The 57,671-nt window shown below is 61.7% G+C and carries 46 protein-coding genes (1 of these 46 running past the window's edge); 24 read left to right on the top strand and 22 right to left on the bottom strand.

The genetic code is table 11. From position 1 onward, the window contains the following. Positions 1-359 carry the 5' end (the start) of an outer membrane protein gene (locus tag AC1DUY_RS17775; RefSeq protein WP_089266850.1) on the bottom strand. The gene continues 376 nt to the left of window position 1, outside the view, so 359 of the gene's 735 nt are visible here — the first part of the coding sequence; the start codon lies at positions 357-359; its stop codon lies beyond the left edge, outside the window. A 460-nt stretch (positions 360-819) separates the two neighbouring features. Between AC1DUY_RS17775 and AC1DUY_RS17770 the strand changes: the two genes are divergently transcribed. Continuing rightward, positions 820-1,176 carry a hypothetical protein gene (locus tag AC1DUY_RS17770; RefSeq protein ID WP_478115962.1) on the top strand — a complete coding sequence of 119 codons (357 nt, stop codon included), beginning with the start codon at positions 820-822 and terminating at the stop codon, positions 1,174-1,176. 182 nt (positions 1,177-1,358) lie between these two features. On the opposite strand, the gene AC1DUY_RS17765 is transcribed toward AC1DUY_RS17770, so the two are convergent. Beyond that, positions 1,359-3,227, bottom strand: coding sequence for a dihydroxy-acid dehydratase domain-containing protein (locus AC1DUY_RS17765; RefSeq protein WP_478115960.1), 1,869 nt, complete (start codon positions 3,225-3,227; stop codon positions 1,359-1,361). A gap of 339 nt (positions 3,228-3,566) precedes the next feature. Between AC1DUY_RS17765 and greA the strand changes: the two genes are divergently transcribed. After that, positions 3,567-4,049: a transcription elongation factor GreA gene (gene greA / locus AC1DUY_RS17760; RefSeq protein WP_478115958.1), complete on the top strand. Its 483-nt coding sequence runs from the start codon at positions 3,567-3,569 to the stop codon at positions 4,047-4,049. A gap of 82 nt (positions 4,050-4,131) precedes the next feature. Here greA and AC1DUY_RS17755 read toward each other — a convergent pair whose 3' ends face one another. Then, positions 4,132-5,190 (bottom strand): ketopantoate reductase family protein, encoded by a 1,059-nt coding sequence (locus AC1DUY_RS17755; RefSeq protein WP_478115956.1) that lies wholly within the window; start codon positions 5,188-5,190, stop codon positions 4,132-4,134. 223 nt (positions 5,191-5,413) lie between these two features. Between AC1DUY_RS17755 and AC1DUY_RS17750 the strand changes: the two genes are divergently transcribed. After that, on the top strand, positions 5,414-6,403 hold the full coding sequence (locus AC1DUY_RS17750) for a Bug family tripartite tricarboxylate transporter substrate binding protein (RefSeq protein ID WP_093761630.1): 990 nt from the start codon (positions 5,414-5,416) through the stop codon (positions 6,401-6,403). Positions 6,404-6,556: 153 nt separating this feature from the next. Here the strand turns inward: AC1DUY_RS17750 and AC1DUY_RS17745 are convergent, their stop codons facing one another. Both AC1DUY_RS17745 and AC1DUY_RS17740 read right to left on the bottom strand, forming a co-directional pair. Further along, a complete protein-coding gene (locus tag AC1DUY_RS17745) occupies positions 6,557-7,471 on the bottom strand; it encodes a 3'-5' exonuclease (RefSeq protein WP_231078344.1) in 915 nt (304 codons plus the stop codon). Positions 7,472-7,599: 128 nt separating this feature from the next. Beyond that, positions 7,600-9,162, bottom strand: a complete 1,563-nt coding sequence (locus AC1DUY_RS17740) for an adenylate/guanylate cyclase domain-containing protein (protein WP_478115953.1) — start codon at positions 9,160-9,162, stop codon at positions 7,600-7,602. 251 nt (positions 9,163-9,413) lie between these two features. Between AC1DUY_RS17740 and AC1DUY_RS17735 the strand changes: the two genes are divergently transcribed. After that, positions 9,414-10,667 (top strand): acetyl-CoA C-acetyltransferase, encoded by a 1,254-nt coding sequence (locus AC1DUY_RS17735; protein WP_478115951.1) that lies wholly within the window; start codon positions 9,414-9,416, stop codon positions 10,665-10,667. 243 nt (positions 10,668-10,910) lie between these two features. On the opposite strand, the gene AC1DUY_RS17730 is transcribed toward AC1DUY_RS17735, so the two are convergent. Then, complete coding sequence (locus AC1DUY_RS17730) at positions 10,911-12,359, bottom strand: amidohydrolase family protein (RefSeq protein WP_478115950.1); 1,449 nt, start codon at positions 12,357-12,359, stop codon at positions 10,911-10,913. Positions 12,360-12,535: 176 nt separating this feature from the next. On the opposite strand from AC1DUY_RS17730, the gene AC1DUY_RS17725 reads away from it, so the two are divergent. Continuing rightward, positions 12,536-14,128, top strand: coding sequence for a gamma-glutamyltransferase family protein (locus AC1DUY_RS17725; RefSeq protein ID WP_478115949.1), 1,593 nt, complete (start codon positions 12,536-12,538; stop codon positions 14,126-14,128). Between the two features lie 48 nt (positions 14,129-14,176). Here the strand turns inward: AC1DUY_RS17725 and feoB are convergent, their stop codons facing one another. The 3 genes from feoB to AC1DUY_RS17710 form a co-directional block, all read right to left on the bottom strand. Continuing rightward, complete coding sequence (gene feoB / locus AC1DUY_RS17720; protein WP_478115947.1) at positions 14,177-16,063, bottom strand: ferrous iron transporter B; 1,887 nt, start codon at positions 16,061-16,063, stop codon at positions 14,177-14,179. Continuing rightward, a complete protein-coding gene (locus AC1DUY_RS17715; protein WP_175365953.1) occupies positions 16,060-16,347 on the bottom strand; it encodes a FeoA family protein in 288 nt (95 codons plus the stop codon). The genes feoB and AC1DUY_RS17715 overlap by 4 nt, the downstream gene beginning before the upstream one ends. Positions 16,348-16,436: 89 nt before the next feature. Beyond that, entirely contained in the window at positions 16,437-18,230 is a 1,794-nt protein-coding gene (locus tag AC1DUY_RS17710; protein ID WP_478115945.1) for an ABC transporter ATP-binding protein, read from the bottom strand. 190 nt (positions 18,231-18,420) lie between these two features. Here AC1DUY_RS17710 and AC1DUY_RS17705 point away from each other — a divergent pair, with 190 nt between their 5' ends. Then, positions 18,421-19,764 carry a TAXI family TRAP transporter solute-binding subunit gene (locus AC1DUY_RS17705; RefSeq protein WP_478115943.1) on the top strand — a complete coding sequence of 448 codons (1,344 nt, stop codon included), beginning with the start codon at positions 18,421-18,423 and terminating at the stop codon, positions 19,762-19,764. 74 nt (positions 19,765-19,838) lie between these two features. Then, entirely contained in the window at positions 19,839-20,798 is a 960-nt protein-coding gene (locus AC1DUY_RS17700; protein ID WP_478115941.1) for a phospholipase D-like domain-containing protein, read from the top strand. A gap of 186 nt (positions 20,799-20,984) precedes the next feature. Here the strand turns inward: AC1DUY_RS17700 and AC1DUY_RS17695 are convergent, their stop codons facing one another. The 4 genes from AC1DUY_RS17695 to hutI all read right to left on the bottom strand — a co-directional run bounded on the left by AC1DUY_RS17695 (position 20,985) and on the right by hutI (position 25,513). Next, on the bottom strand, positions 20,985-21,866 hold the full coding sequence (locus AC1DUY_RS17695) for a LysR family transcriptional regulator (protein ID WP_441228459.1): 882 nt from the start codon (positions 21,864-21,866) through the stop codon (positions 20,985-20,987). 152 nt (positions 21,867-22,018) lie between these two features. Further along, the gene (locus AC1DUY_RS17690; RefSeq protein ID WP_478115938.1) at positions 22,019-22,588 is read right to left on the bottom strand and encodes a HutD/Ves family protein; all 570 of its coding nucleotides are present in this window, start codon (positions 22,586-22,588) and stop codon (positions 22,019-22,021) included. 9 nt (positions 22,589-22,597) lie between these two features. Beyond that, entirely contained in the window at positions 22,598-24,271 is a 1,674-nt protein-coding gene (hutU, locus tag AC1DUY_RS17685) for a urocanate hydratase (RefSeq protein WP_478115936.1), read from the bottom strand. A gap of 12 nt (positions 24,272-24,283) precedes the next feature. Then, the gene (gene hutI / locus AC1DUY_RS17680; RefSeq protein WP_478115934.1) at positions 24,284-25,513 is read right to left on the bottom strand and encodes an imidazolonepropionase; all 1,230 of its coding nucleotides are present in this window, start codon (positions 25,511-25,513) and stop codon (positions 24,284-24,286) included. Between the two features lie 95 nt (positions 25,514-25,608). On the opposite strand from hutI, the gene AC1DUY_RS17675 reads away from it, so the two are divergent. The 7 genes from AC1DUY_RS17675 to AC1DUY_RS17645 all read left to right on the top strand — a co-directional run bounded on the left by AC1DUY_RS17675 (position 25,609) and on the right by AC1DUY_RS17645 (position 36,228). Then, positions 25,609-26,988, top strand: coding sequence for a formimidoylglutamate deiminase (locus AC1DUY_RS17675; RefSeq protein ID WP_478115932.1), 1,380 nt, complete (start codon positions 25,609-25,611; stop codon positions 26,986-26,988). Then, the gene (gene hutC, locus AC1DUY_RS17670; protein ID WP_439073405.1) at positions 26,988-27,752 is read left to right on the top strand and encodes a histidine utilization repressor; all 765 of its coding nucleotides are present in this window, start codon (positions 26,988-26,990) and stop codon (positions 27,750-27,752) included. Before AC1DUY_RS17675 ends, hutC begins: the two co-directional genes overlap by 1 nt. 118 nt (positions 27,753-27,870) lie before the next feature. Continuing rightward, a complete protein-coding gene (locus AC1DUY_RS17665; RefSeq protein WP_120288197.1) occupies positions 27,871-28,815 on the top strand; it encodes an ABC transporter substrate-binding protein in 945 nt (314 codons plus the stop codon). Between the two features lie 130 nt (positions 28,816-28,945). Further along, entirely contained in the window at positions 28,946-29,719 is a 774-nt protein-coding gene (locus AC1DUY_RS17660) for an ABC transporter permease (RefSeq protein ID WP_478115929.1), read from the top strand. Then, complete coding sequence (locus AC1DUY_RS17655) at positions 29,716-30,501, top strand: ABC transporter ATP-binding protein (RefSeq protein WP_478115927.1); 786 nt, start codon at positions 29,716-29,718, stop codon at positions 30,499-30,501. Before AC1DUY_RS17660 ends, AC1DUY_RS17655 begins: the two co-directional genes overlap by 4 nt. Before the next feature lie 269 nt (positions 30,502-30,770). Continuing rightward, positions 30,771-33,404, top strand: a complete 2,634-nt coding sequence (locus AC1DUY_RS17650) for an EAL domain-containing protein (protein WP_478115925.1) — start codon at positions 30,771-30,773, stop codon at positions 33,402-33,404. A gap of 190 nt (positions 33,405-33,594) precedes the next feature. Beyond that, complete coding sequence (locus tag AC1DUY_RS17645; RefSeq protein ID WP_478115923.1) at positions 33,595-36,228, top strand: EAL domain-containing protein; 2,634 nt, start codon at positions 33,595-33,597, stop codon at positions 36,226-36,228. Between the two features lie 3 nt (positions 36,229-36,231). On the opposite strand, the gene AC1DUY_RS17640 is transcribed toward AC1DUY_RS17645, so the two are convergent. The 4 genes from AC1DUY_RS17640 to AC1DUY_RS17625 form a co-directional block, all read right to left on the bottom strand. Continuing rightward, the gene (locus AC1DUY_RS17640; RefSeq protein WP_478115921.1) at positions 36,232-37,809 is read right to left on the bottom strand and encodes an ATP-binding protein; all 1,578 of its coding nucleotides are present in this window, start codon (positions 37,807-37,809) and stop codon (positions 36,232-36,234) included. A gap of 129 nt (positions 37,810-37,938) precedes the next feature. After that, the gene (locus AC1DUY_RS17635; RefSeq protein WP_478115919.1) at positions 37,939-38,349 is read right to left on the bottom strand and encodes a response regulator; all 411 of its coding nucleotides are present in this window, start codon (positions 38,347-38,349) and stop codon (positions 37,939-37,941) included. Between the two features lie 221 nt (positions 38,350-38,570). Beyond that, positions 38,571-39,029, bottom strand: coding sequence for a PaaI family thioesterase (locus tag AC1DUY_RS17630; protein ID WP_439056984.1), 459 nt, complete (start codon positions 39,027-39,029; stop codon positions 38,571-38,573). Between the two features lie 1,088 nt (positions 39,030-40,117). Next, positions 40,118-41,119 (bottom strand): NADP-dependent oxidoreductase, encoded by a 1,002-nt coding sequence (locus tag AC1DUY_RS17625; protein ID WP_120288202.1) that lies wholly within the window; start codon positions 41,117-41,119, stop codon positions 40,118-40,120. Between the two features lie 234 nt (positions 41,120-41,353). Here AC1DUY_RS17625 and AC1DUY_RS17620 point away from each other — a divergent pair, with 234 nt between their 5' ends. Continuing rightward, on the top strand, positions 41,354-42,649 hold the full coding sequence (locus tag AC1DUY_RS17620) for a dicarboxylate/amino acid:cation symporter (RefSeq protein WP_120288203.1): 1,296 nt from the start codon (positions 41,354-41,356) through the stop codon (positions 42,647-42,649). A gap of 8 nt (positions 42,650-42,657) precedes the next feature. Further along, on the top strand, positions 42,658-43,575 hold the full coding sequence (locus AC1DUY_RS17615; RefSeq protein WP_478115915.1) for an amino acid ABC transporter substrate-binding protein: 918 nt from the start codon (positions 42,658-42,660) through the stop codon (positions 43,573-43,575). Between the two features lie 178 nt (positions 43,576-43,753). Here AC1DUY_RS17615 and AC1DUY_RS17610 read toward each other — a convergent pair whose 3' ends face one another. After that, positions 43,754-45,073 (bottom strand): bifunctional folylpolyglutamate synthase/dihydrofolate synthase, encoded by a 1,320-nt coding sequence (locus tag AC1DUY_RS17610; protein ID WP_478115913.1) that lies wholly within the window; start codon positions 45,071-45,073, stop codon positions 43,754-43,756. Further along, on the bottom strand, positions 45,066-46,073 hold the full coding sequence (locus AC1DUY_RS17605; RefSeq protein WP_478115911.1) for an ATP-grasp domain-containing protein: 1,008 nt from the start codon (positions 46,071-46,073) through the stop codon (positions 45,066-45,068). The genes AC1DUY_RS17610 and AC1DUY_RS17605 overlap by 8 nt, the downstream gene beginning before the upstream one ends. 373 nt (positions 46,074-46,446) lie before the next feature. Here AC1DUY_RS17605 and AC1DUY_RS17600 point away from each other — a divergent pair, with 373 nt between their 5' ends. Further along, positions 46,447-47,220, top strand: coding sequence for a ferredoxin--NADP reductase (locus tag AC1DUY_RS17600; protein ID WP_089266309.1), 774 nt, complete (start codon positions 46,447-46,449; stop codon positions 47,218-47,220). A 212-nt stretch (positions 47,221-47,432) separates the two neighbouring features. After that, a complete protein-coding gene (locus AC1DUY_RS17595) occupies positions 47,433-49,073 on the top strand; it encodes an FMN-binding glutamate synthase family protein (protein ID WP_320446465.1) in 1,641 nt (546 codons plus the stop codon). Positions 49,074-49,188: 115 nt separating this feature from the next. Here the strand turns inward: AC1DUY_RS17595 and AC1DUY_RS17590 are convergent, their stop codons facing one another. The 3 genes from AC1DUY_RS17590 to AC1DUY_RS17580 all read right to left on the bottom strand — a co-directional run bounded on the left by AC1DUY_RS17590 (position 49,189) and on the right by AC1DUY_RS17580 (position 52,859). Next, entirely contained in the window at positions 49,189-51,174 is a 1,986-nt protein-coding gene (locus AC1DUY_RS17590) for a carbohydrate porin (RefSeq protein ID WP_478115908.1), read from the bottom strand. Positions 51,175-51,585: 411 nt separating this feature from the next. Continuing rightward, a complete protein-coding gene (locus tag AC1DUY_RS17585; RefSeq protein WP_068733822.1) occupies positions 51,586-51,846 on the bottom strand; it encodes a hypothetical protein in 261 nt (86 codons plus the stop codon). A 191-nt stretch (positions 51,847-52,037) separates the two neighbouring features. Then, entirely contained in the window at positions 52,038-52,859 is an 822-nt protein-coding gene (locus AC1DUY_RS17580; protein ID WP_441279161.1) for a creatininase family protein, read from the bottom strand. 88 nt (positions 52,860-52,947) lie between these two features. Between AC1DUY_RS17580 and AC1DUY_RS17575 the strand changes: the two genes are divergently transcribed. From AC1DUY_RS17575 to AC1DUY_RS17550, 6 genes are all read left to right on the top strand, one after another. Continuing rightward, complete coding sequence (locus AC1DUY_RS17575) at positions 52,948-53,970, top strand: ABC transporter substrate-binding protein (RefSeq protein ID WP_478115906.1); 1,023 nt, start codon at positions 52,948-52,950, stop codon at positions 53,968-53,970. Positions 53,971-53,978: 8 nt separating this feature from the next. Then, positions 53,979-54,785, top strand: a complete 807-nt coding sequence (locus tag AC1DUY_RS17570; protein WP_478115904.1) for an ABC transporter ATP-binding protein — start codon at positions 53,979-53,981, stop codon at positions 54,783-54,785. A gap of 56 nt (positions 54,786-54,841) precedes the next feature. Further along, positions 54,842-55,618, top strand: a complete 777-nt coding sequence (locus AC1DUY_RS17565) for an ABC transporter permease (RefSeq protein WP_231081230.1) — start codon at positions 54,842-54,844, stop codon at positions 55,616-55,618. Continuing rightward, positions 55,618-56,601 (top strand): 2-hydroxyacid dehydrogenase, encoded by a 984-nt coding sequence (locus AC1DUY_RS17560; RefSeq protein ID WP_478115902.1) that lies wholly within the window; start codon positions 55,618-55,620, stop codon positions 56,599-56,601. The genes AC1DUY_RS17565 and AC1DUY_RS17560 overlap by 1 nt, the downstream gene beginning before the upstream one ends. 56 nt (positions 56,602-56,657) lie before the next feature. Then, positions 56,658-57,308 (top strand): AprI/Inh family metalloprotease inhibitor, encoded by a 651-nt coding sequence (locus tag AC1DUY_RS17555; RefSeq protein WP_441232304.1) that lies wholly within the window; start codon positions 56,658-56,660, stop codon positions 57,306-57,308. Between the two features lie 167 nt (positions 57,309-57,475). Then, the coding region (locus AC1DUY_RS17550) for a helix-turn-helix domain-containing protein (RefSeq protein WP_478115900.1) at positions 57,476-57,671 on the top strand (196 nt) is incomplete at its 3' end.

Below are 57,671 nucleotides of genomic sequence, written 5' to 3'. Positions count from 1 at the left end.
AGGTTGTAGGTGACGCCTGGCGTGGTGAGGAAAGCGACGTTGGTGTTGTTCGAACCAACCCAGCTGTACTGACCTTCGATACCAACGACCCAGTTCGGAGCGAACTGGTAGTCAGCGCCGATCTGCAGACCGCCGAGGAAACGGCCATCCGAATTGTCGGAGGTGCCGCCGAAGCCGTTCGAACCGTTGAACGCGCCGCCGACGTGACCGCCGATGTAGAAACCGGTCCAGTTGTAGATCGGGGCAGCAACGTAAGCCGGAGCCTTGGTGTAGGGACGAGCAGCCAGGTCAGCGGCCATTGCCGGAACCGAGGCGCCCAGGGCGATCAGGGCAACGGTGCCCATCAGGAAGTTCTTCATTTTCTTCTTCTCCAGAAAACCATTTTAGAGCGAGAGCGCGTTCGCTCCGTCTATGGCGTGGACTTAGACAGCTTTTGCGTAAAATGCTGTCACCCATTCGCCACAGCAATCGACAACCCGACACGATCCGGATTGGCGCGACGGCATGCTTATCGACGCCTTAATAAAAGCTGAAAGATGCCTTAATTTACAGAGGTTTGGCGGACCAGCGTACCTGCTCGCACTAACCCGCAGCAGTTTGGTTTTGCTCTAGATCGATTTATTGTGATCGGCAAAGCCACAGCGCTTTATCTGCATCGCCTGCAACCTCCCACATCACGTTTTGGAACGTCTCAAAGCGCTGTGCGAATGCCGGCTGCGTGATGACACCGACCGGTCTGTCATGGGAAACAAAAAACGCGCGACCCGTTAGATGTTTGCGTGGTGCCGGTCGGCGCCTCCGTGAATGGAATCGCGTTGCATGCAGGTTGAGCGGATTTTACGTGAATACGGCCACTTCCTTCGGCCGATGAGTGAGGCGCCACGCGACGGTCAGCGGATCCTTGGCCACTCTGCCCAGGGTGGTACCCAAGGCGGCCACCTCATTTCCTGCTACTGGGAACTGCACCCTCGAGGTTTGATCGGGCCGAACTGGGTGGAGGAGCGCGATAGCCCCATCGGTTATATCGACAGCTATTTCGATGGCTGGATCAGGCCCCGCGAATTCAGGCTGCTTGATTCGGTCGCCATCAACCGGTTGCTCGTCGCTTACATCGACGATGCCCGCGCCGCCGATAACCGCGAGGCGCTCAAAATGCTTGAAGCGGGAGACGGTTAGAGCATGACCCCGAAAAGTGGATGCCGGTTTTCGCGGACAAACGAGTTCGTTTGTCGAGTGATCATGCTTCCAATGAAGAAAAATGCTCCGGCCGCCTTGGGAAGAGCTGATGGAAGATGACGGGAAATGGCTCAGGCCGGGAGCTTTGCAGCAAACCCGGCCCTAACTGCCAGTCCTCAGGTCTAGAAAGCCTTGTTGGCTTCCGGACGATGCGTATTTTTCGGCACGAAACCGGAGCGTGTGGCCTCGCGCTGGTTGCGCACCCAAACCTCGCGGTTCGGATGCAGGCCGGCGCCGCGGGTGGCGGGCACGGCGCTTGTGCGCGCGCGATGCAAGAGCCGAGTATCGGCCTCGCCGCAGCTCGGATGGATGCCGCCATTGTCCGCGACCACCTTCTCCCATGCCGCCTTGCGCTTGGCATAGATGGCGGGGTCCTGCAGCTGCGTGCAGTTGAGTTCGTTGAGATTGAGATCGGCGATGATCTCGTCGCCGTCCTCGATCAACCCGATGGCACCACCGAGTGCGGCTTCCGGCCCGACATGGCCGATGACCAGACCCACCGAGCCGCCGGAGAAGCGTGCATCGGTCATGAGACCCACGACGATGTTGCGCTCGCGGCAGAGCGTGGTGATACGCGAGGTCGGGTCGAGCATTTCCGGCATGCCGGGCGCACCCACGGGGCCGTCGTAGCGCACGATGACCATGTCGTGGTTCTGGAACTTCTCCGGATGCTGGTCGAGCGCCTGCAGCAGGCCGCGCTCGCCTTCGAACACGCGCGCGGTGCCGCGGAACCGATTGTCCTCGAGCCCGCCTTCGACGCCGGCGAGCTTGAGAATGGCGGAAAATTCCGGCGACAGGTTACCGCCGAGCACGCGCAACCCGCCGGTCGGCTTGTAGGGCTTCGCGACAGTATAGACGACACGGCCGTCGGCCGGCTTGGTCTCGAGGCGTTTGATCTGCTCGGCCAGCGTTTCGCCGGTGCAGGTCAACACGTCGCCATTGATCAGGCCGGCATCCATCAGCTCGCGCACGATCACCTGCACGCCGCCGACCGCATCGATATCGACCATCGAATACTTGCCGTACGGCCGAGCGTCGGTGAGCACCGGCACGATGTGCTGCGACAGATAGTTAAATTCCGCCGGCGTCATGACTTCCTTCCAGAAGTCGGCGAAGCCCGCGGCGCGCGCGATTTCCGGCGCATGCAGCGTCACATTGGTCGAGCCACCGATCGCCAGCGACACGATCATCGCGTTGCGGATCGAGTCGCGGCTGACGATGTCGCGCGGCTTGATGCCCTTGGCGATCATGTTGGCGAGATAGCTGACCAGCTGCTCCGGGAATTCCTTCAGGCGGCGCGGATCGTCCGATGGTGGCGCCACCATGTGCAGCGGCTGCATGCCGACCACGCCGATGAAGGTCTGCATGGTGTTGTAGGTGAAGATGCCGCCGCAAGAGCCATAGCCCGGGCAGGCATGACAGGCGATGCGGTGGCGATATTCGGCGTCGGGATTGCCGGCGACCTGATAGGCGCTGACGATGTCGAGCTTCTCGCCCGTCTCCGGATCGGTGCCGGGATGGATCGCGCCGTCCGACATGATGATCGACGGCTCGTTATGTTCGAGCAGCGCGGCCAGCGCGCCGACCGGCGGCTTGTCGCAGGCGACCACGGCGATGGTGCCGAGCAGGCCGGTGGCACTCAGATGCTCCGACAGCGCGTCGTTGGTCACTTCGCGGCCGATCAGCGAATAGCGCATTTCGCGCGTGCCGTTGCGGATGCCGTCCGAGGTCGCAATGGTGTATTCCGGCTGCACGAGGCGATAGGGCAACTGGCCTTCGCCGCGACCGATGCGCTTCTTCAGGCTCTCATGGATCGCGTCCACCTTGGACATCACGCCCATATAGCACTGGCTGTCGCCCTTGGTGCCCACCACGCCCACCGACGGCTCATGAATGAGCGTCTCGTCCGTGCCGAGTATGCGCGCAATGCCGATGGTCTGCGCTGAGCGGCCGGGATGGTTGTCGATGGTGACGACGGGCGACTTGGACACGACGAATTCCTTCCTGACGGCGTTCTTGATCTGCGAGGCTTGAATGCACCGCCGCCGGCGCTCGGCATTGGCGCATGTCAGACCCTGCGGTCAGGGCAGGGTCCGTCCACGATCCAATTTAGGATCGGTCTAGCCAGTGCATAACCCCCGAAGATCGCAAACACAATCGGATTGCCCCTCCGCTGGAACAGGGCTGCCTTGTCGCCGTCCGGTGCCGCAAAGCAGCAAAATTCCGGGTGCCATTTACGCGATCAGGCTATTTCTGCATGGTTTTGACAAACCAATGGGGTAATCGCTTCCTGCGCGTCACGGCGGATCGCGTCGATACGGAGTTCGAGATTGAGCGTTGCCTTCACCAAGGAAGAAAGTGCCGAAACGGCTGCGGAAACCCTGCTGCCCGACCGCCCGATCTCGCCTCATCCGAACCTCGTGACCGAAGCCGGTTTGCAGGCGCTGGAGATGCAGCTCCAGCAGGCCCGCGAGGCGCATGACGCCGCGAGCGCGATCGACGACGTGAACGAACGGCGGCGGCAGGCGGCAATCCCGTTGCGGGACATGCGCTATTTCACGGCCCGCGTTCGCACGGCCCAGCTCGTTCCAGCTCCGACATCGACCGACGCGGTAGCCTTTGGCAGCACGGTGACCTTCTCCCGCAACGACGGACGCGTGCAGACCTATCGGATCGTGGGCGAGGACGAGGCGGACCCCAAAGCTGGTTCGATCTCCTTCGTGTCCCCGGTGGCGAAATCGCTCATGGGCAAGGCCGTCGGTGACGTCGTCGGCACGGGCGCCCAGGAACTCGAAATCATATCGATCAAATAGGGGATGCCGTCGCGGTGGTGGCTTCGCGTCTGACGTCAGTCGCGAAGCCAATATTCAATCACAGCACCATCACGCCAGCGCGTCAGATTCCCGCGCTGGACTCCAGCCGCTCGTTGAGCTTCTGATCGACGACCTCGACCGTGCGGTCGATATTTGCATTGGTCATGCCGAGCTGATGCGAGATCAACTTCACCAGAAGATCGACCCGCTCGATAAACGGCGCGCCGGCCGCGACAGCGCGCGCCGCCGATGACGGCTTGAGCAGGCTCTCCGCTGCCTTAGCGTATTTGGCGAACGGCACCTGATCTTCGGGATCGGCGCCGAGACGCCGCGCCACGGCATCGACATGCTCGTAGATCGACTGCGACACTTTCAGGTCGCCGTGAACGGCCTCGCGGATCGACTGCGGCTCTTCAGGCGTGATGCAGCGATAGTTGCCCGTGAGTAGCATCGACCATTTCGCCAGCGGCACGAACAGCGAGTCGAATACTTTCAGCTTCACCGGCACGTCCTGGCCGTCGAGCTTCACGGCGTCGATGTCGGCTTCGAGTTCGCGCAGCAGCTTGTTGTGAGCCGGATCGGCAAAGGCCGATGCCTTGAAATTCGTCGGCAGGCCGACGTGAAGGACATTCGCCGCTTCTTCCGGCGGCCGGAAGGCCTGCGGGTCGGGCGAGCACAGCGTCACCAGTCCCGGGTCGAAGCGTTCCCATACCTGGGCATTGGTATAGGCCTCTTCGAGCTTCATGTCGGCCAGCCCCGGAATGCGCTTGAGATAGGGCAGCGGCGGCATGTTCATGATCGACAGGCAAGGTAGCTTCGCCGCGGCGATCTTGATCATCAGCACGCGGATCGTGTGGTTGGTATATTGCGGCTCCTGCATCGCAAGGCCGACCAGATCGTAGCGCGATATGTCGACCTGATCCGGCGAGGTCGCATCCAGTTTGCCTGGCAGGTCGCGTGAGAAGATGGCGCGGTGGGTCGGTTCGTCGCGCAGTTTGATGCGCACTTCAGTACCATCGCGATTGATGAGTTCGGCGGTCTTCTTCCGGCACACGAGGGTCACGTTATGACCGGCCATCAAGAGCTTCGTCGCCAGCAACGAGCCGTAGGAAGCTCCGAGAATCAGGATATTCCGCGCCATGGTGTTTCGTCCCTCACGTGATGTGTGCGCCAGATCCGAACGGTCCGGCATTTTTAGTTGGCGCGGACACTACTGCACTGCCGCGCTGCGATCCAGATGGCGTGAGCCGATACGTGCAGAGTTGGAGGCGATTTGCTTTTCCAATGCGCCAATCTGTCCTGCCTATCGTCGTGGCGAATGAGGGAGCGATCGGGTATCGTCATAAAAAACAACGGAGGGAAACATGTCTGCGATCATCAATCGTCGTCACTTCATTGCTGCCGGGTCGGCTGCCGCCGCCATGCCGTTCGTCGCGCGCGGTGCTTCAGCGCAAGCCGCCTGGCCATCGCGGCAGATCCGCATGATTTGTAGCTATCCAGCCGGTGGGCAGACCGATCTGCTCGCGCGCGCCTTTGGCGAATATATTTCCAAACAGGTTGGACAGACTGTCGTCATCGAAAACAAGGCCGGCGCATCCGGCGCCATTGGCACAGCGGAAGTCGCGCGCGCCGAGCCCGACGGACACACGATTCTCTGCTCCATCTCGACCACCTATGTGATGAACCGGGTGATGCTGAAGACGCCCGGTTACGACATGGACAAGGATTTGACGCTGGTCAGCGTCATTCCCGGCGCCGGATTGCCGCTGGTCGCCAGTCCGAAATCCGGCGTCAAGACGCTGGAGGACTTCGTCGCCTTCGCGCGCAAGAACGACAAGGTGAATTTCGGCACCTATAGCGTCGGCTCGGCGCCGCATATGACGATCAACGAACTCAACAAGCAGTATGGCCTCAAGATCGAGCCGATCCATTATCGCGGTGAAGCGCCGATGTGGACGGGACTGGCCGAAGGCTCGATCGATTTCGCGATGGGCAGCTACACGGCGTCACAAAGTGTGCTGCAGAGCGACCGCGGCGTGCCATTCGCCGTGCATTCGAAGAAGGTCGACGCCATCCCGAATGTGAAAACGCTGCCCGAGCAGGGCGCGACGTCGAAGTTCTTCACTGTGAGCGGCTTCACGGGCTGGGCCGTGCCCAAGGCGACTCCGCAGCCGATCGTCGATCGGCTGTCGCAGCTTTGCGTCGCCGCCAACAGCGATCCGAAAGTGAAGGAAGTGTTGAAGACCTTCGTGCTCGAACCGGCGCTCGGCTTCAAGGAGACCAATGCGCTGTATCAGAAGGAGCTGCCGGTTTGGATCGAGGCGGCGCAGGCGCTTGGTCTGCAGCCGGTCTGACCGCCGGCTGGATTGAATTAACGTTCGTCATTGCGAGGAGCGAAGCGACGCGGCAATCCAGTTCTTGTCTTCAAGAACAAAAAGACTGGATTGCTTCGTCGCAAGGGCTCCTCGCAATGACGACGCGAATATCTAGCCTTTTCTTTAGATGTATTACGCTCGTACCGAAAACCGGCTCATCGCGCTGAGCGCCTGCACGCGCGGCTCGACGTCGCGCATGTAGATCGTCTTGCGCAGGAATTCGATCTCGCTCGCCTCTTTGCTTTCTTCGACATCGATGTACCAGGACTTCGGCCGGCCGTCGGAGCCGTCGCTCCAGCGATAGCCGCGCCGCTTCAGCTCGTCCTTGAGATCGAAAGGCGACTGCTCCGCCCAGACCCGCATCGTTTTCTTCCGGGCACGTTCCAGAAGAACCGCCAGTGCCGGCGCACCGAGATCGGGCAATTCGAACGCGAGAATCTCAAGCAGCGCATGGCAGTCGTCGATCGCCCGGTGGGCCTGGTGAAAGAAACCTGCACCGGCGAGCAGATAGCCCAGCCGCGAGCCATCGAAACCATGTTTGCGCCAGTCGACTTCAGTAGCCGAACAGCCCCAGGCCTTGTGCTGGAACACCGGCCAATAGCGCTCGGAAAACTTGCGGTCGAAACCCGCATTGTGCGCGATGACGATGACGGCGTCGTCGGCGAAAGCGGCGACGGCATCGGGATCGATGCGGTGTCCCGCAACGGTCTCGTCCGTGATGCCCGTCAGCTCGGTGATCTCCGGCGGGATCGGCCGCGACGGCTCGTTGAATGCGGTGAAGACGTCCGCCACGCGCGTAATGCTGCCGTCCGGCAGATAGTCGAACTTGATCATGGCAAGTTCGATGACTTCGTCGCGCACCTGATCGAGACCCGTGGTCTCGACGTCGAGGAGAATGCCGGAGCGGGTCGGCTGGCCATTGGCCGGCGCGAATTCGGTGCGCGGGATCAGCCGGCGGAGGACGCGGTAATCGGTCGATCTGGCGAGCGTGTCCGCCATGGCGGCAAGGCCGGGATCGTCCTGCAGGCTAAGATCGTCTTGGAGCATCTGATTCCGGGCAGTTCTTCAAGCGCAGCGTGATTCAGCCATGACTATGTGCTTCGCTGAATCGGAGCAACCTGCTTGCCGGCGATAGACACAGCTGTGTGGCGCTCAGGCTCCAGCTTTGCGGCCGATTATACCTTGCGATCCAGCGAGGCCAGCGCCTCGTTCAGCACGGAACGCAGGCGTTCGGTGTCGTCGGGCCGCACGGCGGAGGGGTCCAGATAGAAATCCAGCCCCGGCATGCGTTCAACGACGATATCGGTTTGCACCGGCCTGTCGTCGATGATGCTGTCCACCGCATAGGGCACCACCTCGCGGCTGATGCCTTTCATGGTGATCGGCGGCAGCGGATGCGAGGTGATGATGTCGCTCACCAGCGCGAAGGTCTCATAGCTGATGGCGATGCCGCCAGGTTCTGCGATCGACTGCAGGCGTGCCGCGAGGTTCGCCTCGGCCCCGATGATCGTATAGTCCATGCGATCGGCGCTGCCGAAATTGCCGACATTGCAATAGCCGGAATTAATGCCGATGCGGGCCTTGAACGGCTCCTCGATGCCTTCGGTGCGCCACTTCGCGTTTAGTTCGAGGAGCCTGCGCTGCATCCGCCAAGCCATGCGCAGGCAGTCCTGCGCATCCTGGCGGTCGCCCTTGGTTTCAGGGTCGCCGAAGAAGATCAGCATCGCGTCGCCGATGAACTTGTCGATGGTGCCGCCATATTCGTGGGCGATGGCCGACATCTCCGTGAAATACTCGTTGAGCAGATGCGTGATCAGCTCCGGCTGCAGCCGCTCGGTGGTCGCCGTGAAATTCTGGATGTCGGAGAAGAAGATCGTCAGCTTCTTGCGCTCGGTATGGATGGTGACGTCCTTCTGGCCACTGAAAATGCTCTTATAGACCTGGGGCGAGATGTAGCGGGAAATCTTCATGGACAGCGCGGCGAGGAAATCGTTGTTGGCTTCCAGCTCATGGTTCATCCCGGCAATGCGCTGCGACTGGCGGCGTTGCAAAGCCAGGAACGAGACGCCGCTGACGGCCGCCAATGCGAAATAGGCCAGCAGAAACTTGAACGAAAATAGATTGGCCGCAATCGGCTGCGTGATGATGACTTCCTGGATGCCGCGGACGTCGCCGACCTTCCAGTCCTTCTTCGGGCTTTCCGGATGGCTGTTGTGGCAACTGACACAGGCCGGGCCCATCAGCACGGGCGCGACGATGCGGACCGTGTCGCTGAACAGCGACGCCCTGGTGTCGATGATCTTCTGTTCGGAATTGTCGCGCAGGCTGCGCAGCGATGTCTTCTCGAAATCGTCGAGCTGGTGTGGCGCGCGGTTCTGGAACGGATAGTCCGACACGAAGCGATAGTTGATATTCTCCTGCTGCGCGCCGATCACCCGGCCGAGTTCGAGGGAGAGCGTCGCCGGAATCGGGATCGCCCCGGGCACACTTTCATAATTGTGAACCACCTGCGTCGTGCCCTGATGGGCCAGCACGCGCCCGACCACATTGGTTGCGTAATAACCGCGCACGCTGGTGATCACGGAGTTCAGGTCGTTGGCCTGCCTGCGCAGCGCGGCGTCAACCAGATTGGTCAGATCCAGCCACACCGCTACAGGCAGCAGAAGCAAAAGCGCTGCGACGGCGAGGCCGGGCGCAAATATGCGCGAGCGTCGGCGGGAGACATCAGGCTGATCCATGAAGATATGTTCCTGGATTTCTGGCTGTTAATTGCAATGAGCGTGCGGCGGCGCGGCGGCCTCAGTCTCATAGCGCCGGTATGGTTATAATATCGTGCCTGGGTTGTGCCAATTTTCTGGTAGTGGACGAAATTGCGCCGGATGCCCGCCAATTTTGGCAGACGTGCATGCCGCCTGCGCACCTTGACTTCACGGGTCGCTTGGCCAATCTCGCGGTCAGAAAAACACTTCAAAACTCTTGGGAGAAGATCATGGCCGACGCCTATATTATCGACGCAGTCCGCACGCCCCGTGGCATCGGCAAAGTGGGCAAGGGCAAGCTCGCCGAACAGCATCCGCAGCATCTGGCAGCGACCGTGCTCAAGGCGATTGCCGAGCGCAACAAACTCAACACCGCCGACGTTGACGACGTGATCTGGTCGACCTCGACCCAGCGCGGCAAGCAGGGCGGCGATCTCGGCCGCATGGCCGCGCTCGATGCCGGCTACGACATCAAGGCCTCCGGCACCACCCTCGATCGTTTCTGCGGCGGTGGCATCACTGCGGTGAATTTCGCGGCGGCCCAGATCATGTCGGGCATGGAAGACGTCGTCATCGCCGGCGGCACCGAGATGATGTCGCTGACCGGTGCGATGGCCGCCGAGGATATGGCCGCGGGTAAGGCGCCGCTCGGCATGGGCTCGGGCAACAAGCGGCTCGCCAAGGTGCATCCGCAGTCGCATCAGGGCATCTGCGGCGACGCGATTGCTTCGATGGAGGGCATCAGCCGCGAGGCGCTCGATGCGCTCGGTCTTGAAAGCCAGCGCCGCGCAGCCATCGCGATCAAGGAAGGCCGTTTCGACAAGAGCATCGTCCCGGTCAAGGATGACGAGGGCAATATCGTGCTCGCCAGGGACGAATATCCCCGTCCGGAAACCACTGCCGAAGGTCTCGCCGGTCTGAAGCCTGCTTTCGCCGCGATGGCCGATCATCCGCTGGATGAAAGCGGCATGACCTTCCGCAAGCAGATCAACCAGAAATATCCGGATCTCAAGATCGAGCATTTCCACCACGCCGGCAATTCATCGGGCGTGGTCGATGGTGCCGCAGCCTTGCTGCTGACCTCGAAGTCCTATGCGGACAAGCATGGCCTGAAGCCCCGCGCGCGCATTGTCGCCATGGCCAATATCGGCGACGACCCGACCCTGATGCTGAATGCGCCGGTGCCGGCTGCGAAGAAGGTGCTGGCAAAGGCCGGTCTCAAGAAGGAAGACATCGATCTGTGGGAGATCAATGAAGCCTTCGCCGTGGTCGCTGAGAAGTTCATTCGCGATCTCGACCTCGACCGCCGCAAGGTCAACGTCAATGGCGGCTCGATCGCGCTCGGCCATCCGATTGGCGCCACCGGCGCGATCCTGATCGGCACGGTTCTCGATGAACTGGAGCGCCGCAACCTGAAGCGCGGTCTGGTCACCATGTGCGCCGCCGGCGGCATGGCACCGGCGATCATCATCGAGCGCGTATAGGCTCTAAACTCTCCCGCCTTAACCTCTCCCCGCTCTGCGCGGGGAGAGGTCGCCGCGTCTTCGCGGCGGGTGAGGGGCCCTCACTGGAACTGCCGCATACTCGCGCTCTCGGGTCGAGGATTCTTCGATCCGAGAATCCGTGCGTGATGAATCGCCGTGCCTCGCCCCTCACCCCAACCCTCTCCCCGCAAAAGGGCGGGGCGCCGGCGCACGTGGTAAAGTCCGAATGCCGCAAGTACCGGCTCATTCGTTCGACGGCCACGCCATCGGGAACGACAACGGCGAGATCTCGGTCAGCTTGCGGCCGGCCCAGTCGAGACCCGGCGTGCGCTCTTCCGCGCGGATCTGCGCTTCATGCACCCGCAGCGCCGCGGCGGGATAGTCGAACGTCTGCACCACGCCGTCCTTCACCACCTGCCGGCCATCGACATAGACGTGACGCACCGCGCGTTCCGCCGCCGCATAGATCATGCTGCGGATCGGATCGCGATGCGGCTGCATCATCGGATGGGTGACGTCGACCATCACGAAATCGGCCTTGCAGCCAGCCTCGAGCCTGCCGATGTCGTTGCGCCCGAGCGCCTTGGCGCCGACGGTGGTGGCCGCCTCGAACAGCATGGTCGAGTTCAGGCCGCGCGGATGCCCGGCCATCAGCCGCGAGGTCATCGTCACGTTGCGCATTTCCTCGATCATGTTGTGCGGATAGGTGTCGGTGCCGATCGCCACCGCAATGCCGGCTGCGCGATAGCGGCCGACATCGCGCAGCGCGATGCCGCGGCGCATGAATACGGTCGGGCAATGGGCAACCGTGGTGCCGGTTTCGGCCAGCAGCGCGATGTCGCGCTTGGTGTGCCATGGCGTCAGCGGGTGGTCGTCGACGAAGATCGAGTGACCGACCAGCGAGGTCGGGCCGAGCACGCCGAGTTCGCCGAGCCACTGGATCGGCGTCATGCCATGGCGGCGGACGATTTCGTGGAATTCGGATACCGACTGCGCCGCATGGGTCTGCCACGGAATGTTGCGGCGCTTCGCTTCGGCGTAGCTGTCTTTCATCAGCTGCGGCGTGCAGGTGTCGATCTGCGCTGGGTACATCATTCCGGAGAGACGGCCGGACGGATGGCTCTCGGCGGCATCGATGAGCGCGAAAGCCTGCAGCATGCCGTCTTCGCCGGCCTTCTCGTTCCATTCGTAATCGACGAGCGTGCCATTCGGCGTGAACCAGCGCGCTGAGCGGAACCCCGGAGCGATATAGACGCGCAGGCCACTTTCCGCTGCGAGATCGAGCCATTGCGGATGAGGCATCGACAGATCGACCACCGTGGTGACGCCGGATAGCAGCAGTTCGGAATACGCAACGCGCACGCAGTCCGGCACGCCTTCCGGATCGGACCGCAGGATCGGCATGTACTCATAGAGCGACGAATTATACAGGCCGGGCGAGCCGATCTCGTCGAGGAAGCCCTTGTTGAGCGGTTCGCTGGACGGATGCGAATGGATATCGACGAGACCCGGCATCACCATGAAGCCGCGGCCGTCGATGGTTTCGACCGCCTCACCCTGATAGTCGCGGCCGGCAAACACGATCTGGCCGTCGTCGAAAGCGACATCCCCGCCGGTGACATAGGTGTGGCTGCTCTTTGCGGCGTCCCAGGCGACGACATAGTCCGCGTTGCGGATGACGGTGATGGCCATACTGATCCTCTTGATGGAAGGCGAGGAACCGTAAGCGCAAGCGACCAGGCGGTGCAAGATCGAGAGGTGAGCAGACCCGCCTGTCTATTCGGCATATGCAACCCGTCTGTTCGGCTCGTGCAAATGACGATAAGAAGACGCGTTGATCTGCAAAGTCCTGAAGAGAGCCTGAACTGATGCAATACAGACATGATGGCCTTTACGCTTCCCGCCGTTCGCCAGTCATGGCGCGCAATGTGGTGGCGGCGTCGCAGCCGCTGGCGACACAGGCCGGGTTGCGCATGCTGGAGCGCGGCGGCAATGCGCTGGATGCGGCGCTCGCGGCCGCGATCACGCTGACCGTGGTCGAGCCGACCGGCAACGGCATCGGATCGGACGCTTATTGCATCCTGTGGGATGGCAAGGAGCTGCACGGCCTCAACGCCTCCGGCCGGTCGCCGGCGGGATGGACGCCGGAGCGTTTTGCCGGTCACAAGACCTTCCCGCATCGCGGCTGGGAAAGCGTCACCGTGCCCGGCGCCGTTTCGGCCTGGGTCGATCTGTCCGAACGCTTCGGCAAGCTGCCCTTCGCGGAGCTGTTCGAGCCAGCGATCTCCTATGCGGAGAATGGTTTCAATGTCTCGCCGGTGATTGCCGAACTCTGGCGCCGCGGTGCCGAGGAGTTGAAGAACCAGCCAGGTTTTGCCGAAGCCTTCATGCCCGGCGGGCGTCCGCCGGCGGCCGGCGAACTGTTTCGCGCGCCAGGCCACGCCTATTCGCTCAAGCTGATTGCAGCGACGAAGGGTGAAGCATTCTATCGCGGCGAACTCGCAAAGCGCATCGCCGATTTCGCACGCGCAAATGGTGCCGTGCTCGACGAAGCCGACATGGCTGCGCACAAAAACGACTGGTGCGGCACCATCCATCAGGATTTCGGCGACGCTTCGCTGCATGAAATCCCGCCGAACGGGCAGGGCATCGCCGCGCTGATGGCGTTGGGCATTATGCGCGCCTTCGGCACTGACGGTCTCGTGCTCGACAGCAGCGATGCCTTCCATCTGCAGATCGAAGCCACAAAACTGGCTTTCGCCGATGTCTACGCCTACGCGGCCGATCTCGATTACATGCGTGACGTTACCGTCGCGCATCTGCTCAATCCGACCTATCTCGCCTCGCGCGCCAAGCTCATCGACATGAGCTGCGCGCAGGATTTTGGCGCCGGCGCGCCCAAGACCGGCGGCACGGTGTGCCTGTCGACCGGCGATGCTTCCGGCATGATGGTGTCCTATATCCAGTCGAATTATTCGGGCTTCGGCTCCGGCGTCGTTGTGCCGGGCACCGGCATCAGCCTGCAGAATCGCGGCTTCGGTTTCGTCCTGACCGATGGTCATCCCAATCAGGTCGGCCCGCGCAAGCGGCCGTTCCAGACCATCATCCCGGGCTTCGTCATGCAGGGTAAAGAGCCGCTGATGGCCTTCGGCCTGATGGGCGGCCCGATGCAGGCACAGGGCCATCTGCAGATCATGCTGCGCATGCAGCTCTGGGGGCAGGATCCGCAGACCGCAGCGGATGCGCCGCGCTGGCGCTATGTCGCTGGGTTGAAAGTGGCGATCGAGACGGCTGTCCCGGACAATGTCGCGGCAGACCTCGCCAGCCGCGGCCATGTCATCGAACGCGAACCGCCGGATTCGGCCTTCGGCTTCGGCGGCGCGCAGCTCGTGCGTAAAATCGATGGCGGCTATGTCGCCGGCTCCGACCCGCGCAAGGACGGACTCGCGGCGGGATTTTGAGCCGTAGGGCGGATTACGCCTTCGGCTAATCCGCCCTACGTTTGAGTCTCACCCCAGCCCGGCGGCCTTCGCGATCGTGTAGGTGATCAGGCTCGCCACATAGGCCAGTGCGAACATGTAGAGGAACGTCACCACCATCCACTTGGTGCTGCCGGTCTCGCGGCGGATCACGGCCAGTGTCGAGGCGCATTGCGGGGCGAAGATGAACCAGGCCAGGAACGACAGGGCTGTCGCAAGGCTCCATTTGCTGGCCAGCGCCTGGCCGATGGCGTCCGCCGCTTCCTTGCCGCCTTCGATCGCATAGACGGTGCCGAGCGCGCCGACCGCGACTTCGCGCGCCGCCATGCCGGGGATCAGCGCCACCGCGATCTGCCAGTTGAAGCCGAGCGGGGCGAAGAACGGCTCCAGGAATTTTCCGATCATCGCGGCGAGGCTGTAATTGATCGCCGGCCCTTCGGCGCCGGCCGGTGCCTGCGGGAACGAGGCCAGGAACCAGATCAGGATCATCATCGACAGGATCGTGGTGCCGGCGCGCTGCAGGAACATCTTGGCGCGGGTATAGACGCCGATGGCGATGCTCTTGAGGCGTGGCAGCTTGTAGTCCGGCAATTCCAGCATGAATGGCGCGGGTTGGTAGTCGCGCCACATGAAGAACTTGATCACGAAGGATGCGGCGAGTGCGCTGCCGATGCCGGCCACATAGAGCCCGAACATCACCAGACCCTGCAGGTTGACCCAGCCCCAGACATTTTCCGCTGGGATGAAGGCCGAGATGATCAGCGTATAGACCGGGATGCGCGCCGAACAGGTCATCAGCGGCGCGATCAGGATGGTGGTCAGGCGGTCGCGGCGATTGTCGATGACGCGCGTCGCCATGATGCCGGGGATCGCACAGGCGAAGCTCGACAGCAGCGGGATGAAGGCGCGGCCGTGCAGGCCGGCGCCGCCCATGATGCGGTCCATCAGGAACGCGGCGCGCGCCATGTAGCCGAAATCTTCCAGCAGCAGGATGAACAGGAAGATGATGATGATCTGCGGCAGGAACACGAGCACGCTGCCGACGCCGGCGATCAACCCGTTCTGCAGGAAGCTCTGCAAGATGCCTTCAGGCAGCACCTGTGCCACCAGCGTACCCAGCGCGCCGAACGAATCCGACAGCAGCTCCATCAGCGGCTGCGCCCAGGAGAACACCGCCTGGAACATCACGAACAGAATGAGCGCGAGGATCGCGAGGCCGGCGACCGGATGCAGCACCACGGCATCGACGCGCGTGGTCAGCGTGTCCGGCTTGGTCGGCATCGTGACGGTGTCACGGATGATGCGGTCAGCCTCGCGCTGCAGCGCCTTCATGTCGGACAGGCCAAGCGGCTTCCAGCCATCGCCGTCGGCGACCGTCGGCATGTTGGCGGCGAATTCGTCGGTGCGCTTGCGCAATTCCTCGACGCCGGCCTTCTTCACCGCGATCGAGGTGATCACCGGCACGCCGAGTGCTGCGGACATCGCATCGACATCGATGCTGACGCCGCGGCGCTGCGCGATGTCGAACATGTTGAGCACCACCAGCAGCGGGCGACCGGTACGTTTGAGTTCCAGGATCAGCCGCAGCGTGAGGCGCAGATTGGTGGCGTCGGCGATGCACAGGACCAGATCGGGCGCAGCTTCGCCGGGGCGCTTGCCGAGCACGACGTCGCGGGTGATCTCTTCATCCGGGCTGCGGCCGCGCAGCGAATAGGTGCCAGGCAGGTCGAGCAGCGTCACCTGACGGCCGGCCGGCGTGACGAAGGCGCCTGCCTTGCGCTCGACGGTGACGCCCGCATAGTTGGCCACCTTCTGGCGGCTGCCGGTGAGTGCGTTGAACAGCGATGTCTTGCCGCTATTGGGGGCTCCCACCAGCGCGAGATGGAAGCGCTCGGTGGTCACGTCTGTATGGGTCATTTCACAACAACTGCCATGGCTTCGCGCCGGCGAACGGCGATCGTAATATTGTCGACGCGCACCGCGATCGGATCGCGCTGGATAGCGCCCTGATGCAGGATCTCGACGCGCGCGCCTTCGGTGAAGCCCATTTCCAGCAGATGCCGTTCGAGCTCGTGGCCGCTCTCGGCGGCGCCTGCAATATCGGGCTGCAACGCCACGATGGTTCCGATGAATCCGCGCGGCGCATTGCCGAGGCGCAATTCGTGTATGGATGTTTCGGATGCAGTCTGGTGGACGGTCATGCCCGACCTTGTCGAGCAGCGTCCTGACAAGGTCAAGACAAACGCACGTATGTTATTAGAATGATTATAAAGAAGCGCTCCGACACCGCTTACGATGCGCCCGCGGACTGATCGTTCACTACCCGCTGCTGGATCTTCACCAGTTCTGCATAGATGCCGCCTTGCGCGATCAGTTCGTCGTTGGAGCCCTGCTCGGCGACGACGCCTTCTTTCAGCACGATGATCTTGTCGGCGTCGCGAATGGTCGAGAGCCGATGCGCGATCATGATGACGGTGCGGCCCTGCATCAGCCGGCGCAGCGCCTCGATCACCAGCGCTTCGGATTCCGGATCGAGCGCTGCTGTCGGCTCGTCGAGGATCATGATCGGGCTGTTGCGCACCACCGCACGCGCGATGCCGATGCGCTGACGCTGGCCGCCAGACAGCGTGTCGCCGCGTTCGCCGACCATGGAGTCGTAGCCATGCGGCATGCGGCTGATGAACTCGTCGGCATTGGCGATCTTCGCGGCCGCGACGATCTCCTCGTCAGTTGCACCAGGGCGGCCATAAGCGATGTTCTCGCGGATCGTGCCGCGGAACAGCACCGTCTCCTGCAGCACGAAGCCGACCTGAGCGCGCAGGGCGGACAGTTTGTAATCGGTGACATCGACGCCATCGATCAGCACGCGCCCCGATGTTGCGTCGTAGAAGCGCGGGATCAGGCTCAGCACCGTGGATTTACCGGAGCCGGTCGGTCCGACGACGCCGACGATCTGGCCGGGTTCGATATGCAGCGAGACGTCGCGGAGCACGCTGGCCTCCTCGCTATAGGCGAAGGCGACGTTCTCGAAGGTGATGGCGCCTTTGGCACGGCCGGGATCGACGGCACCCGGTTTCTCCATGATCACATCATCAGCCGCGAGAATATTCTGGATCCGCTCCAGCGCCACGGTGGTCTGCGCGATCGCGCTGGTCATGCTGGCGAGATCCTTCACCGGTTTGAAGAACTGCGCGAGATAAGCGAGGTACACGGTGAGCGCGCCAGCCGTCATGGTGCCAGCGACAATCAGCGAGGTGCCCTTCCACAGCACGATGGCGGTGCAGAACGCCACCACGATGCTGACCACAGGCGAGAGCAACGACTTCACCTGACGCGCTTTCATGGCGGCCTCGACCGTTGCATGGCTGGCGGCTTCCAGCCGTGCCAGTTCGAGATCCTGCCTGCCGAAGGCCGTGACTGCGCGCACCTGGCCGAGGCCCTGCTGGACCACGGCAACGATCTCGCTCTGCCGTTGCCGCACCGTGCGCGTGACCTCCTTCACGGCGCGCTTGAAATGGAACACGAAGACGATCAGGAACGGCGTGATGCCGAGCGCGATCAGCGTAAAATCCCAGTCGAGCCAGAACATCAGCCCGATCATGAAGACGATGGTGATGAGATCGAGCAGGATATCCAGCGTCGATGATGAAGCGAAGTTCTGCAGCGTTGTGACGTCTGTCGTGATCGTGGACATCAGCGCGCCGGTCTTGGCCTTGTCATAATAGCGCAGCGACAGCCGGTGCAGATGCGCATAGATGCGGATGCGCAGGTCGTTGGCCACCCACTGGCCAACCGATGTCGAGTAGTAGTTGTCGATATAAGTGGCGATCGCGCCGATCACGGCGATGACCAGGGTGGCGATGCCGGCGAACAATGCGACGCCGAGTGTATGGCGGCCGATGCCGTAGTCATGGGCCCAGTCCAACCAGGCGGGCAGGTGATGGCTGCCCAGCGCGTCATCGAGCACCAGTTTCAGCGGCCAGGGCGCGGCCAGGCTCATGGCGATCTCGACCAGCATGGCGAGGAAGACGATGATCAGCCAGCCGCGATAGGGCCGGAGCATCTCGAGTACCAGACGAGTCATCGAACATTGTCTCCAGCAACACGGCCAGACCGGGAATCATGAGCAGTCCGGGCGGCCGCAGTATATAGCCGCCGTCGGTTAGCGGGTCTTAACTGTAGTCGGGTACAGATGGATTTTTGCTGACAGCCCGCGCATTGTGGCATGCGGGCAGGAGCGTCAGTTAATCTGGCAGGGCTGCGCAGGACCGAACATGAACGTGCGATCCGTTGCTTTCCCGTTCTGGGGCAGGGTGCTTCTGCTGGCCGGCATCCTCGGTCTGGTGCTGGGCGGCGGCCTTCTGACCTGGCGCTACATCGAGCGTCCGACCGTGCTCAAGCTGGCGGTCGGGTCGATCGATGGCGAAGCCGGCAAGACGGCATCGATCATCGCCAGCCATTTCGCCACCAGGAAGTCGCCGATCCGGCTGGATTTCGAGACCTTCGGCAACGCCGTCGATGCGGGCAAGGCATTCTCCTCCGGCAAGGTCGATCTCGCTGTGGTCCGGGCCGATGTCGGCGATCTCTCCGAGGCGCGCGCTGTTGCCGTCATGGCCAAGGCGGTCGTCATGCTGATCGCGCCTCCCGGCTCGAAAATCACCAGCGTCGAAGGCCTGCGCGGCCGCACCGTCGGTGTGGTGGGCGGCGAGGTCAATCGCAAGCTGGTCGATGCGCTCACCAAGCAATACGACCTGACGAGCGCGAGGGTCACATTCAAGAATCTTGAGGTCAGCGATACCCGGCGCGCGGTGGAAGCCAAGGAAGTCGGCGCCCTGCTGGTGGTGATTCCGCTGACCGAGAAGTATTTGTCCCTGGTGCGCGGTCTCTTCAAAACCGGTGCACCGGTGCTGATCCCGATCGATGCCGCCGGCGCCATTGCCGATGCCAATGGCGCCTATGAAAGCTTCGACATTCCGAAAGGGTCGCTCCGCGGTGCGCCGCCCGTCCCGGATGATGACGTGACAACGCTTCGGGTCAGTTACTATCTGGTCGCAAACAAGAAGCTCCATTCCAGTCTGATCGCGCGTCTGACCGAAATGGTGATCGCGGCGCGCCGCGATCTGATCGCCGGGCAACCGCAACTGGCCGGTATCGCCGCGGCCGACACCGATCCCGATGCCTTTATCCCCATCCATCCCGGCGCTGCTGCCTACTACAACGGTACCGAGCAGAGCTTCATGGACAAATACGGCGACGACATCTATCTCGCCCCCATGATCCTTGGCGCCCTTGCCTCTGTGCTGGCTGCCGCCTGGAAATTCCTCGGCATCCGCCCGCCCGACCACCGTGAGGCGACACTCAATGCACTTTATGCATTGCCGCGCCGGATCCGGGCGGCGGCGGACGATGCGGAACTGTGCGCGATCGAGCAGGAGGTCGACGATCTTCTCAGCGCGCAATTGGCGAAGACCATGCGCAATGATGACGATGCACTTGAAATGGCGACGCTGGTCTCTTCGGCACAGCGCCTCGATAACCTCATTCATCACCGCCGTTCGGCGCTGGCGCGGGCCCCATTTTCTGCCGCGCCGCATTCAAGTATAGAGTCGGAGACGTAGTTCCAGGCCATGACGCTGTTTTGCAGAACCAACAGCCGTTTGCGGGCACCTTTATTTCTCGCGAGAGGTCAATCATGACGCATAACCTGCTCGTGTTTCCGGATGACACCGCGCAGTGCATCATCGATCCGATCAGGGCGGCAAAGCGCAGCCTGAACATCCGGATGTTCCTGTTCACCGATCCGACGCTGCTGCATGAGGTGATCGCGGCGAAGCGGCGCGGCGTCAAAGTGCGCGTCATGCTCAATCCGGCACGGCGCAACGGCGAGAGCGAGAATAACGAAACCGCCGCGGCGCTGGCTGCTGCCGGGGTCGAGGTCCGTGACAGCAATCCGGCCTTCGCGCTGACCCATCAGAAATCGATGATGATCGATCATGAGTGGGGCTTTGTCGAGTCGCTGAACTGGGAGACCCGCGATCTCACCGAGACGCGCGACTACGCGGTGACCACGACCAAGAAGCTCGAAATTTCCGAGATGGTGGATTGCTTCGAGGCCGACTGGGCGAAGCAGGATTTCGTGCCGAACCCGGACTCGCAACTGATCTGGTGCCCGAACAACGGCCGCGAGCGGATCGGTGCTTTCATCGATTCCGCGCGGGACACGCTCTGGATCCAGAACGAGCGTTATCAGGACACGGACATCATCGAGCGGCTGGTTCGCGCTGTGCTGCGCGGCGTTCAGGTCCACATCATGGCGCGGCAGCCGCACAAGCTGAAGAAGAACAAGCTGATCGAGGGGATCGGGGGGCTGCGCATTATGCATGACGTCGGCGCCAAGGTGCACCGGCTCAATGACATGAAGCTGCACGGCAAGATGCTGTTAGCCGACGAGGAACGCGCTATCGTCGGTTCCATCAATCTCACGCCGGGCAGTTTTGACGATCGCCGCGAGCTGGCCATTGAGACCGATGCGCATCATGTTGTGAAGCGTCTCGTCGAGACCTCGCATCACGACTGGAAACATTCGCGCAAGCTCGACCTCTCCGACGAGGCGGTTCAGGCGGATCTGGAAAAACACGGCATCCGGCAGTAGCGCGTTGTCGCTCAGCGCCGATCCGGCCGCGGCGATTGCCGGGCTCGGGGCTGCACAGGTTTCCTTTCCGCGCGGCGAGCATATTCCGTGGCCAGGTTCAGCAGTCGTTCGCGAACCACGGGGTCATCAATCTCCCGCGCCAGCTTTTCGCAGCGCTCGGCCTGCTCTCTGAAATATGCGGCTTCGCTAGGCAACTTTGTCGTTTTCCATGGGCAGTGCGGGGCGCAGGAACATCGCCGAGAGCTGATCCTTGATTTCCAGGACACGCGGCGATGTCATACCCGGGCGAATGCAGAGCAGCGCTTTGATGGTCGGAAGCTCCGGCAAGTAATAGTCCCTGGCCCAGACCAGTCCCGGCGGAATGATCCGGCTGGGAACAGCCGTCAGTCCGATGCCGGCTTCGACGGCGGCTTTCTTCGCGCTGTAGTCCTGACTGCTGAAGGCAATCCGATAGGAAAGGCCATGCCGCGTGAGCGTATGAATCATCCAGTCGTCATTGGTCCAGGTGACGATTGGGATCGGTGCGCCGGGGCTGAGCACGAATGATTTCGAGCGAACCCATGCCAGCCGATCCTCGGATTCATCGACAATGAGCGGAGCCAGATCGGGACTGATTTCTCCCCGCTGGAAAAAACACCCGACGTCGATATGGCCGTCGATCAATGCTGTCGCAATCTCGGTGGACATTCCGGCATGGATATGGATGTCATTGAGGTTGCTCAGGCTCTGCTCGGCGACGAAGCGCTGCGCGAGGACAACGCTCAGGCCCAAACGAAGCCGGTCGACATGATTATCGGCTCCGCCGAGCGCAAGCACCTGATCGTTGGCCTCGATGATCTTGCGCGCCTGCGCAAGCACCAGCTTGCCGAGATCGGTCGGACAACTTCCGTTCGGCGTCTTGCTGAACAGCGAACCGCCAACAAGTTGTTCGAGGCGCTTGATCTGCGAACTCACCGCGGGCTGACTCAACCCCAATTGCTCCGCAGCCTTGGTCAAGCTACCCGTTTCTGAAATGGCAACGACGGTACGAACAATTTCAATCGGAATATTGAGATGCCGCTTGTGCATTTGAATATCCAGCCTCGCAATTGCGCCATGAGTCGGACCAAGGGGTGTCGCGATTCTCTACCAATCATATAGGCGTAATCACTCTTGGTTATATATTTGATTTGGATGGCATTTCCGGAATTTATGGCGTCATCAAAATCAGTGTGTGGCGGCTATCTACCGAATTCGATGATGACTACACGCGCCGTCGCATCGGACTCAATCGCGACAGGTGCTGATCCTTGTTCCACAAGCAGCCCATCATGCGTCGACAGGCTGTCGACGGTCGATGCCGACCGTACGGTCGCAGTGCCATGCTCAACGAACAGAAACGCTTGTGCAGAAACTATAAAATCCTGACGTTTCATGACGTTGATGCGTCTCACATGCTGTGAGACGATCCCGCGCCTGCTCATCACATTCAAATCTGTAATGGAACCGTCGATCAGTGTCGCTGACGTTTGCTGATCGCCCGGGAAGGAATGGATCGTACTGCGATCAATGCGCACAAATGTGCTGCCGTGGACATTGAGGTCGATGCCGGCACCATCGATGACCAGAAGTGTACGATCAATCCCGGGAAATGACGAGAACGGTCCGTCGCTCGTCACCTGCGCCATACTGACGCGCCAGTCGAAATCGTCCAGCTTTGCATTCGCCGGGAAGATCGCAATCTCCGTGGTCGATCCCAGCCCGTTCTTCCAGGGCATCACCTTGTAGTTCGCGGCGCGCAGGATCTGCATGCGCCGCACTCAGCCCTTGGCGTGCAGCGATGGCAGATTGAGGTGATGTTCCTCGGCGCAGTCGATGGCTTCCTCATAGCCTGCATCCGCGTGGCGCATCACGCCGGTGGCCGGATCGTTCCACAACACGCGTTCGAGGCGCTTGGCCGCTTCCGGCGTGCCGTCGGCGACGATGACCATGCCGGAATGCTGCGAGAAGCCCATGCCGACGCCGCCGCCGTGATGCAGCGACACCCAGGTTGCGCCAGATGCGCAGTTGAGCAGCGCATTGAGCAGCGGCCAGTCGGAGACGGCATCGGAGCCGTCCTTCATGGCTTCGGTTTCACGGTTCGGGCTGGCCACCGAACCGGAGTCCAGATGATCCCTGCCAATCACGATCGGCGCCTTCAACTCGCCCGACGCCACCATCTCGTTGAAAGCGAGGCCGAGGCGATGACGATCGCCGAGGCCGACCCAGCAGATGCGCGCCGGCAGGCCTTGAAACTGGATGCGCTCGCGCGCCATGTCGAGCCAGTTCACCAGCGCCTTGTTATGTCCGAGAATTTCTTTCACCTTGGCATCGGTCTTGTAGATGTCCTCGGGATCGCCGGAGAGCGCGGCCCAGCGGAATGGACCGATGCCGCGGCAGAATAGCGGGCGGATGTAAGCGGGGACGAAGCCGGGGAAGTCGAACGCGTTGTCGACGCCTTCTTCCTTCGCCATCTGGCGGATGTTGTTGCCGTAATCGACCGTCGGCACGCCCATCTCGTGAAAGTCCAGCATGGCGCGGACGTGCTCGCTCATCGATTTGCGCGAGGCCTTCTCGACGGATTGCGGATCGGTGGCGCGCTTGGCTTCCCATTCCGAGAGCGTCCAGCCCTTCGGGAGATAGCCGTTGACCGGATCATGCGCCGAGGTCTGGTCGGTGACGATGTCCGGCTTGACGCCGCGGCGGACCAGTTCAGGGAAGATGTCGGCAGCGTTGCCGAGCACGCCGACCGAGATCGGCTTCTTCTCTCTGTTGGCCTTCTCGATGATCGCCAATGCATCATCGAGATCCTTCGCCTGTACGTCGAGATAACGGCTCTTCAAGCGCATCTCGATGCGGCTCGGTTGACACTCCACCGCGAGGCACGACGCGCCGGCCATGGTCGCCGCCAGCGTTTGCGCGCCGCCCATGCCGCCGAGGCCGGCGGTGAGAATCCATTTGCCGGAGAGATCGCCATTATAGTGTTGCCGTCCGGCCTCGACGAAGGTCTCGTAGGTGCCCTGCACGATGCCCTGCGAGCCGATATAGATCCACGAGCCGGCCGTCATCTGGCCATACATCATCAAGCCCTTGCGATCGAGGTCGTTGAAGTGCTCCCAGGTGGCCCAGCGCGGCACGAGATTGGAATTGGCGATCAGCACGCGCGGCGCATCCGCATGCGTCTTGAACACGCCGACTGGCTTGCCGGATTGCACCAGCAGCGTCTCATCGGCATTGAGTTCACGGAGCGATTTGGCGATCTGGTCGAAGGCTTCCCAGTTACGTGCGGCGCGGCCGATGCCGCCATAGACCACGAGCTCGTTCGGGTTTTCGGCCACTTCCGGATCGAGATTGTTCATCAGCATGCGCAGCGGCGCTTCGGTGAGCCAGTCCTTGGCGGAGAGTTCAGTGCCGCGCGGGCTGCGTACGATGCGGCTGTTCTTGCTGCGATCCATGATAACTCGTCCTTACTTGGAAGCTGTTGCGCTCGTTCGGCCGCGCCAGACGCGGGCGTGAAGCGGATTGAAGCCGACGCGGTAGACCAGCTCGGCGGGGTGTTCGATGTCCCAGATGGCGAGATCGCAGGCCTTGCCTGGCTCCAGCGTGCCGACTTCGCTCAGCCTGCCCAGCGCCCGCGCGCCTTCGCGCGTCACGCCGAGCAGGCATTCATCCACGGTCATGCGGAACAGTGTCGCGCCCATGTTCATGGTCAGCAGCAGCGAGGTCAGCGGCGACGTGCCGGGATTGCTGTCGGTGGCCAGCGCCAGATGCGTGCCGTGCTTGCGAAACAGCGCGATCGGCGGCGCCTGGGTTTCGCGCAGGGTGTAGTAAGCACCCGGCAATACCACCGCGACGGTGCCGGCCTTGGTCAGCGCGACGACGCCGTCTTCGTCCGTATGTTCGAGGTGATCGGCGGAGAGCGCGTTATGCTCGGCGGCGAGCTTCGCGCCATGCAGGTTCGAGAGCTGGTCGGCATGCAGCTTGACCGGCAGGCCGTGGGCCTTGGCGGCCGCAAACACCCGCGCTGTCTGCTCCGGCGAAAACGCGATGCCCTCGCAGAAAGCGTCGACGGCGTCGGCGAGCTTCAGTTCGGCAATCGCCGGCAGCATCTCGGCGATGAGCGTGTCGATATATGCATCCTTGTCGCCATTTGCTTCCGGCGGCATCGCATGCGCGCCAAGAAATGAGGTGACGACTGACACGTCGCGCTCACGGCCGAGCTGGCGTGCCGCTGTGAGGCAGCGGATCTCGGTCTCCTTGTCTAGGCCGTAGCCCGACTTGATCTCGATGGTCGTGACGCCTTCGGCGAGCAGATGATCGAGCCGCTTCAATCCGCTGGCGACGAGCTGCGCCTCGCTGGCCGCACGCGTCGCCTTCATGCTCGAGGCGATGCCGCCGCCGGCGCGTGAAATGTCCTCATAGCTCGCGCCCTCGAGCCGCATCGCGAATTCACTGGCGCGGTTGCCGCCATAGATCAGATGGGTGTGGCAATCGACCAGCCCCGGCGTGATCCAGCGACCCTCGCAATCGATCCGTGTCTTGGCATCGGCATCCGGCGGCAGGTCTGACGCAGAACCAGCGTAAGCAATCCGGCCATCCTTTGCTGCGATGCACCCGTCCTCCACAATCCCGAGGCCGGGCGTGCCGGGCGCCATGGTGGCAAGGTGTGCATTGGTCCAGATGGTATCGAAGGTCATGACGGACTGCCGTAAATTCGGGACGTCGTATGTCTATACATAATCAGCGGCCTCGCTTATTGTCGAGCGTCTTTTGAATGCAACAGGCAATCGCTATGGGCACGCAACGTGCTGCAAAAAGGCTGTTCTTCGCGCACGCGCTGCTGCCGTCAGGCTGGGCGCGCGACGTCGTTGTCGCAATCGAGAATGGCACCATCACGGCCGTTGCCGCGAATTCGAGCAGCGCTGACGCTGAAATCATCAGCGGCGTGGCGCTGCCCGGATTGCCCAATCTGCACAGCCATGCGTTCCAGCGCGGCATGGCCGGCCTCACCGAAATCCGCGGCGCCACCCAAGACAGTTTCTGGACCTGGCGGCAGTTGATGTATCGCTTCATCGATACGCTGACGCCTGACGATGTCGAAGCCATCGCGGCTTTCGCCTATGCCGAGATGCTGGAAGCCGGTTTTACCTCAGTCGCGGAATTCCACTATCTGCATCACGACGAGACCGGCGCGCCCTATGCGAATCTCGCGGAGATGGGTACGCGCATCGCGGCGGCATCCAGCGAGACCGGCATCGGCCTGACGCTGCTGCCGTCCTTCTACAATTTCAGCGGCTTTGGCGGCGCGCCGTCGATCCATGGTCAGCGCCGTTTCGTCAATGATCCCGCGCGCTTTCTGGCGCTGCTGGAGAAATCGCGTGAAGCGATCAAGTCGGTCAATGACGCCGTTATCGGCATCGCGCCGCATTCGTTGCGCGCGATCACGCCGGAGACGTTGAATGACGTCCTCAAGGCGGTGCCGGATGGACCGATTCACATTCACGTCGCCGAACAGACCAAAGAGGTCGAGGACTGCATCGCCTGGTCCGGCCAGCGCCCGGTGGCGTGGCTGCTCGATCACATGCCGGTCGACAGGCGCTGGGTGCTGATCCATGCGACCCATATGACCGATGCAGAAACCGTCGGTGTCGCGAAGACAGGCGCCGTCATCGGCCTGTGCCCGCTCACCGAAGCCAGTCTCGGCGACGGCATCTTTGAAGGCCCGCGCTTCATCGATGCCAGCGGCGTCTTCGGCGTCGGCAGCGACTCCAATATCGAGATCACCGCGCCGGGCGAACTCAAGCAGCTCGAATACAGCCAGCGTCTGGCCTATCGCGTCCGCAATGCCGTGGCGCGCCATGAGGGCGAGTCCACTGGCCGTGCGCTCTATGAACATGCGCTGGTCGGCGGCGCGCAGGCCTCGGGCCGCGCCATCGGTGCACTTGCGGTCGGCAAGCGTGCGGATATTGTCGTGCTGGACACCGCGCATCCCGATCTCTGTGCCGTCACCGGCGACCGCTGGCTCGATACCATGACCTTTGTCGCCGGCAAGTCGGCGATCTCCGACGTCTTCGTCGGCGGCAGGCAGGTCGTCAACGGCGGTCGCCACATCAAGCGCGCATCCATCACCGAACGCTATCGGCGCGTCGTGCAGCGGCTGGCGACACTCTGATGGCGACAGCGCGCGTATCAAAATCGGCAAATGGCAAAGCGCAGGCCGCGCCGCAGGCGCTGTATCAGCGCATCCGTGCCGATCTCGAAGAGAAGATCCTCTCCGGCCGCTGGCCGCCCGGCTATCGCATTCCATTCGAGCATGAGCTGGTCGAGAGCTATAATTGTTCGCGGATGACAGTGAACAAGGTGCTGTCTGGCCTCGCAGCCGCCGGCGTCATCGAACGCAAGCGCCGCGTCGGCAGTTTTGTCGCTAAGCCGCTGGTGCAGTCCGCGGTGCTGCATATTCCGGATATCCAGGCCGAGATCGCCAAGCGCGGCGAGGCTTATGCTTATGAGTTGCTCACGCGCAAACGGCGCAAGGCGACCAAGGACGATCTCGAACGTCTCGGCATCGACAAGAGCTGCGATGTGCTGGTGTTAAGCTGTCGGCACATTGCCAAAGGCAGGCCTTTCGCGCTGGAGGAGCGCCTGATCAATCTCGACGTGGTGCCGCCCGCGTCTGAAATCGATTTCACGCGCGTGCCGCCCGGTACCTGGCTGCTTGGTCACGTGCCGTGGAATGAGGCTGAACACCGGATTACGGCAAGTCTCGCCGACGATGTCGCCTTGAAGGCATTGACGCTGAAGAAGCCGGCCGCCTGTCTCGTGGTCGAGCGCCGCACCTGGCGCAAGAACAAGATCATCACATCGGTGCGCGTCACCTATCCGAACGATCTGTATCAGCTCACCGCGCGCTTCACGCCGACGGGGCTGCGATCATGAGGACGATATGAATCATCTGCATGAATCATCTGCCGCAGGCCGTCTGCGGAAATTGACTCTGGCAATCCGCCATGTTGCCATGCAGTATCATTCTAAATCTGGCTGAGGAGAGTGCGTTATGAAGTTGATTGGAGTTTCCGTCGCCGCCATGCTCGCGGCTCTCGTTGCGACCCCGGCTGCGGCACAGACCAAGGTCACCATCGCCATTTCCGGCTGGACGGGTTTTGCGCCGCTGACGCTGGCGAAGGAAGCCGGCATCTTCGCGAAGAACGGACTCGACGTCACCATCAAGAAGGTGCCGCAAGCCAGCCGCCATCTCGCCATCGCCTCGGGCGACGTGCAATGCGCCGCCACCACGGTCGAGACCTGGGTGGTGTGGAATGCCAATGGCGTCGCCACCACGCAGCTGTTCCAGCTCGACAAGTCCTATGGCGCCGACGGCATGGCCGTGCGCGCCGGCACCGCATCGATCAAGGACCTGAAGGGCAAGACGGTTGCCGCGTCGGCTCCGGGCACCGCGCCCTATTTCACGCTCGCCTGGTTCCTGAAAAAGAACGGCCTCAGCGTGAAGGACGTCTCCGTCGTCAACATGGAGCCGGGTCCGGCGGCGCAGGCCTTCATCGCCGGCCAGAACGATGCGGCGATGACCTATGAGCCGTATCTGTCGGCCGTGCGCGAGAAGCCGGAAGCCGGCAAGATCATCGCCACCACGCTCGACTATCCGATGATCATGGACACCTTCGGCTGCACGCCGAAATTCATCGCCGATAACGAAGGTGCCGTGAAGGCGTTGGCCAAGAGCTATTTCGAAGCCGTCGCGATGATCAAGGCCGACCAGGCCAAGTCCTACGAGATCATGGGCGCCGACGTGAAGCAGACCGGCGAGAAGTTCGGCGCCTCCGCGCAGTATCTGCGCTGGCAGGATCAGGAGGCGAACAAGAAGTTCTTCGCCGGCGAGCATCAGGCGTTCTCGAAGGAAGCGGCCGAGCTGCTGCTCGAGATCGGCGTGATCAAGGAAATCCCGGATCTGACGAAGCTCGCCGATCCGCGCTTCATTCAGTAAATCTCCGCCGTCGCTTCCGTCATTGCGAGGAGCGAAGCGACGCGGCAATCCAGCTCTTACTTAAGGAAGACTGGATTGCTTCGTCGCAAGAGCTCCTCGCAATGACGGTCATGAGCATCGAATACGCAGCATGAAACCACTCGCCCCCATCTCATCCACCGCGCGCGTGGTGCTCGGCATATCGTTCTTTGTGCTGTTCGTTGCCGCGTGGTCCTATGCGACCTTCGGCGGCTTCGTTTCCAAGACCTTCCTCGCCAATCCGTGGAACATGCTGCAGGACGGCTGGTTTCTGCTGGTGAAGCAGGGCTTCCTGCACGATATCGGCATGACCATCTGGCGCGTGATCGGCGGCTTCGTGCTGGCGGCGCTGTTCGCGGTGCCGATCGGCATTCTGATGGGCGCCTACAAGCCGATCGAAGCCTTTCTCGAACCCTTCGTCTCCTTTGCGCGCTATCTGCCAGCCTCTGCCTTCATTCCGCTGCTGATCCTGTGGGCTGGCATCGGCGAATTGCAGAAGCTGCTGGTGATTTTTATCGGCTCGGTGTTCCAGCTCATCCTGATGGTCGCCGTCAGTGTCGGCAGCGTGCGCCGCGATCTCGTCGAGGCATCGCTGACGCTCGGCGCGCGCGACGCCGGCGTGCTGAAGCGCGTGCTGATTCCATCCGCCGCGCCGGAGATCGCGGAAATTCTCCGTCTCGTGCTCGGCTGGGCCTGGACCTATGTCATCGTCGCCGAACTGATCGGTTCGTCCTCGGGCATCGGCCACATGATCATCGACAGCCAGGCGCTGCTGGCCACTGGCCAGATCATTTTCGGCATCATCGTCATCGGCATCATCGGTTTGATTTCGGACTACGCGTTCAAGGCTGCGAACCGGCGCTTGTTTCCGTGGAGCATCATTTGAGCAAGCTCGTCATCGACAACGTCTCGCGGGTTTTTCCTGCCGTGCGCGGCGGCACGCCGACGCGTGCGCTGGAGCCGACCAATCTGTCCGTCGCGGACAATGACTTCGTCACGATCCTCGGACCAAGTGGTTGCGGCAAGTCCACGCTGCTGCGCATGGTCGCCGGGCTGGATACGCCGACCACCGGCCGCATTCTGCTCGACGGCAAGGCCATCACCGGTCCGGGCGCGGATCGCGGCATGGTGTTCCAGTCCTACACGCTGTTTCCCTGGCTGACTGTCTCCGAGAACATCTCCTTCGGTTTGCGCGAGCGCGGCGTCTCGCAACGTGAACGCACGCGCATTGCCGGCGAGTGGCTGGAGAAGGTGGGCCTCACCAGTTTCGCCAATCATTTCCCGAAGCAACTCTCCGGCGGCATGCAGCAGCGCACGGCCATTGCGCGCGCGCTCGCCAACGATCCGAAAATCCTGCTGCTCGACGAGCCATTCGGCGCGCTCGACAACCAGACCCGCGCCCTGATGCAGGAATTGCTGCTCGGCATCTGGGAGCGCGAGCGCAAGACAGTGATCTTCGTCACCCACGATATCGAGGAAGCGGTGTTCTTGGCGTCGCGCACCGTGGTGATGTCGGCGCGTCCCGGTCGCATCAAGGCCGATATCGCGGTCGATCTGCCGCATCCGCGGCACTACACAATCAAGACCAGCCCGGCTTTTTCCGATCTCAAAGCGCGGCTCACGGAAGAAATCCGTGTCGAGGCCGTGCTCGCGGCTGAGGCCCACTGAGATTCTCAGGCCGCATCAGCGGCGTCAGGATACCGCTTAAGTAGCGCGCGATCTATCGAAGGTTGCGTCGTTGCTTGCGTGTCCTGCTGTGGCTGCGTGGTTTTATCCGAACCTTAAGTACGTTCGCGGCCGCCGGGAACTCGGGCGCCGCGCAAAACAATTTGGCGACGTCTCGCACATACGATTGCACCACCGCGGCTGAAAGCCGGTGATCGGATCATTTCAACGACGGTCCGATGGTTTGAGCAAAGTAATTGCGAGTTGCGTTTATGACGTTGGTGCATGTCGAGAAGAGTGATGCGGCCAGGACGCTCCTCGCCGGGCTGGAGCAGGCCATCGATGCTGTCGTGATGATCGACAGCACGAATAGCGTGACCCATTTCAACGCCGCCGCCGAACGGTTGTGGGGCTATGAGCGCGATGAAGTGCTCGGGCGAAATATCAGCTTTCTGGTGCCGATGGCCATCAGGTCGCAGCATGACGGATACATCGCCGCGAACCGCGCGACTGGCGTCAATCGCATCGTCGGTCATAGCCGCGAGGTGAAAATCGAACGCAAGGACGGCAGCGAGATCTGGGGATCGTTGTCGATGTCGCGGGTCGAGGTGAATGGCGAGATCACCTATATGGGCTTCGTCCGCGATGTGACGGAGGAGGCGAAGCGCAGGGACGAAATTATCCCGCTGGCTCTCGTGGTCGACAAGACGAAACGCGCTATCTACATTGCGGGTCGCGACGCACGGATCTGCTATGTGAATGGCGCTTTCACCGGCATGTTCGGCTACGCGCTGGATGAGGCGACGGGACTGATCCCCGAAGAATTCCTCGTCGGCGCATATACCAGCCAGGCGACGCTTGCATATCTGGACCGGCAGATCAGAACGGAAGGTTCTGCTGAAGACGAAATTCTCCTTTACGACAAAGCCGGCAACGAGGTCTGGGTCTCGGTTGCCTTGAATGCGATTCATGGCGCGGATGGAAAAATCCAGCACCTCGTCGCATTGATGACCGATATCACCGAGAGCAAGCAGCTTCAGTCGCTGCAGCATCACATCCTTGAAGCGCTGGCCGATGAGCAGCCGCTGCTCGACGTGATGGAGAATCTTTGCCGGAAGGTGGAGCAGATCGCGCCCGATGTCGTCTGTTCGGTGCTACATGTCGATTCCGTGGGACTGCTGCATCCTTTGGGAGGACCAAGCCTTCCGGCAGGTTATGCGCAGGCGCTGGACGGCGTTGCCATCGGACCGGATGTAGGCTCCTGCGGGACCGCGGCCTTTCGCGGCGAGCCTGTTCTGGTCACCGATATCGAAAACGATCCTCTCTGGCTGCCATACAACAGCGCGCCGCTGGCTTCCGGTCTGAAGGCTTGTTGGTCGATGCCGATCAAGACCAAGGATGGGCGCGTCATCGGCACGTTCGCATTCTACTTCAGGGAATGTCGCAGACCCAGCCGCTTGCATCACGGCATCGTCGATGCCTGTGTCCATCTCGCCGCGGTCGCCATCGAGCGTGAGGAAGCGCGCAACGAAATCTCGAGGCTTGCTTATTTCGATGCGCTCACCGGTCTGCCGAACCGGACCCATATGCGCCAGCTGATGGAGCGCGCCGTCGCGGAATGCTCCGCAGATGCGCAGATGGCGCTGATATTTCTCGACCTGGATCACTTCAAGGACGTCAACGACACGCTGGGGCATGCCGTCGGCGATGACTTGCTGGTCGCCGTCACACAGCGGCTTCATCAGCACATCCGACCCGGCGATATCCTGAGTCGTCAGGGCGGCGATGAATTCATCATCCTGATGCCGAACTGTATCGCGGCAGACGCCTCCCGCATCGCGGGCCGTCTCACCGAGGCGCTGTCGGTTCCGCTGCAGCTCGGCGGCCATCAGGTGCCGATTTCTGCCAGCGCCGGCATCAGCATGTTTCCGGACAATGCCCGCGATCTCGATAGTCTGCTGAAATATGCCGATGCGGCAATGTACAAGGCCAAGCAAGCCGGTCGCTCCACACATCGGTTTTTCAGCAACGACATGGACCGCGTGAGTGATGAGCGCCTTCGTCTCAGCGCCGCTTTGCGCCACGCGCTTGCACAAGGCGGCCTGCGGTTGCACTACCAGCCGCAGATCCGCGCGAGCAGCGGCGATCTGTACGGTGTCGAGGCATTGGCGCGCTGGCATGATCCCGTATTGGGCGATGTGTCACCAGCGAAGTTTATTCCGCTCGCGGAGGAATGCGGCCTCATCGAGCAGATCGGTGTCTGGTCGCTGCGCGAGGCGTGCAGGCAGATTGCGGCGTGGCAAAAGGCAGGGCTCGATGTGCCTTGCGTCTCGGTCAACCTGTCGCCGATCAATTTTCTGAATCCAGGATTGCCGGCGTTGATTTCCGACATCATCGCGGAAAACGGGCTGGCGCCGAACCGGCTGATGCTCGAAGTCACCGAGGGCGCGGTGATGAGCGAACACACGGCCGCGATCGAGATCATGAAGCAGATCCGTGCGGCCGGCATCGGATTGTCGATGGATGATTTCGGCACGGGCTATTCGAGCTTGAGTCGCCTGGCGCATTTGCCGGTGCGCGAGCTGAAGATCGATCGCAGCTTCATGCGCGGTATCGAGACCGAGGTCTGTGCTCTGGCGATCACCACCGCCATCGTGTGCGTCGGGCAGAGCCTCAACATGACGGTCGTGGCCGAAGGCGTCGAGACCGAAGAGCAGCGCAGGATTCTCGCCGGGCTCGGCTGTGACGTCATTCAGGGGTTCCTGTATTCGCCCGCACTGTCCGCATTCGATCTCGAAGCCTGGCTGGTGGCCCGCCAAGCTGAACGCTGGGCGGCGCTGGTCGTCGAGCGCCGGGCCGAAGCTTCGCAAGAGGACATACGGCCGGGTGCGCTTGCAGCCATATAATCTTGAGAAGTCGACGATCGTCGTTAACGCGTTATTAACGACATCCGGTATTCCGGTCCCTCGATATGAGATCGAACGAACTTCTTAGCTACTGGAGTTCGAATACACTCGTACCTGCGAATGACATTGCCGTTGTAACGAAGACAGCCGCCGTCGTGGTCACGCGGCTCCTGTGATCGAAGGTCGTTTCATGCCTACAAGTCCCGTCGGCCAGCCCAGTGAAGCTGCGAAGGCACTGTTCTCGGCGTTCGAACAGGCGGTCGATGCTGTCGTGATCACGGGTATCGACAACCAGATCCGGCACTTCAATGCCGCGGCCGAGCGGATGTGGGGATATCACCGCGACGAAGTCGTTGGACGCCAGGTCAGCGTCCTTGTGCCGCTCGACGTGCGCGAACATCTCGATGGAGTGATCGCGGCAAAGTCTGCCATGGACCCCCGGACCGCGGTCAAGGGCCGCCGCGAGTTCAGGATCAGCCGCAAGGACGGGAGCGAGGCCTGGGGCGCGTTCTCGATCTCGCGTGTCGATTATGCCGGCAAGACGCTCTACATCAACTTCATCCGCGACGTGACGGACGATGTCCGTGACCGCGAGCAAAATGCGCTAATGGCACTGGTTGCCGAGAAGACCGACCGTGTCGTGATGGTCTCCAAACGCGATATGACCATCGTCTATGTCAACGACGCTTTTACGGAGCTGTTCGGATACACGCTTGCGGAAGCGATGGGCAAACACCCCCGGGATTTGCTGACTGGAGAGTATACCGACAACGAAACGCTGGAGCGGTTTCACGCGCAGATCGACGCCGAAGGACATGGGCAAGAGGATATCCTCGTCTATGACAAGAACGGTCACGAGATCTGGATCTCAAGCACCGTCAACGCAGGCCGCAATAAAGCCGGCGAGGTCGAGCATCTGGTCGCGGTGCTCGACGACATCACCGAGAGCAAGCAGATCCATTCGCTGCAGCATCATGTGCTGGAAAATCTCGCCAATGACATGCCGGTCATGGATGTGATCGGCGATCTCTGCCACCGCGTCGAAGCCATCGCGCCCGATATCGTCCCGTCGGTGCTGCATGTGGACGCGGACGGTCGGCTCCATCCACTCGGCGGCCCCAGCCTCCCGCCGGCATTTGCGCCGATCATTGATGGTATCGCCATCGGTCCCGATGTCGGGTCTTGTGGCGCTGCGGCCTTTCTCGGCCACGCGGTGCTGGCCACCGATATCGCCACCGATCCGCGGTGGCAGCTCTATAGCAGTCTGCCGTTGGAAGCCGGCCTGCGCGCCTGCTGGTCGACGCCGATCAAGGCGCGGGATGGTCGCGTCATCGGCGCCTTTGCCTTCTATTTCCGCGAGACACGCGGCCCGACGCGCTGGCACCAGACCATCGTCGATGCCTGTGTGCATCTGTGCGCACTGGCGATCGAACGGCACGAGGCCCGCAGCGAAATCGCGCGTCTGGCCTATTTCGATGCGCTGACCGGCCTACCGAACCGCGCGCAACTGCGCCAGATTCTGACGGGGCTGATCGACAAGAGCAAGCCGCGGGACCGCATCGCGGTGATGTTCCTCGATATCGATCACTTCAAGGACGTCAACGACACGCTCGGTCATTCCATCGGCGACGAGTTGCTGATCAAGGTCACGCAACGACTGTGCAAACAGATCCGGCCAGCCGATACGCTGAGCCGGCAGGGCGGCGACGAATTCGTCATTGTGCTGCCGAATTGCGATGTTGAAGGCGCCGCCTTGATCGCCAGCCGCCTGCTCGAGACACTGCTGCCGCCCATGCAGCTTGGCGCCAAGCTGGTGCCGGTATCGGCCAGTATCGGCGTCAGCATCTATCCCGACAATGCCGGCGATATCGACGGTCTGCTCAAACATGCCGATGCGGCGATGTATCAGGCCAAGCAGGCCGGCCGCTCGACCTATCGCTTCTTCAGTGCGGAGATGAACCGCGTCAGCGAGGAGCGACTCGCCTTCAGTACGGCGCTGCGCAATGCCATCGTGCAGGATGCGCTGCGGCTTCATTATCAGCCGCAGGTGCGCGCTGACGGGCGCCTTTACGGTGTCGAGGCGCTGGCCCGCTGGTCCGATCCGGTGCTCGGCGAAGTGCCGCCATCGAAGTTTATCCCGCTCGCGGAAGAATACGGGCTGATCGAGCTGATAGGCACCTGGTCGCTGCGCGAAGCCTGCCGGCAGGTCGCGGCCTGGCGCAAAAATGGCGTCGACGTGCCCAGCGTCTCGGTCAATCTGTCGCCGATCAATTTCCAGAATGGTGATCTCGCCACGCTGGTCGGCGAGGTGATCGCCGAAAACGGCCTGTCGCCGGACATGCTGATGCTGGAGGTCACCGAAGGCGTGGTGATGAGCGAGCATTCGACCGCCGTCGAGACCATGGAGAAAATTCGCAAGTCCGGCGTGCAGCTGTCGATGGATGATTTCGGTACCGGCTATTCCAGTCTCAGCCGTCTCGCGCATCTGCCGATCCGTGAGTTGAAGATCGATCGCAGCTTCATGCGCGGCCTTGAAAGCGAGGCGAGCGCGCTGGCGATTACGCGCGCCATCATACGCGTCGGCCAGAGCCTCGACATGATCGTGGTCGCCGAGGGCGTCGAGACCGACGGGCAGCGCCGGATTCTCACCGAACTCGGCTGCGATGTCATTCAGGGCTTCGTCTATTCGCCTGCGCTGCCGGTGCCGGATTTCGAACTCTGGCTCGCTGGTCACGAAACGTCGCGTGCCGCCGCGACCCTGAGCGATATGCGGCGTCAGGCAGAGCGGACGCGCGGTGCCGTGCCCGTCAGGCGAATCCCTTAACCTCTACCGCTTGTCGAGCATCTCGCGCACCTTGCCGCCGAGCGCTGCTTGCGTGATCGGCTTTTGCAGCAGCGACACGCCGGGATCGAGCCGGCCCTGATGCACGATGGCGTTGCGCGAATAGCCTGTCATGAAAAGCACTTTCAGCTTGGGCTGCCGCTTCTGCATCTCGTCGGCCAGCAGTCGCCCGTTCATGCCGGGCATCACGATATCGGTCAGCAGCAGGTCGAACGGTTCGGGATCTTCGGTGAAGTCGGCCAGCGCTGCGTCGGCATTGCCGGCCTCGCGGACCTGATAGTTGAGACCTTCCAGCGTCTCGACCAGGTAGGACCGCACATCCGGATCGTCTTCCACGATCATCACAGTCTCGTTGCCCTTGCTGCCGACGATGCGCCTCTCGATCTCGCTTGCTTGCTCCGCATGCTGTCTGCTGCGCGGCAGATAGACCTTGATGGTCGTACCTTCGCCGACCTCGCTATAGATCTTCACATGGCCGCCGGATTGCTTGACGAAGCCGTAGACCTGGCTCAGGCCGAGACCGGTGCCCTGTCCGGGCTCCTTGGTGGTGAAGAACGGGTCGAAGGCGCGCTCCTGCACGTCCTTGGGCATGCCCGGGCCGGTATCCGTCACCGAGATCAGGACATACTGCCCGATGACCACATCGGAATGCTGCAGGGCGTAGATCTCGTCGATGAAGGCGTTGCTGGTTTCGATCGTCAGTTTGCCGATCTTCAGATGGTCTTGGCTGGCCATGGCGTCGCGTGCATTGACCACGAGATTGAGGATGGCGGCTTCCATCTGGCTCGGATCGACCTCGACCTGCCACAGCCCGGCGCCGCCGACGATTTCGAGATCGATATTCTCGCTCAACGTGCGCTGGAAGAAGTCCGACATGCCGTGGAGCAATCCGTTGACATTGATGGTCTTCGGGTCGAGCGGCTGCTTGCGTGCGAAGGCGAGCAGGCGCTGCGTCAGCACCACGGCGCGCTGCGCGCCGCCGGCTGCGCTGGCAATGACGCGCCTGAGGCGATCGCGCGACGATTCCGTCCAGGTCGAGATGCTGTGCTCGGCGATTTCGAGATTGCCGATGATGATGGTCAGCAGATTGTTGAAGTCATGGGCGACACCGCCGGTGAGATGGCCGATCGCTTCCATCTTCTGCGTATGGCGCAGCATGTCCTCGGCTTCGCGCCGGTGCCGGCCCTCCTCGATCAGCGCCAGTTCGGTTTCGCGCAACTGTGCGGGCGAGGGGATCGCCAGTAGCCTCGGTAGCAGTGGCCAGAGAATCGCTGCGGTGACGACCGAAGCGACGGCCGTGATCGCCTTGAGGATTCCTTCGGCGCCATAGGCCGGAACCCACAGCGTGTAGATCGACATCACATGGGTCAGGCCGCAGGCCATGATGAAGAGCGCGAAGGCCCAGAAGATCCAGCCGAACTCCACATCGCGGCGCTTCCAGACGAAGATCGTGAGGACGACGGGGATCGAGAAATAGGCCGCGGCGATCAGCGCATCCGAGCCGACATGAAGCCAGATCAGGCCGGGGTCCCACAGCAGACAAATGCCGTGCGGCGCAAACATGGAACTATCGAGAAAGTTCTGGAGTGATGCCCACATCGCCTGCCCCCGCCGATAGCTGGTATCTAGCAACCGAGGGTGACCGGGCGGTGTGGAGGCGTCAAGCGTGAGCGCAAGTGCGAACGGGGCTTATCAGATGCCGAATGCGCTGCGGGGATTGGCGAATTCGGTGAGGGCGCCGATGATCTGGTGCTGCCGATAGGGTTTGGCAATGAAGCGGCCGCCATCGGGCAGGTCGCGTTCGCCTATCCTGAAGTGGCCTGATGTTGCGATGATGCGAATGGGCGGCCAGCGATTGGCGACCGCATGGGCGAGCTTGAGTCCGTTCATCGAGCCGGGCATGTCGATATCGGTAAAGATGATGCGGATATCGTTGCGCGCTTCGAGCACGCGGATCGCAGCGTCTGCATCCGGCGCCTCGATCACCCGGAAACCGGCGTCCTCGATCATCTCGACCGCAAACATGCGCAGCAGTACATCGTCCTCGACGACCAGGACGGTGGCGGGGAGGGCGGCGTCGTTTACGGCAGTGTCTTGGGCCATGGGATTTGAACCTTGATCGCCGGTTCCATGGGCCACGGGGCCGGGATGGTTCGGGTCGAAAGCATCGGTCAGTCTAAACGTGATCAATCGAATACGAATATAGGTCGCGTAAAAACTGTTTTGGTTCGCATGTCTTTGCTAAGCGAGCTGATCGCGCTTTCGTTCCGCCGCGTGCGAAAAAAAATCCGTGAAGATGACGAAAATCCGCGGCGGCCGTCAGGTCAGTCGTTCTTGCGCCCGGCATCGGTGCGGTCGCGGACCGTCTTGAACACACCATGTGCCGTGGCGACCACGTGATCGTTCACACTGACCTCGGTGCTCATGAAGATCAGGCTCTTGGTGGCACGCACGACCTTGGGCCGGGAGATCATCAGGTCGCCGATCCGCGCGGCATCGACGAAATAAGTATCCATCTGGACCGTGGCGAGCGCCTCGACCCCCGCGGCCTCGCGCGCCGCCATGCCGCAGCTCCGGTCGGCTAGCGTCATCACCGCCCCGCCCTGAACCACGCCGCGGCGGTTGCGGTGCTTGTCCTGGCCGAGAATGGCGAATTCGTTGATGCCATCGACGATCCGGTGCCACATCGGGCCAACGAAATGGATGAACCCGTCATCGTCCATGATGCTCCAGCCGGCGGCTTCGAGTTCAGCATAGGCCGCGTCAGTCGCCGCATCAGTCATGGATTTTCCTTCTTGCGAGATATCGATGGGCTGGAGGGAGTGAGTGCTAGGTCATACAAAAGCGGGGGGCGGGTGGATAGGACGTCGCGGCGTGGGGGCGCGTCGCAATCTGCATGGCTCGTCGCCGGCGAAGCTGACAGAGCGCGAACCCCGCCACTCCAATTGGAGTGGCTGAGGTTCGCGATACGCCGCCTTCGGTGTCTCCTCGCGCCCTCAGGCAAACCAATTAGTTTGCCGGGGAATGACAGTTTGGCGCACCCAAACATTTTTTCCTATCTCCCGTTGACAGTATCCCCGTCTGGTTTATATTCCCATTCGTCCTGCCCCACCGAGAGGGGCGATCGCGATCGTCACGTTCGCGGGGTGGGATGCGGTGGACGCCGGAGATGCGGCGTCACGCGGTTCATGGGGGAACGTCTGTCTTCGGGCAGGACGGATCTGCGCCAGCACTGCCACTGGCAAGGAGACGGCCGACCTTCGGATGGACAGACCCCTGGACAGTGTGACGGACGACCAACTCAAAACGCGTTCGGCCTAGTCGCTTGAGGCTCCCTTCCCATCGCCTTGGGACTTTAATTCGCGATCGGAGCGTTCGTCGAGGCAAAGTGCAAGCAACCGAAAAAACACCGCAGGCGGAACGTCGGGCACTTGCCTGACGCCTCCGAAAGTCCTGATGCACTCTAAATTGCGGAAGACCGCATCGCATCAGGCCCAAGGGTGCAACGGGCACCCGGCGTTCCGCACGCCCCTCTCACAGGGGGGCGGGAATGCAAGCGACGTCGGCGCCCCCGCGCCGCAAACAATGGGGGCGATGACGCATGTCTGAAGGGCAGTGGCTGTTTGACATTCACATCCGCGATGACGCGCAGGCGTCAGAGGAATCCCTCCCCCCGCGCGAAGCGAAGCTTCGCTAGGCGGGGAGGGTCGGCCGAACGACGCGATGCGGAGCATCGACGAATTGGAGGCCGGGGTGGGGGTGCCCCACGTGAGAGCGTCGCTTGTGGCACCCCCAACCCGACCGGCCAAGCGGCCGGCCACCCTCCCCGCAAGGGGGAGGGATAAGAGAGAAGCCCCGCTACACGATCTCCCTACACCTTCACCATCCGCTTGCCCCGGTTCTCACCGGCCAGCAGACCGATCAGGGCCTGCGGCGTGTTCTCCAGCCCGTCGATAACGTCTTCCTGGACCTTGAGCTTGCCCGCGGCGACCCAGGACTGCAGATCGGTCAAAGCCTTTTCGCGCTGGTTCATATAGTCCATCACGATGAAGCCCTGCATGATCAGGCGTTTCACCACGATCAGACCGGGGACGCCGCGTGGGCCGGTCGCCGAGGGCGCGCCGTCATATTGCGAGATGGCGCCGCAGCAGGCGATGCGGCCGTTGAGATTCATTTGTGCGAGACAAGCCTCGAGAATGTCGCCGCCGACATTGTCGAAATAGACGTCGATGCCACCCGGCGCTGCCGCCTTCAGCGCCTTGAACACCGCGCCGTCCTTGTAGTCCACCGCGGCATCGAAGCCGAGTTCTTTGGTCAGCCAGTCGCATTTGTCCTTGCCGCCGGCGATGCCGATCACACGGCAGCCCTTGATCTTGGCGATCTGGCCGACGATGGAGCCAACCGAACCGGCCGCCGCCGAGACGACGACGGTCTCGCCTGCCTTGGGCTTGCCGACGTCCAGCAGGCCGAAATAAGCTGTAAGTCCGGCGATGCCATAGACGCTGAGCAGATGCGTCATCGGCTCCATTGATGGCATCTTGTTGAGATGCTTGGCCGGCACTGCCGCGTAATTCTGCCAGCCGGTGTCGCCGAACACGATGTCACCCGGCTTCAGCGCAGGAGACTTCGACGACACGACTTCGGCAATGCCGCCGCCCGCCATCACCGTATTGGCCTCGACCGCAGCGCGATAGGTCGCGCCATGCATCCATGCGCGATTGGCAGCGTCGAGCGAGATGTAACGCACGCGCAGCAGCGCTTCGCCATCTTTCGGCTCGGGAATCTGGCCCTTTGATAGTTTGAAATGCTCGGGCCCCAATTTTCCTGTGGGCTTTTCGACGAGCAGCACCTGATGATTGACGGTGTCGGTCATGGCCGTTGTCTCCCTGTTTCTTCCTGTGTCGAAACTTGTTGCAGTCGCCGCGTACAAAACAATCAGACTGCACAGTTTTTGTAGTTGGCGATGACGCTATGCGGCAGCGCGGCATTCCACAACGGCTATTTGCCGCCTGATGATACCGAAACGGTACGCGGCTGACGAAGCTTGTTGCGCGCTCTGATCAATATGACAGACTGTCGCAGTTGGGAATGTGTAACGGGGGACGGTATGTCGAACAGGTTTACGCAATACATTCTGATCGCGATGGCGCTGGGCATCGTGATGGGCTCGCTGGTTTTCAACTATTTACCCGATAGCCGCGTCGAGATCGCGGCCGACGTCAATCTGATCGCCATGTTGTTCCTGCGCCTGATCAAGATGATCATCGCGCCCCTGGTCTTCGCCACGCTGGTCGGCGGCATCGCCCATATGGGCTCGGGCTCCAAGCTCGGCCGCATCTTCGCCAAGACCATGGGCTGGTTCGTCAGTGCCTCCTTCATCTCGCTGCTGCTCGGCCTCGTGATGGTCAACCTGTTGCAGCCCGGCGCGAATTTCCCGGGAACGCTGCCGGCTGCGGGGCAATCGACGGGCCTGCCGGTGTCGGCTTTCTCCATCGAGAAATTCCTGACCCATTTGATCCCGACCTCCATCGCGGACGCGATGGCGCAGAACGAGATCCTGCAGATTGTTATCTTTGCCGTGTTCTTCGCAGTTGCGATGGGCGCCATGCCGGAACGCTCCAAGCCAATGCTGCAACTGATCGATGATCTCGGTCACATCATGCTGAAAGTGACGGGCTATGTCATGCTGTTCGCGCCGCTCGCGGTGTGGGCGGCGATCATGGCGACGGTGTCCAAGAATGGCTTGGGCGTGTTGTGGAAGCTGATCGTCTTCATGGGCGGCTTCTACCTGTCGCTGGCGATTCTGTGGGGTATCCTCGTGGTGGTCGGCTTCATCGTCATCGGGCCGCGCTACAGCCATCTGCTGCGGCTGATCCGCGAACCCTTGATGATTGCGTTTTCCACGGCAAGTTCGGAAGCTGCCTATCCGAAGACGCTGGAAGGTCTTAACCGCTTCGGCGCCTCGTCGCGCATCTCCAGTTTCGTGCTGCCGCTGGGCTACTCGTTCAATCTCGACGGCACGATGATGTACTGCACCTTCGCCAGCATCTTCATCGCGCAGACCTATCACATCGAGATGTCGCTCGGCACGCAGCTCGCGATGCTGGCAACGCTGATGATCACCTCGAAGGGCGTGGCCGGCGTGCCGCGTGCCTCGCTGGTGGTGATCGCGTCCACGCTCAGCCAGTTCAATATTCCCGAAGCCGGGTTGTTGATGATCATGGGTATCGATACGTTCCTCGATATGGGTCGCAGCGCCACCAACGTGATCGGCAACTCGCTGGCCACAGCGGTGGTCGCAAAATGGGAAGGCGAACTCGCGCCCGAGCATGAGCTGGGTCCCGACGATGTGGTGCCTGGCGACATGATTCCCGGAGAAATTCCCGCCCTCGGACATGGTTGAGGTGCGTGATGCGCTACTATCTGACCGGTTCGATCACCGGGCTTCTGGCAGCTTTGCTGCTGGCGACGACTGCGCAGGCGCAAGCGCCTGCGGAAGGGCTTAGCCCCACGCTGGCGGCGATCAAGAAGGCGCATGTGGTCAAGCTCGGCTACCGCGAGAGTTCGCCGCCGTTCTCGTTTCTCGATCAGGCGGGCCGGCCGATCGGCTACAGTCTCGAACTCTGCGAGGCCATCGTCGAGGATATCGGCATCGAGGTCGACGATCCCCAGCTCAAGATCGAATATGTAAAAGTAACGTCGGACGATCGCATTCCCGCCGTGGTCGACGGCAAGATCGATCTCGAATGCGGCTCGACCACAGCCAATGCCGAACGCCGCAAGCAGGTCGCGTTCTCGCCGCTCATGTTCGTCGCCGGCACCAAGCTGATGGTGCCGAAAACCACCACGGGTACCGCGCCGACCGACTTCAAGGGCAAGACCATCGTCGTTACCAAAGGCACCACCAACGAACAGGCGATGCATGCTGTCGACAAGAAATTCAATCTCGGTCTCAACATCGTGGTCTCGCCCGATCACGAGCAGAGCTACCAGATGCTGGTCGACGGCAAGGCCGATGCCTTCGCGACGGACGATATCCTGCTGTCGGGCCTGATCGCGCGGCACAAGTCGCAGGACAGATTCCGCGTCGTCGGCGATTACCTGTCCTATGATCCCTACGGCATCATGTTCCGCAAGGGCGAGAAGCAACTGAGTGACGTCGTCGAGCGCACCTTCCGGCGCCTTGGCTCAAACCGCGATCTGATCCCGCTCTATAACAAATGGTTCGTCGCCCGCCTGCCGACCGGCGAGCGCATGGGCGTTTCGATCTCGCCGCAGCTAGAGGAGAGTTTTAAAGTGCTGGATGATTCAGCGGGCGGGACGAATTGAGGCTTAGCGTTCTTCATTAGGTCGATGGTACTATCAAATGTCGTCCCCGCGAAGGCGGGGACCCATACACGCCGATTTAAAGATTTGGCACTGTGGCTACGGCAGTTTCTAACCTCAGGCTTGGAGGTTATGGGTCCCCGCCTTCGCGGGGACGACAGCTGAGAGGCCGCTCAATCTCTCAAAAAAACACCAGATCCTGCGCCTTGCCGCCGCGCAGCACCGTGGCATATTCGATCGCCGCGAACAGTCCACCCGCCACATAGATCTTGCGCGGCACGGCGCGAGCCAGTTGCTGGCTGAGGCGCACCGCGTCTTCCATGGCATTGGCCACATGAATGCGCGCCGCCGGGTGGGCCTTGCGCGCCGCAGCGCCGACCACGCGCGCGTCTGCGCCCTTGTGATAGGCGCGGGTACAGACGATCGTATCGAAGACGGGCGCGAGATGCTTGGCGATATCGTCGACGTTCTTGTCGCCGGAGACGCCGAGCACCAGCAACCAGTTGTCATCGCCATGGATGGCGCGAAGGCTCTTCAGGGCCTGTGCCACGCCATCGGGCGTATGGCCGACATCGATGACGGTCAGTGGATCGCGCTGGACGATCTCGAGCCGTCCTGGCCATCTGGTATCGCGCAGCCCGGTGCGAACAGCGAGATCGATGGCGCTGGTGGTCGCATCCGGATGCATGCGTTGCATCCAGAGAATGAACAGCGCAGCCGCAATGGCGGCGTTGTTGAGCTGGAACTCGCCGGCCAGCATGAGTTCGAGCGCGCGCAGGTCGAATGCGCCGAGCCGGCAGTTGAAGGCCTGGGCCTTGGCTGATGCAAAGACGTTGCTGATCGTGATCTCGTCGCCGATATGCAGGCCGGTGACGTTGCGGTTCCGATTGTACTCGGCGAGATTGCCGCGCATGGGCAGGCAGTTCTCGCCATAGACGACGGTGCCGCCCGAGATACATGCATCGCTCTTGTCGCAGGCGATCAGCTCCAGCGAGTTGCCGAGCAGGTTGACGTGTTCGAGATCGACCGAGGTGACGCAGGTGATGTCGGCGCCGACCAGTCGAACTGGATCGTAGCGTCCGCCGATGCCCGCCTCGAACACGGCGAATTCGCATTCGGTCTCCTGGAAATACAGGCAGGCCAGCGCGAACTGCGCCTCGAAGGCGCCGAAGGTTTCATGCAGCGTGTGCTGCTTGAGATCTGCGATGGCGGTGGCCACGCGCAGGACGAGGGCTTCGAGCAATTCGTCATCGACGGGCACGCCGTCAATCTGGAAGCGCTCGTTGAAGTGATAGAGATGCGGTGACGTAAACAGCCCGGTCCGCAGTCCGAAGGCGCGTCCGATGCTGGCGCAGAACGCCGCGGTCGAGCCCTTGCCGTTGGAGCCGGTGACGACGACGGAATGTTTGCGCAGCCTGACACGGTCGATAGACAGCGCGTCGAGCAGCATCGCCAGCCGGGCGAGGCATAGGCCGTCGCCATATTTGGGCAGGTTAAACATCGAGCAGGCCGATCGCCGTGAATGTATGCCGCCAGATGCGCAGGATCAGATCCTCGCGGCCGCTGTCTTCGAGAAAGCGGATCGACGGATTGGCATTGACCTCGATCACGCGCATGGCCGCAGCATCTCCGTCGATATCCGTAAACAGGTCGACCGCGCCAGCGCGCAGGCCGAGCGCCTTGGCGGCCTGTAGCGCCATCGCAAAGGCAACAGTTTCGTTACCCGGCGCCGCAAAGCTCATGCTGCCGCCTGCGCTGCGATTCATCCGGCCGGGAATCGCGCGCCGCTCGCCATATGGCAGCACGCGATCGAGGGAGGCATCATCGAGACCTGACGTGACCGACGAAATCCCGTGGCGGTCCAGCGTGGACGTCTCCGCGGCGATCAATTGCCTGAGCGTCACCTTGCCGTCGCCTGTCACAAAAGGCGCCGTCTTCTGCGCGCAATACACGACCTCGTCGTCGAGGATGAACACACGATATTCCTGGCCGGTATAGATGCGCTGCATCAGGATCGCGTCATAATACTGCGCAACCTGCTTGAGATAGGCCATGAGCGCATCGCCGCCCGCGACGATCTCCGCGAAATCGCCGCGGGATCCCATCAGCGGCTTGATGAAGGCCCGGTCGCCGAGTTCGGCGAAATGCCAGACGGCGTCGGCATGTTCGTGGCCGGGCGGGCGATGGGCGCGATAACGCTCATGCAGGAAGAAGTATTTCCCGCCCAAAGTCGGGACGCCGGCGCGCTCCATCAGCACATTGGCGAAATACTTGTCATTCGCCAGCGTCGCAGCCGTGGCGTTGTTCTGCGGAAAGAACGAGCCGCGTCCGGCGCCGAAGGATGCGCTCTTGCCATTGCGGCCGACGGTGAAGATCAGGCCCGTTCCGCCATCGACGTCGACGAAATCCAGCCCGAACTGGCGGCAAGCGTATTCGGCATAGATCGACTGGTCGGGATAGGATGGGGGCTTTCCGGCCCGGATGTCGCGAAGGGATGTCATCAAGGACCAGGCCGACGATTGAACGAAAAGCCGCCTGCGACGACTTTAACGAGGTGGCCGGAAACTACCGGATCGGGATCGGGTGATCCAGCCGGATACCATTAACGGTGTCCGGCAAGAAACTGAACGAAACCTCCCATATCGGGTAATTTAATGTCGTGGCCAGATGGGCTGCTGCTGCATGGGTAACCTGCTTTGGAAATTAATCGACCGCCTCCCTCAGTCCGCAATTGCACTTCATGGCTTCTTTGACTAATTGTCATTCGCAGCTGCGAGAACCAAATTAGCCAATAGCCGCAATGGTTTCTCGGCATCGTGACGCGGCAAACAATGGACTTGTTCTAAAAAAGCCCGCACTGGAAAATCAAATCTCATGAGCGCCTTTCACAGAGAGAAAGTTCTTTCTGTCCAGCATTGGACCGATACACTTTTCAGCTTCAAAGCCACCCGCGACACCTCGTTCCGCTTCCAGAACGGCCAGTTCGCCATGATCGGCCTGGAAGTGGATGGCAAGCCGCTGTTGCGCGCCTATTCGATGGCCAGCGCGAACCACGAAGAAGAGCTGGAATTCTTCAGCATCAAGGTGCCGGATGGTCCGCTGACCTCGCGCCTGCAGAAGATCAAGGAAGGCGACACTATCCTGGTCGGCCGGAAGGCTGTCGGTACGCTGATCACCGACAATCTTTTGCCCGGTAAACGCCTGCTGATGCTCTCCACCGGCACCGGCCTCGCGCCGTTCGCCAGCCTGATCAAGGACCCCGACGTCTATGAGCGCTACGAGCATGTGGTGCTCGTGCATGGCTGCCGTCAGGTTTCCGAACTCGCTTATGGCGAGCGCCTGGTCGCCAAGCTGGCCGAGGACGAGCTGTTCGGCGAGCTGATGAAGGACAAGTTCACTTATTACCCGACGGTCACGCGCGAGCCGTTCCGCAACCGCGGCCGGATCACGGACCTGATCGCGTCGTCGCAGCTGTTCAACGACATCGGCCAGGGCCCGCTTTCGATCGAGACCGACCGCATCATGCTGTGCGGCAGCCCGAGCATGCTCGAAGATCTCAAGATCATGTTCGAAGAGCGCGATTTCATCGAAGGCAGCGGCTCGAAGCCGGGCCACTTCGTGATCGAGAAGGCGTTCGTCGAACGCTAAGGCAGCCCGAGACCATCAAAATTCACTGCACTGCAAAACCCGCGCTCCGGCGCGGGTTTTGTCGTCTGGGGCCCTCGCTTTTTGCAACGATTCATTGAGCGTGGCGCGATAGATTGGGCACTCTGGCGCGATGCTCTGCGGCAACGCGCTTGTGATGTTTGCGTCATCGGGTCTGTGTAACGCTAGCGCCATTCATGTCAGGCAGGATTTTTATGGAAACGTTGATGCTTCCCCTCTCGCCGCGCTTCATCGTTTTGACGATCTGCGGTGTCGCCACCTTGCTGCTGGTCGGCATCGGCATTCACGACCCGAAAGTCATCCCTCTCGTTGTCATCCCGGTCATCGTCTTCGGCGGCCTGACGATGCTCGGCATTCACGACGTGCTGCAGAAGGATCATGCGGTTCTGCGCAACTATCCGATCTCGGCGCATATCCGCTTCCTGCTCGAAGAAATCCGTCCGGAGATGCGGCAGTATTTCTTCGAGAGCGAAAAGGATGGCATGCCGTTCAGCCGCGACACGCGCGCGGTGGTCTATCAGCGCGCCAAGATGGTGCTCGACAAGCGTCCCTTCGGTACCCAGAAGAACGTCTACGAAGAGGGCTATGAGTGGATGCACCATTCGGTCGCGCCGCGGCCGCATGCGACTGAGCAGTTCCGCATCACCATCGGCGGCCCGGATTGCCTCAAGCCCTATTCGGCCTCTGTACTGAACATCTCGGCTATGAGCTTTGGTGCACTCAGCCCCAATGCGATCCGCGCGCTGAATGCCGGCGCCAAGCGTGGTGAATTCGCGCATGACACTGGAGAAGGCGGCGTCAGTCCGTATCATCAGGAGAACGGCGGCGACCTGATCTGGGAGGTCGGCTCCGGCTATTTTGGTTGCCGCACGCGTGATGGCAACTTCGATCCCGACGCCTTCGCGAAGCTTGCCGTCAACGATCAGATCAAGATGGTCGAGCTCAAGATTAGCCAGGGCGCAAAGCCGGGCCACGGCGGCGTGTTGCCGGCGGCAAAAGTGTCGGAGGAGATCTCGCGTATCCGCGGCGTCGCCATGGGTGAGGATTGTATCTCGCCAGCCTATCACAAGGCGTTTTCAACACCGATCGAGATGATGGAGTTCATCGACAAGATGCGCCGTCTGTCCGGCGGCAAGCCCGCCGGCTTCAAGCTGTGCATCGGCCACCCCTGGGAATTCCTCGCGATCTGCAAGGCGATGCTGCAGACCGGCATCTATCCGGATTTTATTGTGGTCGATGGCAATGAAGGCGGCACGGGCGCGGCGCCGCTGGAGTTCATGGATCATCTGGGCATGCCGATGCGCGAGGGCGTCAACTTCGTGCACAATGCGCTGATCGGCATCGGCGCGCGTGACCGCATCAAGATTGGCGCCTCCGGCAAGATTGCGACGGCCTTCGATATTGCCCGCGCCATGGCGCTCGGCGCCGACTGGTGCAATTCGGCGCGCGGCTTCATGTTCGCACTGGGCTGCATCCAGTCACTGAGCTGCCACACCGATCGTTGCCCGACCGGCGTCACGACGCAGGACCCCACGCGCAATCGCGCCCTCGCTGTGCCTCAGAAGACCGATCGCGTTTACAACTATCACGAGGCGACGTTGCATGCGCTGGCTGAGCTGATCGCGGCAGCCGGGCTCGCTCATCCGCAGGATATTCGTCCGATCCATTTCTCGCATCGCGCCTCCAGTACCGACGTCCTGTCTTTCACGCGGATGTATCCGGCACTGCGCCACAACGAGTTGGTCGATGGCACTGGCGACAAGCGCTTTCGCGATGCATGGGAAATGGCGCAAGCAGGCTCGTTCCTGCCAGCAGCTCTGGAACGTTCGGCCTAGATCTCTCCTCCGTCATTGCGAGAAGCGAGCGACGCGGCAATCCAGTCTTTACCTACTACCAAGGAAGACTGGATTGCTTCGCTGCGCTCGCAATGACGGCGCAGCGGGTTCGAGATCAGAACTCGCCGTGCAATCGGCCTGAGAAGATCGAGACCGGCCCGCGATCCTTGTTATAGGCGGGGTTCGCAATCAGCTGGTAGTCGGCCGTGAGGGTGAAGTTCTTGTCGATGGCATAGGCGTAATAGGTTTCGAGAATGCGCTCGGTGCCGTAATTCAGCCGTCCGTCGCCGATCAGCAATCCATTGCCGCCGGCGGCGAGGAAGTCGCGATGCGCAGCGGACAGGCCGTTGATCGCGCCGCCAAGGCCGATCGTGTCATTGGCGCGGCCCCAATGGCTGCCCTTGATCGAGACGCCGGCAGAGACGCTGCGGTCGATATCGGTGAAGGACAGGATCTCGTTCTGGCCATCGTTCCAGCTGACGCGCCCAAAGATGCCGACGTCGGTGGCAACCTGCTGCTCACCGTTGACGTAGAAGCCGTATTTGTCGCTGGCGCGGCGGATCGAGGACATCACGTCGTTGATATCCAGCGTGGGATCATTGGCCTCGATCGCCAGTGCGCCGCGATAACTACCGGTATTGCCGCGATTGATGAAGGCACCGACGCGCAGCTTGCCGGGCTGATCGAAGATCTGGTGACGCTCCTCGAATTCGACGACCGCGCCGCCAGTCTTGAAGGTCAGGACGTCGTTGTTAGGCTGCGCCGGCACCTGAAACAGGCCGGCTCGGATCGCCCAGTCCTTGCGGTTCAGTTCAACGATGGCGCCGCGGGTGAAGCCCGGCAGGTCGGCTGGAAAGTCGTAAGCGGCCGATGACCACATTGCCCAGTTCATGAAGTCGGCGCGCGGATCCTTGGCGTAGGAATTGCCATCGAAGAAATCACCCACCGCGAAGCGTCCGACCGTGAGCGTGATGCGGTCGATATCGCGTTTGCCAGCCAATTGATTGGCGGCGTCGGGGACGTCTTCCTGTTCGCCGCCGAGGCCAAGCGTCTGGCGGAAGTAATAGCGCTGCATGCGAAAGCGCGGAAACGGTGCGCCGCCCTTTTGCGCCTCGCCATTAGGGAAGCCGGCGAGGCCGAGCGTGGAATTGAGGCCGAAGCCCTGCGCCAGCTCGGGATTGAGATAGAGCTCACCGCCCTGCCACAGTCGCCAGCCGAGGAACGCCGTCGTCGTAAAGGTCTCGCGCCCCTGGCCGCCGCCAGGAAGGCTGTTGGTGCCTTCATAGGGCGAGCGAATCCGCGGATAGGCGGACGCGATGAAAGTGGTTTGGGCGTGGACGTTCCAGTCTGTCGATTCCGGCAGTACAGTCTTGCCGACGATGGGGGCTGACGGCAACCACGGCGGCGTGTCCCACAGCCGATAATTCAAGCCGACTTTGACGGTGTGAATATTCGGATCAACGCTCACATTCGGCAGCCCGGCATTGCCGAGGTCATAGGTCTGCCGCATCAAATCGAGATAGGCGTATTCGGCCTTCGCGGTCCAGTTGCCGCCAACGGCAAATTCGACGCCCGCGCCGGCGGTCCAGCCGAAATGGGTGCGGGTCGCCGATGATATGAGGTCGCCGTCGGCATCATTGAGATTGAGCTTGGTGCGTCCCCACGCCACGCCACCGGTGACGTACGGCATCAACGCGCCGAAGGCGTAGCCGATGCGGCCGCGTGCGGTCGCAAAATAGTCGAAGGTCGTATGGAAAGGCGCCGGCATCAACCGCGCTGCGTCCTGCGGACTGCTGAACGTGGCGTCGGCCTCGAAGCCCAGCACGACGTTGTTGCTGAGCTGCCTGTTGTAGCCGATCTGGTAGCCGCCGATCAGGCCGGTCGGCGAAGGCGGCAGGAAAACGCCCTGCGCGGGCAGCGGATTGCTGCCGGGACCAAAGCTGCCGCCGCCATAGCCGATGTGACCGCCGAGATAAAACCCGGTCCAGTCGTAAACCAGGCGGGGCGCTTTCAGCGCCATGCCGGGCAAAATATCGGCCGCGATCGCAGAGCCATCGAACGCCAATGCGCCCAGCGCAAAACCGGCCAAAACGCGCTTCACGACAATACTCGCGATCGGTCGGGGTACTTCATGCGGCCGTCATTTCTCGCTTTAGGTCGCCGCCGATCATGCGACGAACCGTTTGATATTCCACAAAAATAGTCGATTCGCCCATAACGTTGGGGGTATCGAGGGTCGTCGTGAGACAAAACGAAACAGAATGAGCAACCCGTCGACTCCCCGACTATAATTGCAACTAATTCGCAATAGCAAGAAGCAACTGGAGAAGCATGTTTCAGTGGCAGCCGATCATGACGGTTGGATAACAGCAGCTGGCCGGCACGGCTCGAAAGGCATTTGGCGAGCGCAAAAAAATGACCCGCTCGGGGGGACAACCGAGCGGGTCTGGTGCGACACGGGGTGGATGAGGCGCCCGTGTCGGACGCAAATCCACGTCAGTCGATCAAGAGATTAGTAGTTGCAGGTCCGGACGCGGCCGACATAGTTGCCGTAGCCGTCATACTGGCGGACCCAACCGCAGCGATATCCGTAACCGTAGTAGCCGTTATTGGCGGCAATGGCGCTACCGACGACTGCGGCGCCGACAACACCGGCAGCGATGCCGAAGCCGATGCCCGGGCCCTTGGCCTGAGCCTGCTGGGACGATGCCATGGTGCCGGCAGCAGTGAGAGCAACGAGAGCGAAAGCGGCAATCTTGGACTTGATCGACATGGGATAACTCCATCCTGTTGAAGTGCAGCCATCGTGGCCTGCATGCCAATCAGTCGGAGCCCAAACGGATCGGGTTCGAGACCCGGTCGAACTATTTGGTTTCAGGCAAATTATTTTGGTTTCAGAATCGTGTCGTCATCCGCGCGGAATATGTCGTCGCGTGAATCGCGCAATCCGCGGTTAACCACATCTCACGCGCCGGCATCCGGTTCGCGATCAAACGCTGTCACGTCGAAGCGATGCATGTCCGCGAGTAGTTCGCAGAACGCTTTTGCGCCGTGTGCCAGCAGCTTCTCGCCCTTGTCGGCTGATGCCTGCGTGGCGTCGCCAATAGCGCCGCTGGGATGGAGGTCTTCGGCCTGCCACGCGAATGGCGCGGGTCGGCTCGCCGACAGCCAGCGATAGGTCTTCTCCATCGCGATCGCTGACGACGCGAAGTTTGCGATCTTGTCGTTGCGCACATGCTGCGGATAGCGCGCCAGCATGATCGATGTTTCCACGGCGCCGCCATGAATCCCGTGACGCAATTCTTCGTCGGTGAACAGGCCATCCGGCGCACCGAACCGATTCCATCCGGTGGTGGCGACCAGCATGCCGTATTCGGCGCGCAGGTCCTGCGCCGCGAGCGTCATTGCTGCACTGTTGCCGCCGTGGCTAGTGACGATCACGAGTTTCTGAACGCCGGCGCGCGCGACGCTTTCGCCGATCGCGGTCCAGGTCTGCAATGCGATCTCGGTCGGCAGGGTCAGCGTGCCGGGAAAGGCGAGGTGCTCGGTCGAGATCCCCACAGGTTGAAGCGGCAGAAATGTCGCCGGAATATCGGCAGGCAGCAGGCGCTGGACCTCAGCAAGATAAGCCTCCGCAATCATGACGTCGGTGCCGAGAGGCAGATGCGGTCCGTGCTGCTCGGTCGCGGCCAATGGCAGCACAGCAATCCAGGAGGCCGGATCGCTCTTGGCGATGTTGGGCCAGTGAATGGCAGTCCAGTCGCGGGGCGGCATGTTGGCAGTCATCGAGATGCGTTTCTTTGGTCAATTTTGCAGGGTAGTCTGGCAGCAGATTGCTTCCTATCATGGGCCATAACGGTCGACGGAGTCCAATATGAGCCCGATATCCCTGCTGCGCGCGTTAACCATTGGCGTGCTGGCCGTGATGGCCGCGCGGTCGCCCGCCGCGGCGGAAACCAGGCTCGACAAGGTCAGTTTCGGAACCAACTGGGTGGCCGAGGCTGAACATGGCGGTTTCTTCCAGGCGGTCGCGGACGGCACCTACAAGAATTACGGGCTCGACGTCACCATCGTGCCGGGCGGGCCGAACGTGAACAACCGCATCCTGTTGATCTCGGGCAAGCTCGATTTCTTTATGAGCGCGAACACGCTGCAATCCTTCGATGCCGTCGCCAATAATGTGCCGGTGGTCGCTGTCGCCGCGATTTTCCAGAAGGACCCGCAGGTCTTTCTGGCGCATCCCAATCCCAAGGTGACCAAGCTCGAAGACCTCAAGCCGATGACGCTGCTGATCTCGAAGGAGGGCGTCGCCGGCTATTTCCAATGGATGCGATCCGAACTCGGTTTCAGCGCGTCCAAGGTCAAGCCTTACACCTATAATGCGCAGCCCTTCATCGTCGACAAGAACAGCGCGATGCAGGGCTATGTCACGTCCGAGCCGTTCGTGGTCGAGAAGCAGGCCAATTTCAAGCCAACCGTGATGCTGCTCGCGGATTACGGTTTCGATGGCTATTCGACCTTGATCGAAACGCGCCGCGAATGGGTCGACAAGAAGCCGGACCTTGTCCAGCGTTTCGTCGATGCCTCGATGATTGGCTGGTACAACTATCTCTATGGCGACAACAAAGCCGCCAATGAGGTCATCAAGAAGCTCAACCCGGAAATGACCGATGACCTGCTGGCCTATTCCATCGCCAAGATGAAGGAATACGGCATCGTCGACTCAGGTGATACGCTCAAAGACGGTATCGGCGCCATGAGCGAAGCGCGTGTTGCCAGCTTCTTCGACAAGATGTCACGCGCAGGCGTGGTCAAGCGCGACATCGACTATCGCAAGGCCTATACGCTGCAATTCATCAACAAGGGTGTCGGTCTCGATCTCCGGCCGAAGAAGTAGCCCGGCAGATGGTCGAACCTGCGTTGCCGTCGAGCGATGCCCCCACCGCCGTGCGCCTGCGCGGTGTCACGAAGGTCTATGACAATGGCACCGTGGCGCTGGGGCCGCTTGATCTCGACATTCGCAAGGGCGAGTTCGTCTCGCTGTTGGGCTCGTCCGGCTGCGGCAAATCTACTGCACTCCGCCTGATTGCAGGCCTGATCGTGCCGTCAGCGGGCACTTTAGATGTCGCTGCGCAGAGCAGCGGTCACGCCATTGGGTTCGTGTTCCAGGAGCCGACGCTGATGCCGTGGAGCACAATCCGGGAGAATGTGTGGCTGCCGCTGAAGCTGGCACATATGCCGGATGCGCAGTCGACGGCGCGGGTGGATGAGGTGCTCGCACAGGTCGGTCTCGCGGACTTTGCCGAAGCCTATCCGCGCGAATTGTCGGGTGGCATGAAGATGCGGGCGTCGCTGGCCCGCGCGCTGGTGACTGAGCCGGATATCCTGCTGATGGACGAGCCGTTTGCGGCGCTCGACGAGATCACGCGCTTCCGGCTCAACAACGACCTGCTGGCGCTATGGCGTGAACTCGGCAAGACGGTCATCTTCGTCACCCATTCGGTGTTCGAGTCGGTTTATCTGTCGCAGCGCGTTGTGGTGATGACCTCGCGGCCTGGTCGCGTCAGCGCCGAATGTCGTATCGAATCCTCTGAACTGCGCGCCGACGCGTTTCGCACCTCGATGGCCTATGCCGGCTATTGCCGCGCCGTCTCGCAGGCGCTGATGCAGGCCAGTGACGAGATGGCCAATGACGCAAAGGCACGGGCATGAAAGGGCTGGAGCCACTGCCCACAGTCGATCGCGGTTCGGTCGTGCCGGGCAGCGATATGCAATGGCAGCGCATTGTCTGGCCCGTCGTCGTGTTCATTGCGGGCATCGTGTTGTGGGATCTCGTCGTTCGGATCGGCGAAATCCCGCCCTATTTGCTGCCCGGCCCCTTACTCGTTTTCAAGACGCTGATCGCCGACTGGCCGGTTCTGTCTGAATCCCTCGGCGTGACGCTTTTGACCGCGCTGGAGGGCTTCATCGCCGCAGCCATCGGCGGCATCGCATTGGCTCTGTTGTTCAACCAGTCCAAATGGCTGGAATATTCGCTGCTGCCCTATGCCATCGTGCTGCAGGTGACGCCCGTCATCGCCATCGCGCCGCTGATGCTGATCTATCTGCCGCAGCAGACGGCCGTCGTTGTCTGCGCCTGGATCGTGGCATTCTTCCCGGTGCTGGCCAATACGACGCTCGGTCTCAATTCGGTAGATCGCAATCTGGCCGGGCTATTCCAGCTCTACCGCGCATCGCGCTGGCAGGTGCTGCGCTATCTGAAGTTTCCGGCGGCACTGCCATTCATACTTGGCGGATTGCGCATTGCCGGCGGATTGTCGCTGATCGGCGCGGTGGCGGCGGAAATCGCTGCAGGTGCGGCGGGTGCTGGTTCAGGCCTCGCCTATCGCATTTCGGAATCCAGCTATCGCCTCAATATTCCCCGAATGTTCGCTGCGTTATTGTTGCTGTCCGTTGCGGGGATTGTGATTTATATGCTGCTCGCGCTGGTATCCCACATTGTGTTGCGGCGCTGGCATGAGAGTGCACTGCGAAAGGAAAAATAATGGGGACGGGAATCTCTTCGGACAAAATCGACCTGCTAATCTACGGACCGACGAAGCCGCTGATCAATAACGGTTTCTCGGATCAGTTCATACTGCATAAATATGAAACCCAGCACGATCTCGAACGGCTGCCGGCGGGTGTCGCCGAGAAAATCCGCGGTATCGCCGTAACTGGCCTGGTGCCAACCAACAGCGCCGTGCTGGCGAAATATCCCAAGGTCGAGATCATCTCCTCGTTCGGCGTCGGCTACGATCACATCGACGCGAAATATGCCGCCGAGAACAACATCCTCGTTACCAACACGCCGGATGTGCTGACCGAGGAAGTCGCCGATACGGCGCTCGGCCTGTTCATCGCCACTGCCCGCGAATTCATCAAGGCGGATAAATATGTCCGTTCGGGCCTGTGGCTGACACAGCCCTATCCGCTCACGGTCGGCTCGCTGCGCGACCGCAAGGTCGGCATGGTGGGCATGGGCCGCATCGGTCAGGCGATTGCGCGTCGTCTCGACGCGTCGCTGGTGCCGGTGGTCTATCACTCGCGCAACCCCGCCGCTGGCGTCTCGCACAAACACTATCCGAACCTGATCGAGATGGCGAAGGCGGTGGACACGCTGATCGTCATTACGCCGGGCGGACCGTCGACGGCCAATCTCGTCAACGCGGAAGTCATGCAGGCGCTCGGTCCGCGCGGTATCATCATCAATATCGCACGCGGTTCGGTGATCGATGAGCCTGCACTGATTGCAGCCCTCAAATCGGGCACCATTCTGGCCGCGGGTCTCGATGTGTTTGCGCAGGAGCCCAAGGTGCCGGACGAGCTGAAGTCGATGCAGAACGTCGTGCTGCTGCCGCATGTCGGCTCGGCGTCGGTGGTGACGCGCAACGCGATGGATCAGCTGGTGGTCGACAACCTCAAGCTCTGGTTCGCCGGCAAGGCGCCGACGACGCCGATTGCGGAAACGCCGATAAAGGGACGCTGATCGTGAGACTCGCGTCGGGGCGCTGTCGATATTTTGCGCTGGCAGTTGCCGGCGCGATGCTCGTCGGCGCACCGGCGCGAGCGCAGGACGCTGCCACCCTTCGAAAAAACATGATCGGGCAGTGGGAGCTCTCCACCACCGAACGCAGCAAGACCTGCGTGGTGACGCTGAAGAACGACACGTCGCCGCAGGGGCTGAAGCTCGAACTCGAACCGGATTGCGCGAAGGCGTTGCCCTTCACCAAGGATATCACGGCCTGGAACATCAAGGGGCTCGATATCGTCCGGCTGCAGAATCCGACGGGCGAAGCCGTGATCGATTTCACCGAGGTCGAGAGCGGCATCTTTGAAGGCATTCGTACCGGCGAGGGCGTCTATATCCTGCAGAACCTGGCGGCAGCCCGCTCGCTGACCAAGTCGATGGACCAGATGATTGGCGACTGGTCCATGGTACGCGGCAGCGGCCGCGTGGTCTGCGGTCTGACGCTGACCAATACCGAAACGACCCAGGACAACTTCGCCGTGTTCCTGAAGCCGCGCTGCGACCCCCTGGTGGCGAATTTCAATCCCAAGCAGTGGCGCCTCGAACGCGGCGAATTGCTGATGATGTCAGCATCCGGTGAGATCTGGCATTTCGAGGCTGACGACAACGCGCAGTGGCGCCGCGTGCCGGATAGTGCCGACCCGCTCATCCTGCTGCGGCAGTAGGTCGTCCGCACGCTCTCGTTTGTCGTCCCCGCGAAAGCGGGGACCCATAACCACGGCATGCGCAATTGTAACGGCGAGCCACGACGACAGCACTCCAAATGACGCCGCGGCGTGTATGGGTCCCCTGAGTTCTCAAACGAAGTGCAACACCAGATTAGGGTGTTGCGATGGACGGAACCTACGCCCAGCTATCGCTGGATGACCGCTACAGGATTGCCCAGCTTTACGCCGAAGGGCGCTCGATCCGGCAAATCGCGGCAGCTCTGGATCGCGCGCCATCGACTGTCTCCCGGGAGCTGAAGCGCAATGCCGGCGTGCAGGTCGGCTACAAACCCGCTTACGCGCAGGGCCAGACAACAGCGC

It is taken from the genome of Tardiphaga sp. P4_G1 (assembly GCF_056401215.1).
The sequence above is the reverse complement of the archived record's forward strand: the minus strand, read 5'-3'. Positions and strand labels throughout refer to the sequence as shown.

Excerpts from the sequence above, each read along its gene's own strand:
- AC1DUY_RS17770 (WP_478115962.1), top strand. The coding sequence starts at position 820 with ATGCAGGTTGAGCGGATTTTACGTGAATACGGCCACTTCCTTCGGCCG.
- AC1DUY_RS17755 (WP_478115956.1), bottom strand. The coding sequence starts at position 5,190 with ATGGCGCGGAATATCCTGATTCTCGGAGCTTCCTACGGCTCGTTGCTG.
- AC1DUY_RS17750 (WP_093761630.1), top strand. The coding sequence starts at position 5,414 with ATGTCTGCGATCATCAATCGTCGTCACTTCATTGCTGCCGGGTCGGCT.
- AC1DUY_RS17745 (WP_231078344.1), bottom strand. The coding sequence starts at position 7,471 with ATGCTCCAAGACGATCTTAGCCTGCAGGACGATCCCGGCCTTGCCGCC.
- AC1DUY_RS17740 (WP_478115953.1), bottom strand. The coding sequence starts at position 9,162 with ATGGATCAGCCTGATGTCTCCCGCCGACGCTCGCGCATATTTGCGCCC.
- AC1DUY_RS17735 (WP_478115951.1), top strand. The coding sequence starts at position 9,414 with ATGGCCGACGCCTATATTATCGACGCAGTCCGCACGCCCCGTGGCATC.
- AC1DUY_RS17730 (WP_478115950.1), bottom strand. The coding sequence starts at position 12,359 with ATGGCCATCACCGTCATCCGCAACGCGGACTATGTCGTCGCCTGGGAC.
- AC1DUY_RS17725 (WP_478115949.1), top strand. The coding sequence starts at position 12,536 with ATGCAATACAGACATGATGGCCTTTACGCTTCCCGCCGTTCGCCAGTC.
- feoB (WP_478115947.1), bottom strand. The coding sequence starts at position 16,063 with ATGACCCATACAGACGTGACCACCGAGCGCTTCCATCTCGCGCTGGTG.
- AC1DUY_RS17715 (WP_175365953.1), bottom strand. The coding sequence starts at position 16,347 with ATGACCGTCCACCAGACTGCATCCGAAACATCCATACACGAATTGCGC.
- AC1DUY_RS17710 (WP_478115945.1), bottom strand. The coding sequence starts at position 18,230 with ATGACTCGTCTGGTACTCGAGATGCTCCGGCCCTATCGCGGCTGGCTG.
- AC1DUY_RS17705 (WP_478115943.1), top strand. The coding sequence starts at position 18,421 with ATGAACGTGCGATCCGTTGCTTTCCCGTTCTGGGGCAGGGTGCTTCTG.
- AC1DUY_RS17700 (WP_478115941.1), top strand. The coding sequence starts at position 19,839 with ATGACGCATAACCTGCTCGTGTTTCCGGATGACACCGCGCAGTGCATC.
- AC1DUY_RS17695 (WP_441228459.1), bottom strand. The coding sequence starts at position 21,866 with ATGCACAAGCGGCATCTCAATATTCCGATTGAAATTGTTCGTACCGTC.
- AC1DUY_RS17690 (WP_478115938.1), bottom strand. The coding sequence starts at position 22,588 with ATGCAGATCCTGCGCGCCGCGAACTACAAGGTGATGCCCTGGAAGAAC.
- hutU (WP_478115936.1), bottom strand. The coding sequence starts at position 24,271 with ATGGATCGCAGCAAGAACAGCCGCATCGTACGCAGCCCGCGCGGCACT.
- hutI (WP_478115934.1), bottom strand. The coding sequence starts at position 25,513 with ATGACCTTCGATACCATCTGGACCAATGCACACCTTGCCACCATGGCG.
- AC1DUY_RS17675 (WP_478115932.1), top strand. The coding sequence starts at position 25,609 with ATGGGCACGCAACGTGCTGCAAAAAGGCTGTTCTTCGCGCACGCGCTG.
- hutC (WP_439073405.1), top strand. The coding sequence starts at position 26,988 with ATGGCGACAGCGCGCGTATCAAAATCGGCAAATGGCAAAGCGCAGGCC.
- AC1DUY_RS17665 (WP_120288197.1), top strand. The coding sequence starts at position 27,871 with ATGAAGTTGATTGGAGTTTCCGTCGCCGCCATGCTCGCGGCTCTCGTT.
- AC1DUY_RS17660 (WP_478115929.1), top strand. The coding sequence starts at position 28,946 with ATGAAACCACTCGCCCCCATCTCATCCACCGCGCGCGTGGTGCTCGGC.
- AC1DUY_RS17650 (WP_478115925.1), top strand. The coding sequence starts at position 30,771 with ATGACGTTGGTGCATGTCGAGAAGAGTGATGCGGCCAGGACGCTCCTC.
- AC1DUY_RS17645 (WP_478115923.1), top strand. The coding sequence starts at position 33,595 with ATGCCTACAAGTCCCGTCGGCCAGCCCAGTGAAGCTGCGAAGGCACTG.
- AC1DUY_RS17640 (WP_478115921.1), bottom strand. The coding sequence starts at position 37,809 with ATGTTTGCGCCGCACGGCATTTGTCTGCTGTGGGACCCCGGCCTGATC.
- AC1DUY_RS17635 (WP_478115919.1), bottom strand. The coding sequence starts at position 38,349 with ATGGCCCAAGACACTGCCGTAAACGACGCCGCCCTCCCCGCCACCGTC.
- AC1DUY_RS17630 (WP_439056984.1), bottom strand. The coding sequence starts at position 39,029 with ATGACTGATGCGGCGACTGACGCGGCCTATGCTGAACTCGAAGCCGCC.
- AC1DUY_RS17625 (WP_120288202.1), bottom strand. The coding sequence starts at position 41,119 with ATGACCGACACCGTCAATCATCAGGTGCTGCTCGTCGAAAAGCCCACA.
- AC1DUY_RS17620 (WP_120288203.1), top strand. The coding sequence starts at position 41,354 with ATGTCGAACAGGTTTACGCAATACATTCTGATCGCGATGGCGCTGGGC.
- AC1DUY_RS17615 (WP_478115915.1), top strand. The coding sequence starts at position 42,658 with ATGCGCTACTATCTGACCGGTTCGATCACCGGGCTTCTGGCAGCTTTG.
- AC1DUY_RS17610 (WP_478115913.1), bottom strand. The coding sequence starts at position 45,073 with ATGTTTAACCTGCCCAAATATGGCGACGGCCTATGCCTCGCCCGGCTG.
- AC1DUY_RS17605 (WP_478115911.1), bottom strand. The coding sequence starts at position 46,073 with ATGACATCCCTTCGCGACATCCGGGCCGGAAAGCCCCCATCCTATCCC.
- AC1DUY_RS17600 (WP_089266309.1), top strand. The coding sequence starts at position 46,447 with ATGAGCGCCTTTCACAGAGAGAAAGTTCTTTCTGTCCAGCATTGGACC.
- AC1DUY_RS17595 (WP_320446465.1), top strand. The coding sequence starts at position 47,433 with ATGGAAACGTTGATGCTTCCCCTCTCGCCGCGCTTCATCGTTTTGACG.
- AC1DUY_RS17585 (WP_068733822.1), bottom strand. The coding sequence starts at position 51,846 with ATGTCGATCAAGTCCAAGATTGCCGCTTTCGCTCTCGTTGCTCTCACT.
- AC1DUY_RS17580 (WP_441279161.1), bottom strand. The coding sequence starts at position 52,859 with ATGACTGCCAACATGCCGCCCCGCGACTGGACTGCCATTCACTGGCCC.
- AC1DUY_RS17575 (WP_478115906.1), top strand. The coding sequence starts at position 52,948 with ATGAGCCCGATATCCCTGCTGCGCGCGTTAACCATTGGCGTGCTGGCC.
- AC1DUY_RS17570 (WP_478115904.1), top strand. The coding sequence starts at position 53,979 with ATGGTCGAACCTGCGTTGCCGTCGAGCGATGCCCCCACCGCCGTGCGC.
- AC1DUY_RS17565 (WP_231081230.1), top strand. The coding sequence starts at position 54,842 with ATGCAATGGCAGCGCATTGTCTGGCCCGTCGTCGTGTTCATTGCGGGC.
- AC1DUY_RS17560 (WP_478115902.1), top strand. The coding sequence starts at position 55,618 with ATGGGGACGGGAATCTCTTCGGACAAAATCGACCTGCTAATCTACGGA.
- AC1DUY_RS17555 (WP_441232304.1), top strand. The coding sequence starts at position 56,658 with ATGCTCGTCGGCGCACCGGCGCGAGCGCAGGACGCTGCCACCCTTCGA.